Genomic DNA, 40,430 nt, shown 5'->3' with positions numbered 1-40,430 from the left:
CCCCCCCCCCCCCCGAGGGGGCCGCAGGCCATCTTGGGGCGGCCCGGCGCCGGCCTGGATGGCCTCTTTTTTCACACGCCGACCTGCTGGTGCCGAAACTCCTGGGTCCTGCCGCCATAGCCGTAGGCCGCGGCGCGGGCATCGATCAGGTGCACGTACGAGACCTCGTGCAGGTTGCCCCTGAGCTCGGCCATCGCGGCGTGGACCTCGCGCAGGTAGCGGGCCTTCTCGGCCTTGGTGTTGGTCTCGTCGGTGATGCTGATGTCGAGATGGAAGGCCGACTTTCCCAGCTCGGCCAGCGACTGGCCGCCGACGAACCAGCTGTCGGCCGCGATGTACTGCACCGCGATCGCGATCACGGGCAGCTGCTTGTCGAGCACGGACTGGGTCAGGCGGGCGACCTGGTCGACGACCTTGCGCGTGAGTTGCGCATCGGGCTGGCCGGAGAGATGAATGACGATATGGGGCATGGTGGCTGAGTCCTGCAATGAACGAGGCCTCATTGTCGAAACCGCGATGTCATCTGAAAAGCGGGAAGATATGATGCATGTCATCGGTTTCATGAATGGATATCGGCATGCAGCCTCTCGATCTCGAACAACTCAAGACCCTGGTCGCGGTGGTCGACGCGGGCAGCCTGACGGCGGCGGCGCCGGTCGTGTTCCTTTCTCAGTCCGCGGTCAGCGAGCAAATGCGCAAGCTCGAGGAGCGGATCGGCCATGCGCTGCTGAGCCGCAGCAAGGCCGGCGTCGCGCCGACGCCCGCCGGCCTGCGCCTGCTCGACCATGCGCGCCGCCTGCTCGCCGCCAGCGACGAGGCGCTGCGCGACCTGAGCGGCGAGACGCTGCAGGGCGAGCTGCGGCTCGCGGTCACCGACTACTTCAGGCCGGGTGAGCTGAGCCGCCTGTTGAGCCGGCTCGGCCAGAGCTATCCGCAACTTCGCCTCCACGTGAACGTCCTGCAGGGCAGCGCAATGGAAGCCGCCTTCGGGCGCGGCGATTTCGACATCGGCCTGGCGATGCGCATCAAGCCGGCGGCGGCCCGGGCCGGCAGCCGCGGGCCGGCGTCGCCGCTGCGGCGCGAAGCACTCGCATGGGTCGGCGCCGAAGGCCATCGCATCGCGCGCGGCGAGCCGCTGCGGCTGCTGGTGCTGCCCGACAGCTGTTCGCTGCACCAGTTCACGATCCGCCTGCTGCGCGAGCGGCGCGTGCCGCACGCGGTGGCGCATGTCGCCTCGGGCGTGGCGGGCCTGCAGTCGGCGCTGGCGGCCGGGCTCGGCGTGGCCTGCCTCAACGAATCGGCGCTGTGCGCCGGCGTGGCGCGGCTGCAGGCGCCGCACGGCCTGCCGGCGCTGCCGCGCGTGGCCTTCCAGTTCCTGCCGCCGCGCCGCGCCGAGCCCGAGCTGGTGACACGGGTGCGCGAGCTGCTGGCATCGCATCTGGTGTGAAGGACTGAGCCCCCCGCCGCCTTGGGACGGCCCGGCGCCGACCCGAGGCCGCTGCCCTTACAGTCGACGCATGACAGGTCAGTACAGGACATTCATCGGCCGCGCCGCGTCGGGCCTCGCCTGCGCCGTGGCCGGCGCGCTGCTCATCGGGTGCGCCACCCCGCCCGCACGGCGCGCGGCGCCGGCTGGCGCAGCCCCGGCGGACGATTCCGGCGCCCGCTCGGAAGCTTCGCGCAGCACCAGCGCGCCGAAGCCATCCAGTTCGAAGCAGGCGTCCCGGTCGAAGAAGACGCAAGCGCGCACCGAGGCCGACAAGCCGGTGGCTGCGATCAAGCCCGACCGCAGCTACCAGCGGCCCGCGAGCGGCGCCGTCGTGGCGCGCTTCGACGGCCGCTCGAACAAGGGCGTGGACTTCGGGGGCACGAAGGGCGACCCGGTCCGCGCCGCCGGCGACGGCAAGGTGGTCTTCGCGGCGGCCACGCTGCGCGGTTACGGACGGCTGGTCATGATCAAGCACGACGCCACCTACATGTCGGCCTACGCGCACAACAGCGAACTGCTCGTGAAGGAAGGCCAGACCGTGAAGCGCGGCCAGCTGATCGCCCGCATGGGGAACAGCGAGTCCCCCATCGTCAAGCTGCATTTCGAATTGCGCCGGAACGGCAGCGCGATCGATCCGATGCCCTTCCTGACAGCCAGTGGCAGCGGCGCAGCCGCCACAGACGATTGACGGGCCGGCCCGCCGGCGCAGCAGTCACTGGATCAGCTTGTCGGCCCGGTTCAGCACCGCTGGCGGAATCGTCAAGCCGAGCCGCTGGGCGGTCTTCAGGTTGATCAGCAACTCGAAGGTCGTCGGCTGCTCGATCGGCAGGTCCGCGGGCTTGGCGCCCTTCAGGATCCTGTCGACGTAGCGGGCACCATCCTTGCCCTCGGCGCCGTAGCCCGGTCCGTAGGCCACCAGGCAGCCGTTCTCGGCATAGTCGCCGCGGGCACAGATCGACGGCAACCCGTGCGCGATGGCCAGCTCGGCAATCATCCTCTGGTTCGAATTGGCCACCGGGTTCAGCGTGACCCACACCGCGCCGCTGCGCGCCCTGGCGGCTTCCTTGAAGGCCTCGGCATAGGCGTCGGCGCTGCTGGCCGCCATCGAATACAGCTGGAGGCCGAGTTTCTCCGCCGGCGACTGGCTGGCCTCCCACTGGGGAACGGAGCCGGGCGCCAGGGGGTCCCAGAGCACCGCCACGCGGGCAACGGCGGGCTGGATCTCCTTCAGGAGTTCCAGTCGCTTGCCGGTGAGGATCGCCGCCACGTTGGTGATGCCGGTGCTGTTGCCGCCGGGCCGCGCCAGGCTCTGGGCCAGTCCGGTGGTGATCGGATCCGTGACGCCCATGAAGACGATCGGCACGGTCCGGGTCGTCCGGCTGGCGGCCTGCGCCGCATTCGACGTCACCGCCACGAGCACGTCGACATCGAGGCCGACCAGCTCGGCCGCCAGGCTCGGAAGCCGCTGCAGGTCCTGGCTCTCGTGGCGGTAGTCGATCAGGATGGTCTGCCCTTCGACATAGCCGAGATCGCGGAGCCCTTGCCGGAATGCTTCCAGCCGCGGCGCATCGGCGCTGGCCGAAACGGCCGCCAGGTAGCCCAGACGCGGCACCTTCCTGGGCTGCTGCGCCTGCGCAAGGGCAGCACTGGCCGCCAGCGCAGCGCAAAGAAAAAACCACCCCATCCTGCTGCGCATCGCTTCTCTCCTTGTCGCCGGCAGCCGCCGGATGGATTCTGCGCCCCCCGCCCCGCCACCGGGCGCCATAGTGACTCGGCCAATAGGCCTACTCGCCCGGCCTTCCCATCGTGCAGGCGACGATGTCCAATGGACAGGCCATGACGGCCCAGGATTCGTCCCCCGCCTCGCTTCCCGGCGAGCTTGCAGCAACAGCCCAGGGCCGACGCTCCGCCCTGTTGCCCCAAGGCACGCGGGACGTGCATCGGGGCCGCCTGTTCCGCAAGTACCTGCTGCTGATCCTTTCGCTGGTGACGATGGTGCTGCTGGCGTCCAGTGCGATCAGCCTCTATTTCTCCTACCAGGAGAACAAGGCGGCACTGGCCAGCCTGCAGCATGAAAAGGCCCTGGGCGCCGCGGCGCGAATCGAGCAGTACCTCCAGCGGGTGACCCAGCAGCTGGCCTATGCCTCGCTGGCCCAGCTCGACGCTTCGGACCTGGCGTCGCGGCGCGCGGAGTTCTGGCGGCTGCTGCGCCAGGCGCCCGAAGTGACCGACATCGCGCAGCTCGACGGCGACGGCCGCGAGCAGGTCGCGGTATCGCGCGTGGGGATGGACGTCGTGGGCTCCGGCAGGGACCGGTCGTCGGAAGCGGCATTCCGCAGCGCCCTGCCCGGCGCGCCGTGGTTCGGCCCGGTGTATTTCAACCGCGGCACCGAGCCCTACATGACGGTCGCGATCCGTTCCGCGGGCCCAGGCGGCCCGGTCACGGTGGCCGAGCTGAATCTCAAGTTCATCTGGGATGTCGTCTCGCGCATCCGCATCGGCGAGGCAGGCAAGGCCTATGTGGTCGACAGCCAGGGCCTGCTGGTGGCCGACCCCGACATCGGCCTGGTGCTGCGCAAGACCAGCCTCGCCCAGCTGCCGCACGTCCAGGCCGCGGCGGCCGACGGCCTGCCGCAGGGACCGGCCATGGTGTCGCGCGACCTGCAGGGCGCCACGGTGCTGACGGCGATGGCGCCGATCCAGCCGCTGGGCTGGAAGGTGTTCGTCGAGCAGCCGATCGCCGAGGTCTACGCCAAGCTCAATGCCTCGTTCCTGCGCGCCGCCGTCCTGCTGCTGGCCGGCCTGGCCATCTCGGCGCTGGCGGCGTCGCTGCTGGCGCGCAGCATGGTGCGGCCGATCCGGACGCTGGCCCGGGGCGCGCGGCGCATCGGCCAGGGCGACCTGAATCAACAGATCGAGGTCCGCACCGGCGACGAGCTGGAAGGCCTGGCCAACCAGTTCAATCGCATGTCGGCGCAGCTGCGCGAGTCCTACGGCGAACTGGAGCGCAAGGTGGAGCAACGCACCGCCGAGCTGAGCGCGACGCTCGAGCACCAGACCGCGACGGCCGGAATCCTGCGCGTCATCAGCCGCTCGCCAACGGATCTCCAACCGGTCCTGCAGAACGTGGCCGAGCGCTCGGCGGCGCTCTGCGGGGCCTACGGTTGCCGGATCTGGCTGCCCGAGGACGATCACCTGCGCGCGATGACCGGCTACCTGGGCGCCGGACACGACGCCGCCGAGGGCCGGGACGAAGTCCTGCCGCTGACCCGGGGATCGGTGGTCGGGCGGGCCTTCGCCGAGCACCGTACCGTGCACGTGCAGGACGTCGCCCGGCAGCTCGACTCCGAGTATCCCGATTCACGCGAACCGCAGGCCCGCCACGGCTTCAGGACCGTGTTGGCCGTTCCGATGGTGCGCGAGGGTGCGTCGGTCGGCATCATTGCCGTGATGCGCAAGCAGGTGCAACCCTTCTCGAATGCCGAAGTCCGCCTGATCGAGACCTTCGCCGACCAGGCGGTGATCGCGATCGAGAACGCGCGCCTGTTTCGCGAGATCGAGGAGAAAGGCCGCCAGCTCGAAGTCGCGAACCAGCACAAGTCCGAGTTCCTGGCCAACATGTCGCACGAGCTGCGCACCCCCTTGAACGCCATCATCGGCTTTTCCGAAGTGCTGACCGAACAGATGTTCGGCGCGGTCAACGACAAGCAGATGGCGTACCTGCGGGACATCCACTCCTCCGGCCAGCACCTGCTGACCTTGATCAACGATGTGCTGGACCTGTCGAAGATCGAAGCCGGACGGATGGAACTGAACCTGAGCTGCTTCGACCTCGGCCTGCTGCTGGAGAACGCCCTGACCCTGGTGCGCGAGCGCGCGCAGCGCAATGGCCTCTCGCTGTCGCTGGAGGTCGGCGAAGGGCTCCACGAATGGGTCGCGGATGCACGCAAGGTCAAGCAGGTGGTGGTGAACCTGCTCTCCAATGCCGTGAAGTTCACCCCCGCCGGCGGCCGCGTGCGGCTGAGCGCGCGGCGCATCGACAGCGCCGCGGGCCAGGCGATGGCCGAGGTCAGCGTCGCCGACACCGGCGTGGGCATTGCACTCGAGGACCACCAGCTGGTGTTCGACGAATTCCGCCAGGCGGGCAACGACTATCTGCGCAAGGCTGAAGGCACCGGCCTGGGCCTGCCGCTGGCCAGGCGTTTCGTCGCGCTGCATGGCGGCACGCTGGACGTCGACAGCCGCCTCGGCGAAGGCGCGACCTTCACCTTCCTGCTGCCGCTGCAGGTGCTGGAGGCTGTCGAATGAGCGCCGACCGTCCGCCGCCGTGGACAACCCTGCTCTGCAGTGTTCCAACGGCCTTCATGAGGCCAGAGGTTGCCTTATGAGCGCGCACGTGCTGGTCGTCGACGACGTCGACAAGAACGTCAGGCTGCTCGCCGATGTCCTCACGGCACGCGGCTATCGGACCAGCACCGCCGCATCCGGCGAGGAGGCCCTGGCACGCATCGCCGCCGACCCGCCCGACCTGGTGCTGCTGGACGTGATGATGCCGGGCATGAACGGCTACGACGTCTGCCGCGCCATCCGCGCGGATCCGGCGCTGGCGGTGTTGCCGGTGGTGCTCGTGACGGCGCTGGACCCCGACCAGGAGCGGGTGAACGGCTTGAACGCCGGGGCGGACGACTTCCTGGGCAAGCCGATCCACCAGGCCGAGCTGCTGGCCCGCGTGCGCTCGCTGCTGCGGGTCAAGTCGCTGTACGACGAGGTCCAGCGGCAGAAGGCCGAGCTGCAGGCGTGGAACAGCACGCTCGAGCAGCGTGTGGCGGAGGGCGTGAAGCAGCTCGAGCGCGTGGGCCAGCTCAAGCGTTTCTTCTCGCCGCAGCTGGCCGAGGCCATCCTGGCCGGCGGAACCGACGATCCGCTCAGGAGCCACCGGCGCGAGATCACCGTCGTCTTCCTCGACTTGCGCGGATTCACCGCCTTCACCGAGACCGCGGACCCCGAGGAAGTGATGGCCGTGCTGGCGCAATACCACGCCGCGATGGGCCGGCTGGTGCTGGCCCACGAGGGCACGCTGGAGCGCTTCTCGGGCGACGGCATGATGATCTTCTTCAACGATCCGCAGCCGGTGGCCGATGCGCCGGCGCGCGCCTTGCGCATGGCGGTCCAGATGCAGCGCGAGATGGTTGCGCTCAGGAGCCAGTGGCACCGGCGGGGCTACGACCTGCACATGGGCGTCGGCATCGCGCAGGGCTTCGCCACGCTCGGCGGCATCGGCTTCGACGGCCGCATCGACTACGGCGCCATCGGCACCGTGACCAACCTGGCCGCGCGCCTGTGCGGCGAAGCGGCGGGCGGCGAGATCCTGATCTCGCAGCGCGTCCGGGCCGCATTGCAGGATCCGGGGCCCGAAGGCGGCGGGTCGATCGAGGACGCCGGTGAGCTGGAGCTCAAGGGCTTCCATCGGAAAGTGGCGGCCTGGCGGGTGCTGCCCGGGCCCTGACGAGGCCCTCCGCCAGCCCAGCCTCCGGCTGCGGCTGGCCCTCAATTTGCATGCGGCAGCGCACACGTGCACCGAATCGGGGCGGCGATCTGGATTCATAATGCGCCCCGCAACAATCCCTGGCCCCTGCCCCCCCGACTTTCCTGCCCCCGAAGGTATGTCCATGAAATTGACGTCGCTGCGTCCCACCTTGATCCTGAGTGCGGCCATGGCCGCTGCCGCGGCGCTGGCGGCCTTCGCCGTGCATGCCGAGGAGGAGAAGGTCCTCAACATCTACAACTGGGGCGACTACATCGCGGACGACACGGTCGCGAACTTCGAGAAGGAGACGGGGATCAAGGTCCGCTACGACCTGTTCGACAGCAACGAGGCCTTGCACGCCAAGCTGGTGGCCGGGATGTCGGGCTACGACATCGTGGTGCCCGGATCGCATTTCGCCAAGATGCAGATCCAGGCCGGCCTGCTGCAGACGCTGGACAAGTCGAAGATCCCGAACCTCGCCAACCTCGACCCCGCCATCCAGGCCCAGCTGGCCAAGATGGACCCGGGCAACGAGCACATCGTCGACTGGCTCTGGGGCTATACGACGGTCGGCATCAACGCCGACAAGGTCAAGAAGGCGCTGGGCGGCGCGCCCTTGCCGGACAACGCCTGGGACCTGGTCTTCAAGCCCGAATACCTGTCCAGGCTGAAGGACTGCGGCGTGTCTTTCCTGGACAGCCCGTCCGAGATCATGCCGATCGCGCTGAAGTACATGGGCAAGGATCCGCGCAGCAAGAACCCCGACGACTACAAGGCGGCGGGCGACATGCTCAAGGCCGTGCGACCCTACGTCACGCGCTTCTCGGGCTCGGGCTCGGACTATATCGACCAGATGGCCAAGGGCCAGCTGTGTGCCGTGATCGGCTGGTCCGGCGACATCATGATCGCCAAGGACAAGTCCGCCAAGGCAAAGACCCCCCAGAACCTCGAGGTGCTGCTGCCCAAGAYCGGCGGCCTGCTGTTCTTCGACACCATGGCCATCCCCAAGGACGCCAAGCACCCGGAGAACGCCTACAAGTGGATCAACTACATCCTGCGGCCCGAGGTTCATGCGTCGCTGACCAACAAGGTCTTCTATGCGAACCCCAACAAGGCGGCCATGAAGTTCGTCAATCCGGCCCTGGCCAAGGACAAGGCCGTGTTCCCGGACGAGGCGGCGCTGTCGACCATGATCGCGCCGGACACGCCCGACCAGGCGACGCTCAAGCTGATCACGCGCACCTTCACCAACTTCAAGGCCAAGCGCTGACCCGACACCCATGAATGCTCCCAGGGAAGACCGCGCCTTCCTGCGAATCGAATCGGTCAGCAAGGACTTCGGCGACTTTCGCGCGGTGGATCAGGTCGAGCTGGACATCGGACGCGGCGAGATCTTCGCGCTGCTGGGTCCCTCGGGCTGCGGCAAGAGCACGCTGCTGCGAATGCTGGCCGGCTTCGAGACGCCATCGTCCGGTCGCATCGTGCTCGACGGCGTCGACCTCACGGGTCTGCCGCCGTACGAACGTCCGCTCAACATGATGTTCCAGTCCTATGCGCTGTTTCCGCACCTGAGCGTCTGGGACAACGTCGCCTTCGGCCTGCGGCGCGACAAGCTGCCCAAGGCCGAGGTGGCCTCGCGCGTCGAGGACATGCTGCGCCTGGTGCAACTGGGCGGCCTCGGCCGGCGCAAGCCGCACCAGCTCTCGGGCGGGCAGCAGCAGCGCGTGGCTCTGGCGCGCTGCCTGGCCAAGCGGCCGCGGCTGCTGCTGCTCGACGAGCCGCTCGGCGCGCTGGACCGGAAGCTGCGCGAGGCGACCCAGATCGAGCTGGTCAATATCGTGCGGGAAGTCGGCGTGACCTGCGTCATGGTGACGCACGACCAGGAAGAGGCAATGACGATGGCGTCGCGCATGGCCGTGATGAGCGGCGGCCGCTTCATCCAGGTGGGCAGCCCCGGCGACCTCTACGAAACGCCCGCCACGCGCTTCGTCGCCGACTTCATCGGCAACGTGAACCTGATGGACGGCACCATCATGGCCGACGCCGCCGACCACGTCGACATCCGATGCGCCGATGTCGTGCATCGCGTCGGCCACGGCGTCACCGGCCATGCGGGGCAGACGGTCACGGTCGCGGTTCGCCCGGAAAAGATCCTCCTGCGCGCCGAACGGCCCGAGGGCGAATTCAACCAGGTCCGGGGCGTCGTCAAGGCGCTGTCGTACTTCGGCGACTCCACGCTGTACCACCTGGAGATGCCCAGCGGCGCCGGGCTCAAGGTCCAGGTCGCGAACGAAAGCCGCCATCGCGAGGGAGCGCCCGAACGGGGCGACACGGTCTGGGCGCACTGGCTGCCGACTTCGCAGGTCGTCCTGACGAGCTGACGGCATGGCGGCCAACCCCTCTCACGGCCACGAGGCGCCGCAGCGCCGACGCCGGTTCTCGAAGGCACGGGCCCTGCTCATCGGCACGCCCTATGTGTGGCTGCTGGTCTTCTTCCTGCTGCCCTTCCTGATCGTCCTGCGCATCAGCCTGGCCGAGATGGACGGCGCCAGGATCAGCAACCTGTTCTCGTTCGCGGACCAGGCACTGGTCATGAAGCTCGACCTGCGGACCTACGCGACCATTCTGCAGGACGACATCTACGGGGCGACCTACGGCCAGTCGCTGCTCTATGCCGGCGCCACGACGCTGATCTGCCTGCTGATCGGCTACCCCTTCGCCTACTTCATGGCGCGCGCCTCGGCCGCCCTGCAGCCCTTGCTGCTGATGGGCGTCATGCTGCCCTTCTGGACCAGCTTCCTGCTTCGCGTCTACGCCTGGAAGGGCCTGCTGGATGCCGAGACCGGCTGGGTCGGCAGCTTCCTGCGCCACGCGCATGTCGACCAGCTGCTGCTGCCGCTCGGCCTGATATCGGCGCCGGGGCAGTTCATGTACACCCCCTTCTCGCTGGTCCTGGGAATGGTCTACACCTACCTGCCCTTCATGGTGCTGCCCTTGTTCGGCACGCTGTCCAAGCTGGACCTGCGCCTGCTCGAGGCCGCCCAGGACCTCGGCGCCACGCCGTGGCAGGCCTTCTGGCGGGTCACGGTGCCGCTGTCGAGGGCCGGCATCGTGGCGGGAGCGATGCTGGTGTTCATCCCCTGCGTCGGCGAGTACGTGATCCCCGAGCTGCTGGGAGGCCCGGACACCCTCATKATCGGCCGCGTATTGTGGGACGAGTTCTTCTCGAACAACGACTGGCCCATGGCGTCCAGCGTGGCCGTGACGATGGTGCTGCTGATCATCGTGCCGCTGGCCGCCTTCGGCAGCAACCAGGCGAAGGCGGCGGGCCGATGATCGCCACGCGCACCGGACGCTGGACCAGCCGCCTGTGGCTGGCGCTCGGCTTCGGCTTCCTCTACCTGCCGATCGTCGCGCTGATCGTCTTCAGCTTCACCGACTCCCCGGTTCCGAACATCTGGGCCGGCTTCAGCCTGCGCTGGTATCGCAAGCTGGTGGCGGACGACGCCATCCGCGACGGCCTGCTCCTGTCGCTGAAGATCGCGGCCTCGACCGCCACGGCGGCGATCGTCCTGGGCACGCTCGCGGCCTTCGCCCTGCAGCGCTTCCCGCGCTTCCGCGGGCGCACCCTTTTCTCCGGCATGGTCAGCGCGCCGCTGGTGATGCCCGAGGTGATCGTCGGCCTGTCGCTGCTGCTGATGCTGGTGTCGGTCCAGCGCCTGTTCGGCTTCCCCGAGCGCGGCCTGGTCACGATCTGGCTCGGCCACCTGCTGGTGGGCATGGCCTACGCCACGGTCGTCATCGGCGCCCGCCTGCGCGACCTCAATCCGCAGCACGAGGAAGCCGCCCAGGACCTCGGCGCCCGCCCCGTGCAGGTCTTCTTCCTGATCACGCTGCCGATGATCGCGCAGTCCCTGGTGGGGGCCTGGCTGCTGACCTTCACGCTGTCGCTGGACGACGTGGTGATGTCCGCGTTCCTCTCCGGCCCGGGCTCCACGACGCTGCCGCTGGTGATCTTCTCGAGGGCCCGCCTGGGCCTGGATCCCACCGTGAACGCACTGGCCACCGTGGTGATCGCGGTCGTCGCGGTGTTCGTCGTGGCATCGAGCTACCTGATCGCCGTGCGCGAACGCCGGCTCTACAAGGAACAGCAGGCGGCCCTCCGGGGCGGCGACACGGCCCGCGGAACCTGAGGCGTCGAGGCCGCTGCGTGCTGCAGCGCAGCACGAAAAACCAATCTTTAGGTGGGCGGCCCGCGCGCGCCCTCCCTGATCGAATGCCTCCACCGCCGAACACAGGCGCAGGAGACACAGATGATCGAACTGGAGGGCCGCAAGGCCCTGATTTCCGGCGCGGCGCAGGGGCTTGGCCTTGCGATCGCCCGGCTGTTCGTCGAGCGCGGCGCGCAGGTGATGCTGGCCGACATCGACGAAGCCGGCGCCGCCAAGGCCGCCGACGCGCTCGGCCCGCGGGCGCGCTCCGTGCGCTGCGACGTGACGCAGGCGGCCGACTGGGGGCGCGCCGTCGAGGCCACCCTCGCCGCCTTCGGCGGCTTCGACACGCTGGTCAACAACGCCGGCATCGAGATCGTCAAGCCGCTGTTCGAGCAGACCGAGGAAGAGATCGGCCGCCTCATGAACATCAACGTGATGGGCGTGTTCCTCGGCATGAAGCACTCGCTCGGCGCCCTCGCCGCCTCGGGCAAGGGCTCGGTGGTCAACATCTCGTCGCTGGCGGGGACCAACGGCGTGCCCTTGTTCGGCTCGTACGCGGCGTCGAAGTCGGCCGTGATCCAGCTCACGCGCACCGCCGCGGCCGAGCTGCGCCCCACCGGCATCCGCATCAACGCGGTGTGTCCGGGCTTCATCGGCACCGCCATGGTCGAGCGGCTGATCCCGACGGTCGAGGCGATCGTCGGCGTGCCGTTCAGTGCCCTCGTCGCGGCCAAGCAGTTGCGCCTCGGCACCCCCCTGGAGGTGGCCGAGATGACCGCCTTCCTCGCCTCCGACGCCGCCAGCTGGACCACCGGCTCCCACTACATCCTGGACGGCGGCCTGTCTGCCGGATTGCTATGAGCCAGTTACTCCTGAAGGACAAGGTCGCCATCGTCACCGGCGCAGGGCGCGGCCTCGGCGAAGCCGTGGCGCGGGCCTACGCGGCCGAAGGCGCGAAGGTCATCGTGTCGGACATCGACGCCGCCGCGGCACAGAAGGTCGCCGCCTCGTTGGCCGGGGCCACCGCCGTCGCCTGCGACGTGCGGGTGCCGGCCCAGGTCGAAGCCCTGGTGGCGGCGGCCCTGAAGCAGCACGGCCGGCTCGACATCATGGTGCCCAACGCCGGGGTCGCCCGGGTGGCGCCGCTCGCGAGCACCAGCTACGAGCAATGGCGCGAGGTCACCTCGGTCAACCTCGACGGCGTGTTCCTGTGCATCCGCTATGCAGCGCCCGCCATGGTGGCGGCCGGCAGCGGCACCATCATCACCATGGCCTCCGTCGTGGCCAAGGCGGCCTGCGCGCTGATCGGCAGCTACGCGGCGGCCAAGGCCGGCGTGGTGTCGCTGACCCAGACGGCGGCGACCGAGCTGCGCGGCCACAACATCCGCGTCAATGCCATCCTGCCGGGCTTCATCGGCACCGAGCTGGTCGCCAGCCACAAGCACGAATTCGAGCAGCAGCTGGGCATCCCGGACTTCGACGCGGTGGTCGCCCAGCGCCAGGGCCGCTACGGCACGCCCGAGGAGGTGGCCCATCTCGCGGTCTTCCTGGCCTCGGGCCGGTCCAGCTTCTCCAACGGCAGCGCCTACGTCCTCGACGGCGGCGTGAGCTCCTCGCTTCTTTGAATCGGCCACATCCCGGGAGTCATCGATGAGCAACCCCAAGAAACCCGTCGTCGTCTATGGCGCCAGCGGCTACACCGGCCGGCTGGTGTGCGAGTACCTGCGCGAGTACGGCATCCCCTTCATCGCGGCCGGGCGCAGCGCGGACAAGCTGCAGGCCGCCATGAAGTCGAACGTGGCCGGCATCGAGACCGCGGACTGCGAGGTGGTCGAAGTGCAGCACAACACCGAGGCGCTGACCGCGCTCTTCCGCGGCGCCTCGGTGGTCCTCAACACCGTCGGCCCGTTCGCGAAGTTCGGCCCTGAAGTGGTCCAGGCCTGCCTGGCCGCCGGATGCCACTACACCGACACCACCGGCGAGCAGGACTGGCTGATCACGCTCGACGCGCAGTACGGCGAGAAGTTCGCGGCCGCCGGCCTGCTGCTGTCGCCCGGCCTGGCGCAGATGTACACCACCGGCGAGATCGCCGCCCAGCTGTGCCTCGAGACGCCGGGCCTCGACACGCTGGACATCGCGGTGTTCTGGGGCGGCAGCCCGACGATCGCCTCGACCCAGACGATCCTGGTCAACGCGGCAACCTCCAAGGCCTTCCACCTGCAGCAGAACCGCTACGTCGAGTGGCAGCCCGACGCCGGCCTCTACAGCCTCGCGATCCCCGGCCAGCACGAAATGGCGCTGGCCCTGCCGTGGGGCGGCACCTCGCATCCCGTGTGGTTCCGCAGGGATCCGCGCGTGGCCAACGTCAAGGTGCTCGGCGGCGTGTTCAACAAGCCGCTGATGCTCGGGGTGCCGAAGATCGTCGAGGCGGCCCTGAAGGCCACCGAGGGCATGAACGCGGAAGACCGCTACGCGGCGCTGGCACAAACCGCCGCCGGCGTCATGAACACCATGCCGCCGCGCGAGAACCCGCGGCTCAACAAGTCGGTCGATTCGGTGCACGCTTCGGGGCCGCTGGGGCGCGCCCACTGCACGATCTTCGGCAACTGCAACTACAAGCAGACCGGCATGCTGCAGGCCTACGCCGCGCATTCGCTGCTGCAGCAGGCACCGAAGCGGGTCGGCTTCGCCTCCGGCTGCCAGGCTTTCGGCCACCATGAACTGCTGGGCCAGTTGCGCAGCTTCGGCCTGGTGGCGAAGCCCGAGCTGACGGTCCACGCCTGAAGCGGCCGGCACGCATGACTCCGGCTCATCCGCCGCTGCGGGACCTGGCCGACATCGAGGCGATCGAGGCGCTGCCGATCGCCGCCCGGCTGGCGCAGCCGGTGTCGAGCCATGCCGCACTGCGCCGGCAGGCCGCGGCCACGCCGCACGCGCCGGCCCTCACTTTCGTGCCCACGGGCGACCCGGCCGACGGTGAAACGCGCTTCGACTATGCGGCGCTCGCGGCCCGGGTCACGCAGGCGGCCAACGCCTTCGTCGGCCTGGGCGTGGGTCGGCGCGACGTCGTCTCCTACCTGCTGCCGAACCTGGCCGAAACCCACTTCACCCTCTGGGGTGCCGAGGCCGCGGGCATCGTGAATCCGGTCAACCCCTTTCTCGAGGTCGACCACATGGTCGGCATCCTGAACGCCGCCGGCACCGTGGTGCTGGTCGCGCAGGGCCGGCAGGATCAGCCCGGCATCTGGGAAAAGGTGGAGACGCTGCGCGACCGCGTGCCCAGCCTCCGCGCCGTGGTGCGCGTCGGCGGCAGCGGCCTCTGCCCGCCCTGGGCGCTCGACTTCGAGGCCCTGCTCGCGGGCCAGCCCGGCGATGCGCTGCACGGCGCCGCGCCGCCGCAAGCCGACGACGTGGCCTCGTACTTCCATACCGGCGGCACCACGGGCACACCCAAACTGGCGCGGCGCACGCACTTCAACGAAGCCGCCAATGCCTGGGGCGTGGCCGAGGTGGTCGCCATGGGCCCGCAGGACACGCTGCTGTGCGGCCTGCCGCTGTTCCACTCGAACGCGATGATGGTCACCGGCCTCGCACCCTTCAGCGCGGGCGCGCACGTGGTGATGCTGTCGACCGCCGGCTATCGCGATCCGCGCACGCTGGCCGCCTTCTGGCGCTCGGTGCAGCGCTACCGCGCGACCCTGTTCAGCGCGGTGCCGACGGTGCTCTCGGCACTGCTCAATGTGCCGCGCGAGGGCGCCGACCTGCGCTCGCTGCGCTTCGCGATCTGCGGCGCGGCACCGCTCTCGCCTGAGCTGTTCCAGCGCTTCGAGGCCGCCACCGGACTCAAGCTGCTCGAAGGCTACGGCATGACCGAGGCCACCTGCGTCAGCGCGATCAATCCGCGCGACGGCCGGCGCGCGATCGGCTCGATCGGCCTGCGCCTGCCCTACCAGGAGATGAAGGTGGCACAGCTCGCCGCGGACGGCACGCCGCAACGCGACGCCGCCGTCGACGAGATCGGCACCCTCCTCCTGCGCGGGCCCTACGTCTTCTCGGGCTACGTGAAGGACAGCGACAACCGCGGCGTCTGCCTGGCCGACGGCTGGCTCAACACCGGCGACCTCGGCCGGCAGGACGCGCAGGGCTACTTCTGGCTCACGGGTCGCGCCAAGGACCTGATCATCCGCGGCGGCCACAACATCGACCCGGCAATGATCGAGGAGGGCCTGATGCGGCACCCGGCGGTGGAACTGGCGGCCGCGGTCGGCAAGCCCGACGGCCACGCGGGGGAACTGCCGATGGCCTACGTCACCTTGCGCAAGGACGCGGTGTGCAGCGCCGCCGAGCTGCTGGCCCATGCGCGCGCCACTATCACCGAACGCGCGGCCGTGCCGGTCGATGTGGTGGTGGTCGACACGATGCCGCTCACGGCGGTCAACAAGATCTACAAGCCGAAGCTGCGCGAGCTGGCGATCGCCAGGGCATTGACCGAGACGCTGGAGAAGATCTGCGGGCCATCCGGCCTGGCGGTCGACGTGCTGCCCCACGCCCGGCACGGGCTCGAGGCGCACATCGTGGCGGCCGCACCGGCCGGACCGCAAGGCGAGGCGCTGATGAAGCAGGCGGAAGCCGAACTCGGCCGACTGCCCGTGCACTGGACCATCGACTGGCGACCTGCCGCCTGACGGCTGCGCAGCGCCCCTCTCTGAGGCACACTGAGGCGCACAAACGACGAGCGGAGACATCCAGGCATGGCGCAGCAGCACAGGCAGCAGGCTCGCGGAACCGGCTTGGCCGAGGCATCGGCCGCGGTGCTGGTCGAGGCCAAGCTCGCGCCGCCGCAGCTGTCCCTGAGCCTGCTGGCGCGCTCGCAGCTGTCGGCGCTGCTGCACGCGGGCCTGACCCGGCGCCTGATCAGCGTGATGGCGCCGGCCGGCTACGGCAAGACCACCGCGCTGGCGCAGTTTGTCTCCCAGGTGGAGCCGCAGGGCATCACCACCGCCTGGCTCAGCCTCGACGCCGAGGACAACGACCCGCTTCGCTTCATGCGCTACCTCGCCGCGGCGCTGCACCACGCCGACGCCCGGCTCGGCCGCAACGCGCTGGCCCAGGCCGACGGCGGCAACGTGGCCTCGATCGATGCGCTGGTCGCCTCGCTGCTGCACGACCTGCTCGGACACGACCGGCGGCTGCTGCTGGTGCTGGACGACTTCCATCTCGTGCAGCACGAAGGCGTGCACCGCAAGCTCGAATGGCTGGTCGCGCACCTGCCGCCGACCATCGGCCTCGTGATCGCCAGCCGTACGCGGCTGCCACTGTCGGTGAGCCAGGTGCGGCTGCGCGGCGAGCTGCTCGAGCTCGAGGCTGCGCACTTCGGGCTGGGCCTCGACGAGGTGGCCGATTTCGTCGGCCGCGTGAGCGGTGCACCGCTCGATCGCGCCCAGGTCGAAACCCTGCACGACCTGACCGAAGGCTGGATCGCCGGCCTCCAGCTCGCGTCCCTCGCACTGCGCGAGAGCGGCGACCGCAGCGCCTTCCTCGCCGCCTTCTCCGGCACCGACCGCGACATCACCGACTACCTGGGCGAGCAGGTACTCGACAGCCTGCGGCCCGAGCTTCGCACGTTCCTTCTCGGCACGGCCGGACTCGAGCGCTTTTGCGCCGAGCTCTGCGACGAGGTGCTGGAACGGGACGACAGCCGCGCGATGCTGGCGGAAGTGCAGAGCCGCAACCTGTTCCTCTCGGGCCTGGACCGCTCGCGCACCTGGTTCCGCTACCACCACCTGTTCGCCGACTACTTGCGCGGCCGGGCGCGGGAACTGCCGGGCGACACGGTGCGGGCGATCCACTTGCGCGCCAGCGACTGGTTCCACCGGCACCGGCTGCCGCACGAGGCCGTGCGCCACGCGTTCGAAGCCAACGACCTGGAGCGCGCGGCCGATCTCGTCGCCTCGTTCTCGGCCGAGCTGGTGCAGCACCGCGGCGAACATGCGACTCTCCTGGGCTGGCTCACGCGGCTGCCGCAGGCGCTGGTGCATGCGCGGCCGAAGATCCGAACCGGCCACGCCTGGTCGCTGGTGCTCACGCGCCGCTATCCGGAGGCCGACCAGGAGCTGCGCGCCCTCGAAGCCGCCTGCGCCGAAAGCGGCGACGATGCGCTGCGCCGCATCGTCGAGATGATCCGCTGCGTCTACTGGGCCCACACCGGCGAGCTGCTGCTGGCCAAGACACGCAGCGAGGCCTGGCTCCAGACCTGGCCGCAGGCGGATGCCTTCCTGACCGGTGTGGTGGCCAACGTCCTGGCCAGCGGGTGCTGCGCCACCGAAGCGTTCGAGCAGGGCCTGCGCGCATTGGCCATCGCGCGGCGCGCGCTCGAGGAAAGCCGGGCCGACTACGGGCTGGCCTGGGCCTGCGCGCTGGCGATGATGATCGCGATGCGGCGCGGCGACCAGCACGAGGCGATGGCCCAGGCCAAGGCCGGCATCGCGACCGTCGAGCGCAGCCTCGGCGTGGCGTCGTACGCCGGCTCGATGCTCACGCTGCTGGCCGCCGAGGTCTGCTACGAGCAGAACGACCTGCCGCAGGCGCAGCGCTTCGTCGACCAGGGCCTGCCCTTCATCGACGAACACGGCCTGGTCGAGATGACCACGGCCGGCTACCTCACGCGGGCGCGCCTGCTGCGCCTGCGCGGCGATGCTGCGGCGGCCGACGCCTGCCTGCTGGAAGGCGAATCGCTGGGCCATCGGCTCCAGCTTCCGCGCCTGGTGCGGATCCTCGCGGCCGAGCGCTGCACGCTGCGGCTGCAGACCGGGGCGCCGGACGATGCGCTGAAGCTCGCGCAGGCCTATGGCTTCGTGGGCCACGGCGGCGGCAGCCCGGCGGCCGCCGAACTGATCGAGGAAGACAGCGTGTGCCTGCTGAGCCTGCGGCTGCGGCTGTCGGCGCACAACGCCGGCAGCGCCGTGCTCGGTGCCCTCAACGATGCGCTGCGCCGCGCCCAGCGCGACGGCCACCAGGCGCAGCTGGCGCGGCTGCTGGCGCTCAAGGCGCTGCACCAGCACCGCGCGCTCGACCGCGCCCAGGCCTTGCGCACCCTCGACGAAGCCCTGGCGCTGGCCGATCGCTGCGGCCTGCTGCGCAGCCTGCTCGACGGCGACGCATTGCTGCTCGACATGGCGGAGGCGATCCGTGCGGGCCGCGGCGAGCTGCAGCCGACCGGCTACCTGCAACGGCTGCTGCAGGCGGCCGGCCGCAGCACGCCGGCAGCACCGCGCGCGGCCACCGAACGCGGCGACACCGAAGAACTGACCGAGCGCGAACTGAAGATCCTTCGCTTGCTGAAGGCCGGCCTCGGCAACCGCGAGCTGGCCCAGAGCCTGTTCCTGTCGGAGGCGACGGTGAAATGGCACCTGCACAACATCTTCGCCAAGCTGGGCGTGAAGAACCGCACCAGCGCACTGGCGCGGGCGCAGGAAATCTCGCTGCTCTAGCGCCCGCACTGGCGGCACCGCCGTCCACCCTGCTACGTAATTTCCCTCACGGGCGCGTCAGATTCCGCTCAGCGACGGAGACAGAACATGGCGTCCCCGCAGTTCCGGCATGGACAAACGGAACTCCGGGTGCCTGGTCACAACCTCGTCTTCAGCCTATGAATAGAAATCTTGTCAGAGGTGTATTCCTCATCGCGATCGCGCTCGCCTTCGGCCTGCAGTCGCTGCGTTACCCGATCGGCGACTTCAGCCGCGCGGGGCCCGGATTGTTTCCGGCCGTGGTGAGCGCGATGCTGTTCCTGATCGGCGGGATCACCGTGGTCCGATCGTTCTTCGTCGAGCGCGTGCACCTGAACCTGAACTTCAGGAACATCGCCATCATCATGACGAGCCTCTGCGGGCTGGCGCTGATCTCCACCTACGTGAACATGATCGCGGGCATCGTCTTCATGGTGTTCTGCTCGACCTTGGCCGGAAGCTCCTATTCGTGGGTGCGCAACGTCAAGATTTCCGCCGGCCTGGTCGCAATGGCCCTGGTCCTCCAAAAACTCCTCGGCTTGAACCTGCCCCTCTACTGATGGACGTCCTGAACAACTTGGCGTTTGGCTTCTCACACGCCCTGACCCTCCAGAACCTGATGTACTGCGCCATCGGCTGCACGGTGGGCACGCTGGTCGGCCTGCTGCCCGGCCTGGGCCCCCTGGCCACCATCAGCCTGCTGCTGCCGCTGACCTATTCCATTCCCACGACCGGCGCGCTGATCATGCTGGCCGGCATCTACTACGGCGCCCAATACGGGGACAGCGTGAGCGCCATCACGATGAAGATCCCGCACGCCAGCAGCATCGTGGCCTGCATCGACGGCTACCAGATGACGCTCAAGGGCAAGACCGGGCTGGCGCTGTTCACCGCGGGCGTCTCCAGCTTCATCGGCGGCACCGTCGCCATCCTGGTGCTGGCGTTCCTGGCGCCGACGCTGGGCGAAGTGGCCTTCCTGTTCGGTCCGGCAGACTACTGCGCCATGATGATGGTCGGCTTCGTGTGCGTGAGCTTCGTCACCACCGGCAGCCTGCTCAACGGGCTGGCCATGTGCATGATCGGGGTGCTGCTGGGCACCATCGGCACCGACGTGAACAGCGGCACGGCGCGCTTCACCATGGACCTGCCCTTCCTGGTCGACGGCATCGGCATCGTGAGCATTGCACTGGGCTGCTTCGGTATCGCCGAGATCACGAAGAACCTCGACTCCAAAGAGGAGCGCTCGCCCTTCAACGGCAGGATCAACCTGATCCCGACCTGGGCGGAGTTCAAGCGGATCATTCCCAGTGCCCTGCGCGGCAGCGTGATCGGCTCCTTCCTGGGCATCCTGCCCGGCGGCGGGCCCACCATTGCCCAGTTCGCCGCCTATGCCCTCGACAAGAAGGTCAGCAAGTACAAGCACGAGATCGGCAGCGGCTGCATCGAGGGCGTGGCCGGTCAGGCCGCGGCCGACGAAGCGGCCGCCCGCACCAGCTTCATCCCGCTGATGAGCATCGGCATCCCCGAGAACGCGGTGATGGCGCTGATGCTGGCCGCCTTCATCATCAAGGGCATCCAGCCGGGGCCGAACATGATCGCCAGCCACCCCGAGCTCTTCTGGGGCCTGGTGGCCAGCATGTGGGTGGGCAACGTCTTCCTGCTGGTGCTCAACGTGCCGCTGGTGCGCTACTGGCTGTCGGTGTTCAAGATCCCCTACAGCGTGCTGTTCCCGTCGATCCTGTTCTTCTGCTGCATCGGGACCTACAGCGTGAACAACAACCTGGAGGACCTCTACATCACGGCGGCCTTCGGCCTGATGGGCTACATGTTCATGCGACTCGAGCTGGACGCCGCCCCGCTCATGCTGGGCTTCATCCTCGGCCCCATGCTGGAAGAGAATTTCCGCCGTGCGCTGCTCCTGAGCCGCGGAAGCTTCGGTACCTTCTTCACGCGGCCCATCAGCGGCACCCTGATGGCCCTGGTCGGCTTCTTCGTGGCTTGGCAGTTGATGGCGTTCTTTTTCCAAGTGCGCAGGAAGAATGCGCTTCGGCGGCAGGCGGCGTAGCGTCCCGAAGGGTTTCGCTTCTGGACGGGCTCACGGCTTTGTGTTCGGGTGTTCGTTCCGGAACGCCGCTTCTCCGGCGTCCGACACCTCGACCCACTTCTTGTCGGGCGCGGCGTCCGCGAGGTAGTTGTCGTGCCAGTTCCACCACTTGTAGGTCGGAGTCTGAGGATAGCCCTCGGGCGAGTCTTCCCAGACCTCCTGCCGGCCCAGCGGCGTGATGTCGAGGTAGTTCCAGGTGTTCCCCATCTGCTCGTCGCCGCGGTTGTTGACGAAGTAGGTGCGGAACACGCGGTCGCCGTCGCGGTAGAACACGTTCGTGCCATGCCACTCGTCCACGCCGAAGTCGGCGTCGAAGCTGTCGGTGAGGGTAAACCACGGAATCTCCCAGCCCATCCGCGCCTTCAGCCGCGCGATGTCCGGCTGAGATGCACGCGAGACAAAGACAAGGGTGGTGTCACGGGCGTTCAGGTGGGCGACGTGGGCGACCTGGTCGGCCACCATGGAGCAGCCCCGGCAGGCGTGGTCGGGCCAGCCGAACACGCCCGGCTCGAAGAAGGCGCGGTAGACGATCAACTGATGCCGACCGTCGAACAGGTCGAGCAGGCTGGCCTTGCCCGCAGGCCCCTCGAATGCATACGCCGTCTCCACGGCCATCCACGGCATTCGCCGGCGCTCGGCGGCCAGGGCGTCGCGGGCGCGGGTCTGGGCCTTTTCCTTCACGAGCAGCTGCTCGCGGGCCGCCTCCCACGCCTGCGGCGACACGACCGCCGGTTTGTGCATGGCAAGCGGTCCGCCTTGCCGTCCGTTCTCGGTTGACGTAGTCATGGCTGAAATCTCCTGACAGGGCAAATTCCCGGCCTCGGGCCTGAAGCGTGATTCCATTCGCTTCCCATCGCCCGTTGTTGGCCGTGAGATAGTTTGGCACCGGAAATCGAAGGCCGGGAGTAACAAATGTGGCGGCAATCCGATGCAGTCGCCKATTGCAGCCGCGGCAAGGGGCCTCGATGCCGAAACGAAAGCTGCGATCAATCCGGCAGCGCGGCGTCGCCGGCGCGGCCAACGGGGCATGATCAACGACCGCGCAACAGCGTGCGAAACGCCAGCCCGCCTGCTACCGTATAGCCTTCGCGTTCCCACCAGGACGATCGACCGCACCCATGACGAAGCGCCTCCACACGCCGCTGTCCGCCGTCTGGCCCGGAAAGCCCTACCCGCTCGGCGCCACCTGGGATGGCCAGGGCGTGAACTTCGCGATCTTCTCGAAGCACGCCGAGCGCGCCGAGCTCTGCATCTTCGACGACAAGGGCCGCCACGAGCGGCAGCGCATTCTGCTGCGCGAGCGTACCAACGATGTCTGGCACTGCTACCTGCCGGAGGCGCGGCCCGGCTTGGCCTATGGCTTGCGCATCCACGGCCGCTACAAGCCCGAGGAAGGCCACCGCTTCAACCCGAACAAGCTGCTGCTCGACCCCTATGCGAAGGACCTGGTGGGCGAGCTGCGCTGGAGCGACGCGTTGTACGGCTACTCGGTCGGCAGCAAACGCCAGGATCTCTCCTTCGACCGCCGCGACAGCGCCGCTTTCATGCCCAAGGGCCGGGTGCTCGAGACCGCCTTCACCTGGGGCGAGGACCGCCGGCCGGAGGTGCCCTGGCAGGACATGGTGATCTACGAGCTGCACGTGCGCGGCTTCACGATGCAGCACCCGCGCGTCCCCGAGAACCTGCGCGGCACCTACGCCGCGCTCGGCTGCTCGCCGGTGATCGACTACCTGCAACGCCTGGGCGTGACCACCATCGAGCTGCTGCCGGTGCACGCCTTCCTGAACGACCGCCACCTTGCCGAGCAAGGCCTGCAGAACTACTGGGGCTACAACACGCTGGGCTACTTCGCCCCCGAGGTGCGCTACAGCGCCTCGGGCAAGGTGAAGGAGTTCAAGACCATGGTCAAGACCCTGCATTCCGCCGGCATCGAGGTGATCCTCGACGTGGTCTACAACCACACCTGCGAGGGCAATCACCTCGGCCCGACGCTGTCGATGCGGGGAGTCGACAACGCCTCCTACTACATTGCCAACGCCGAGCGGCCGCGCTACTACGACGACTTCACGGGCTGCGGCAACACGGTCAACCTCGAACACCCACGCGCGCTGCAGCTGGTGATGGACTCGCTGCGCTACTGGGCCGAGGAGATGCATGTCGATGGCTTCCGCTTCGATCTCGCCTCGGCGCTGGCGCGCGAAGCCGGCAAGGTCGAGAACCTGGGCGGCTTCTTCGACGCCATCCGCCAGGACCCGACGCTCAACCAGGTCAAGCTGATCGCCGAGCCCTGGGACCTGGGCCACGGCGGCTACCAGGTCGGCAACTTCCCGCCCGGCTGGGCCGAGTGGAACGACCGCTACCGCGACGGCATTCGCGGCTGGTGGAAAGGCGATGCCGGCGTGGTCGGCGATGTCGCCCACCGGCTGGCGGGCTCGCAGGATCTGTACGGCTGGTCCGGCAAGGGGCCGCACGCGAGCATCAATTTCATCACCGCCCACGATGGCTTCACGCTGCACGACCTGGTCTCCTACAACGACAAGCACAACGAGGCCAACGGCGAGGAGAACCGCGACGGCAGCAGCAACAACCTGTCGTGGAACTGCGGCGCCGAGGGTCCGGCCGACGACCCCGAGATCCACGACCTGCGCGAGCGCCAGAAGCGCAACTTCCTGGCCACCCTGCTGCTCTCGCAGGGCGTGCCGATGCTGCTGGCGGGCGACGAGCAAGGCCATACGCAGAATGGCAACAACAACGTCTACTGCCAGGACAACGAGCTCAGCTGGCTCGACTGGACGCCGCGACCCGAGGCCGAGTCGCTGCGCGACTTCGTGGCCCAGCTGATCCGGGTGCGGCGGCTGCATCCATCGTTGCGTCGGCGCAGCTTCTTCCGCGGCCAACCGGCCGGCGACGGCGAGCCCAAGGACGTGGTGTGGCTGCGGCCCGACGGCCAGGAGATGACGCCACCCGACTGGGGGGGCGAGCACGTGCGCTGCCTCGGCATGCTGTTCTCGGGCACCGGCATCACCGATGTCGGGCCGCGCGGCGAGCAGCAGCACGACGACGACTTCCTGCTGCTGCTCAACGCCTATCACGAGCCCCTGCCATTCACGATGCCGACCCGCCCCGGCGACCGCTGGACCCGCGTGATCGACACTGCGCGCGAGAGCGCCCTCTCCCTGCTGCTGGCCGAGACAAGCTACCCGCTGCAGGGCCGATCGCTGGCGCTGCTGCGCCGCAGCCTGGCCGCATCATGAAGCGCACGCACGCGATGCCCTTCGGCGCCGCGGTACTGGACCGCGGCGGCGTGCGCTTCAGGCTCTGGGCGCCGTCGATCGACAACGTGGTGCTCGAGTGCGCACACGGCGACGGCTGGCGGGACCACGCGATGCAGCGCAGCGCCGACGGCTGGCACGAGGCGACGCTGCCCGATGCACGCGCGGGCGACCGCTACCGTTACCGCATGCCCGGCGGCCTGCGGGTGCCCGACCCGGCTTCGCGCCGCAACCCGGAGGATGTGCACGGCCCGAGCGAGGTGGTCGACCCGCTGGCCCATGCATGGCGCGACGAAACCTGGACCGGTCGCCCCTGGAACGAAGCGGTGCTCTACGAGCTTCACCTCGGCACCTTCACGCCCGAGGGCAGCCTGGCCGCCGCCCGGGCCCGACTCGCCGAGCTGGCCGAGATCGGCATCACCGCGGTCGAGCTGATGCCGATCGCCGACTTTCCCGGACAGCGCAACTGGGGCTACGACGGCGTGCTGCCCTTCGCGCCGGACGGCAGCTACGGCACGCCGACCGAGCTCAAGCGCTTCGTCGAGACCGCGCACGACCTCGGCCTGATGGTGCTGCTCGACGTCGTCTACAACCACTTCGGACCCGAAGGCAACTACCTGCCTGCCTATTGCCCGGAGTTCTTCAACGCTGCGCTCACTACACCCTGGGGGGCCGCCATCAACTTCGACGGCGATCAGGCCCGCACCGTGCGCGACTTCTTCGTCCACAACGCGCTCTACTGGATCGAGGAATACGGTTTCGACGGCCTTCGAATGGACGCGGTGCATGCGATCAGCGACGACTCGATGCCGCCCATCGTCGAGGAGATCTGCACCGCGCTGCAGCAGGGGSCGGGCCGCCACCGGCATCTGCACGTGGTGCTCGAGAACGACCTGAACCAGGCGCACCGGCTCGAACGCGATGCCGACGGCCTGCCGCGGGTCGCCACCGCCCAATGGAACGACGACCTGCACCATGCGGCGCACGTGTTGCTCACGGGGGAGGCCGACGGCTACTACGCCGACTATGCGCAGCGCCCGCTCGAGCAGTTCGGGCTCGCCCTGGCGCAGGGCTTCGTCTACAGCGGCCAGCCCTCGGCCTTCCGCGGCGGCGAGCCGCGCGGCGAGCCTTGCGCGCACCTGCCACTGGGGGCCTTCGTCTCCTTCCTCCAGACCCATGACCAGATCGGCAACCGCGCCATGGGCGAGCGCATCGACGCGCTGGCCGACCCGGTGCTGTTGATGGCCGCGCGCACCTGCGTGCTCCTGTCGCCGCACACCCCGATGCTGTTCATGGGCGAGGAATACGGGGCCTCGACGCCCTTCCAGTACTTCTGCGACTTCGGCGCCGAACTGGCCGCGGCAGTCACCGCCGGCCGGCGCGCCGAGTTCCGACGCTTCGCCGCCTTTGCCGACGAGACCGCGCGTTCGCGCATTCCCGATCCGAACGACGAGGCCACCTTCCGGTCGTCGCGGCTCGATGCACGCGAGCGCGCGCAAGCCGCACACGCCGAGGCGCTCGCGCAGACGCGCGAAGTGCTGAGGGTGCGGCGCACCGAGCTGGCGCCGCGCTTCGGCGCCGGTTGCCGCAACCACCATTGGTCTTGCGAGGGCGATGCGCTCCGGGTGGTGTGGCAGCTCGACGCCGGTGACGCGAAAGACGCCGCCGCACCGCCCCTGCTGCACCTGGTCGCCAATTTCGGCGCGGCAGAGGCCGAGGTGGCCTGGCCGCCCGGGCGCGCGATCCACCTGCTGCGCGTCGGCGAGGCGCATCCGCCCGGCGCCGCGCTGCGGCTGGCGCCGGGCGGCGTCTGCGCCACGCTCGAGGAACGCAAAGATGAATGAGGCCGAGGCGCTGCGCCGTCTCTGCGAGCGTCATGGCGTCGCGACCGGCTACCGCGACGGCTTCGGTCGCTGGCAGGCGGTAGCGCCCGAGGCGCTCGCCGCGCTGCTGCGCGATGCCGGCTACCTGCCGGCCGGCGATCCGTCGGCCGCCGAGACGGCCGCGGAACGCGCGAACTGGCAGCAGACCCTGCCTCCGGTGCAGGTGGTCGCCGCTGGCAGCACGCACTTCACAGTGCTGTTGCAGCTGCCGGTCTCGACCACTCGATTCAAGTGGCGGCTGGTCGAYGAGACCGGCGACGTCCATGAGGGCGTGGTCGACAGCGACACCTTGCAGGCCGAGGTACAGGGCGAGATCGATGGCGTGACGCATCGACGCTTCCACCTGCCGATCGTGCTGGCATTGCCGATGGGCTACCACCGCCTGGGTATCGTCGGGCTGCCGGGCGAGACCCTGCTGGTCTGCGCGCCCTCGTGCTGCCACCAGCCGGCGCTGCTGCAGCGCGGCGGGCGGATCTGGGGCTTCACGCTGCAGTTGCATTCGCTGCGCTCGGAACGCAACTGGGGCTTCGGCGATTTCAGCGATCTCGCGAACTTCGTGGTCCGGGCCGCCYGCGAAGGCGCGGACCTGGTCGGGCTGAATCCGCTCCATGCGCTGTTCCCGAACAACCCGGGGCACCAGAGCCCCTACAGCCCCTCGTCGCGGGCCCAGCTCAACGTGCTCTACGTCGATGTCGAGGCGGTGCCGGATTTCCAGGCCTCGGCCGCGGCACAGGGCCGGGTTCGTTCGCCGGCGTTCCAGTCGCGGCTGGCCGGACTTCGCGCCGCGCCGTTGATCGACCATGCCGGCGTCTGCGCGGCCAAGCACGAGCTGCTCGAACTGCTCTACCAACGCTTTCTCGAGCGTGCACCGGGCGATGCAGAGGTCGAGGCTCTGAGCCGCTTTCGAGAGCGCGGCGGCGAGGCCTTGCGTCAGCATTCGCTGTTCGAGGCGCTGCAAGCGCACCTGCATGCGGCGGACCCGTCGGTCTGGGGCTGGCCGGCCTGGCCCGAGGCCTTTCGCGATCCGGGTGGCGCGGCGGTTGCAGCCTTCGCGGCCGCGCACGGCGAGCGCATCGGCTACCACGAGTACCTGCAATGGCAGGCCGAGCGGCAGCTCGAATCCGCAGGCGCGCGCTGCGCCGAACTCGGCATGGCGATCGGGCTCTACCTGGACCTTGCGGTCTCGGTCGACCGCGGCGGCTCCGACGCCTGGCGCCATCGCGAGAGCTTCGCGCTCGACGTGCGCATCGGCGCGCCCCCCGACATCTTCAACACCCAGGGCCAGGACTGGGGCCTTCCACCGCCGCGCCCGGACCGCCTGCGCGAAGGCCGGTACGCGGCCTTCATCGAAGCTTTGCGCGCCAACATGCGCGGCGCGGGTGCGATCCGCATCGACCACGTGATGATGCTGCTGCGCCTGTTCTGGATTCCGGCCGGCGGCACGCCGCGCGACGGCAGCTATGTCGGCTATCCGGTCGACGAGCTGTTCGCGATCCTGGCGCTGGAGAGCCAGCGCCACCGCTGCCTGGTGATCGGCGAGGACCTCGGCACAGTGCCCGATGCGATGCGCGACGCGATGCGCAGGTACGGCGTGCCGTCGTACCGGCTGCTGTACTTCGAGCGCGAGCCCGATGGTGCCTTCCGCGCGCCGGCGGCCTATCCGCGCGAGGCGGTGGTGGCGGTCAGCACCCACGACCTGCCGACGCTCGCGGGCTGGTGGTCGGCCCATGACCTGCGCGTACGTTTCGAGCTCGGCCTTGTTCCCGACGCCGCCGCGTACGAGCAGTTGGTGCAGGAGCGCAAGCAGGACCGTACGCGGCTGCTCGAGGCGGTGCGGCAGCAGCAGGCCCTGCCGCCGGAGAGCGTGGCGGCGGCCGAGGCCGGCAGCTTGGACGCCGACGCCGTGGCGGCCTTGCACGCCTTCCTGGCAAGCGCACCTTCGAGCGTGATGATGGTCCAGCTCGAAGATGCGCTCGGCGAGATGGAGCAGCCCAACCTCCCCGGCACCACCTTCCAGCATCCCAACTGGCAACGCAAGTACGGCGCCGGACTGCATGAGATCTGGGGCCGCCCACAGATGCAGCGGCTGTGCGCAGCGATGGCGCGCACCCGGCCGCGCGAGCGTCCAGGCGACGCCGCGAGCCAGCCGTTCCGAACACGCGTTCCCCGCGCCACCTACCGCTTGCAACTGCACGCCGGCTTCACCTTCGACGATGCCGCGCGCATCGTGCCCTACCTCGATCGGCTGGGCATCAGCCACGTCTACTGCTCACCGATCCATCGGGCCCGGCCCGGCAGCATGCATGGCTACGACGTCGTCGCCCACGACGAGATCAACCCCGAGCTCGGCGGCCTGGCCGCGTTCGAGCGCTTGACGACGACGCTCAAGGCGCACCGCATGGGCCAGCTGATCGACTTGGTGCCGAATCACATGGGTGTGCTCGGCGACGACAACCCATGGTGGTCGGACGTCCTCGAGAACGGCATGGCCTCGCGCTACGCCCGGCATTTCGACATCGACTGGACGCCGCTGACGCCGCGCCTGGCGGGCAAGGTGCTGCTGCCGGTGCTCGGAGATCACTACGGTCGGGTGCTGGAGCGCGGCGAGCTGCAGCTGCAGTGGAATGCCGAAGGCGGCGAATTTCACCTGGTCTATTTCGAGCACCGCTTCCCGCTGGCGCCGGAGAGCGTGGCCGTCATTCTCGACCGTGCATGCGCCCGCCTGGGCTCCGGTGACGCGAGCGCTCCGCTCGCCGGCATCGCCACCGCGCTGCGCCATTTGCCCGCCATGCACCGCGCCAGCTCGAAGGCGATCGCCGAACGAGCCCGCGACAAGGAGCTTCTCAAGGCCCGGCTCGCGCTGCTCGCCGCTGCCCGCCCTGCGGTGGCGCAGGAGATCGCCGCGGCGGTCGACGCGCTCAACGGCAGCGGCCAGCGCGACGCCCTGCACCGGCTGCTGGAGCTGCAGGCCTACCGCCTCGCCCATTGGCGGGCGGCGGCGGACGAGATCAACTACCGCCGCTTCTTCGACGTCAACGAACTGGCGGCGCTGCGCACCGAGCGCCGCTCGGTGTTCGAGGCCACGCATGCGATGGCGCTCGACCTGGCCGCGCGCGGCTGGGTCGACGGCCTGCGCATCGACCATCCCGACGGATTGCAGGACCCGGCGCACTATTTCGAGCGGCTCCAGGACGGTTTCGTGGCGCGCGCCGGTCTGCCGCCGCGCGGCACCGATCCCGATGGCCGCCCCGAACGCCCGCTGTACGTCGTCGCGGAGAAGATCGCGGCGCCGAACGAGGACGTGCCGGTCTCGTGGGCGGTGCACGGCACCACGGGCTACCGATTCGCCAACCTGGCCAACGCGGTGCTGGTGGACGAACGCGCCGCCGGGCGCCTGCTGCGGATCTGGCGCGGTTTCACCGGAGTCGCCAGGCCCTTCGCGGAGATCGTCTACGCGTCGAAGCGCGAGGTGGCGAGCGCCACGCTGGCCTCCGACCTCGAAGCGCTCGCGATCGCGCTGCTGGCGATCGGCAAGGCGCACCGCAGCACCCGCGACCACTCGCTCAACACGCTGCGCGAGGTGCTGGCGACCGTGGCGGCCAGCCTGACGGTCTACCGCACCTACAACGCCGAGGACGTTGCCGATCAGGACCTGCGCTTTGTCGACCAGGCGATCGCCGCGGCGCGAAAGCGCCTCGCGCTGCCCGACCCCTCGGTGTTCGACTTCGTGCGCGAAGCCCTGCTGGGCCGGGCGCCTGGCCAAGGCCGCGCGGCCCGGCGCCAGGCGCTTCGCCTGGCCCGCCGCTTCCAGCAGTTCAGCGCGCCGGTGGCCGCAAAGGGCGTCGAGGACACGGCCTTCTATCGCTACTTTCCGCTCAGTTCGGCCAACGAGGTGGGCGGCGAGCCGGACCGGCCCGGCATCTCGGTGGCGGAATTCCACGCGGCCAGCAGCGACCGCCAGCGGCGCTGGCCGCAGACCATGCTGGCCACCTCGACCCACGACAACAAGCGCGCCGAAGACGTGCGGCTGCGCATCGACGTGCTGTCCGAACTGCCGGGCCTGTGGCGCCTCGCGCTGCGGCGCTGGGCGCGCTTCAACGCGCCGCTGCGCGGGCCGGTGTCGGCCATGCACGAGTACCTGCTCTACCAGACGCTGCTCGGCACGATGCCGGTGCCGGCGCTCGATGCGGCCGAGCAGGAAGCGTACGCGGAGCGCATCGTGCGCTACATGCGCAAGGCTGCCCGGGAGGGCAAGACCGGCACCAGCTGGACCCGCCCCGACGCCGGCTACGAAGCGGCGCTGGAGGGCTTCGTGCGCGGCGTGCTGAGGCGATGCCAGGGCAACGACTTCCTGGCTGAACTGCGCATCGTGGTGGGCGCGCTGGACCGCTATGGCGCGCTCAACGGCATCAGCCTCACCCTCCTCAAGTACAGCTCGCCCGGCGTGCCGGATCTGTACCAGGGCTGCGAGCTGATCGACCTCAGCCTCGTCGATCCGGACAACCGGCGGCCGGTGGACTACGACGAGCGCGCGCGCATGCTGGAGGCGCTGGAGGCGCTGCAGGCGCTCGGATCGGGCCCGCAACGCGAAGCCGCGTTGCAGGCGCTGGCAGCCGCGCCTGCCGACGGCCGCGCCAAGCTGTGGCTGATCTGGCGTCTGCTCGCGCTGCGCAAGCGCTGGCCCGCGCTGTTCCGGGATGGCAGCTACGAGCCGCTCGAGGTGCAAGGCGAGCGCGCGCAGCACGTCATCGCCTTCATGCGCCGCCACGAAGGCCGGGTGCTGGTCGTGATCGTGGTGCGGCTGTTCGCGCTGCTCGACCGCGCAGGGCACGGGCAACGGCTTGCGCTGGGACCCGCGGCCTGGGGCGACACCCGTGTGTTGCTGCCGCCGGGGCTTGGCCCTGCGCCGATGGAGGACCAGCTGACAAATGAGCGCCACCCGCCATTCGGCGGACAGATCGAGGTCGCTGCGGTCCTGCGCGTCTTTCCCGGCTCTGCGCTCATTCTCGACACTGCGATGTAGGAGGAGACCTACGTCGCGATGCGGCCAATGCCGCTCCAGAACGGGGCTTGCATGCACTTTGGCCGGCCTATTTGGCCGGCCTATCATGGTGAAGCCCGACATGGCTCGCATCGTCAAGCCGAGCGCTGGAAACATACCTTCGAAGGAGCCACCATGTACCCCCACTTCAGAACAGCCATGAGTGCCGCAGCCGTTGCGATGGCAGGCCTCGCTTTCGTTGGTTGCACGACGACCATGAAGGGCGACAGCGCGAGCGGCATACCATCGTCGCGTGCTTCCATCGATGCTCAGGTCGATGCCTCGCTCGCGAAGCTCTACACGAATGCGCCGGGCTCGCGCGAGTTGGTCGCCAAATCCAGGGGCGTGCTGGTGTTCCCGGCGGTAGTCGGCGCGAGCTTCGTCGTCGGCGGTCAATACGGTCGCGGCGCTCTCCGCGTGAACGGGCGCACCGAGGCTTATTACAGCACCACCGCGGGGTCGCTCGGCTTCCAGGCGGGCGCGCAGTCGAAGGCGGTCATCTACCTGTTCACCACGCAGCAAGCGCTGGACAAGTTCCGCAGCAGCAATGGCTGGACCGTCGGCGCGGACGCCACGGTCGCACTCGCGACCATCGGCGCCAACGGCAGCATCGACACCAACACGATGCAGCAGCCGGTGGTCAGCTTCGTGCTCACCAACGTGGGGCTGGAGGCCGGCGTGTCGCTACAGGGGGCGAAGATCGATCGGATTCAACTTTGAGCTGGGCGCGACCCCCTCTCGGCCCTGAGGCAGCGACGGCGTGTCGCTCTACAACTTGAACGACTTCGCCATCTCCACCACCGCCTGCTTGTCGAACGCATTGATCTCGTCGATCAGCTCGTTGGTGAACAGGCGGTTCGGATCGCCAAGCTCTTCGGCGAGCTTGCGGTTCTTGCTGCTCTCGGCGGCCATCTCGATGTTGGCCTGCCACTCGGCCAGCGAGGACGCGCCCATGCGCTGGTCCGGGTCGTCGGAGCGGCGCATCCAGCTGTTCTTGCGGTCCTTCATGATGAACGCCAGTTCCTTCCGCGCATCTTCCTCGCTGCGGCCCTTGGGACGACTCTCGGGATACACGGCCCAGTGCAGGTCGATGCCGGCGTCAATGTTGTGGTGCGAAAAGATCGTCGACTTGGCGATGCCGCGAAACAGGGCCACCAGGCTCTTTCGCTCGTCTTTCAGCAGCTTGCGCGGCACGCAGATCCAGCCCGAACCGACCTGATCGAACTTGGGCGTGAGCGGCACATAGCGCAGCTTGGTGCCCACCAGTTCGATGCGCGCTGCGGCGGTGTCGAAGGCCACCATCGCATCGACCCGGTCGTTGTCGATCGCCGCACCGGCCGGTGCGCCGTCGCCGATGGCGATGTACTCGCACTTGTCGTCGCTCAGCCCCAGTTCGGCGAGCATCGTCCTGGTGATCACGATCCCGCTGTCGCCCTGGCTGCGCACGCCGATGCGCTTGCCCGCCAGGTCCGCCGCCGTCTTGATCGGGCTGCCCGGCCTCACCACGATCACATTGGCATTGCGCGGCAGCCACTTGTAGACGCTCACCAGGTCCAGCGTCGGGTCCTTGGCCATCGTCGGCAGCAGGATGCCGGGCACTGCCGGCCCGAAGTCCACGTGACCGGCGCGCAGGCTTTGCAGCGCCTGCGTCATGCTCGACATGTTGACGTACTCCACGTCCACGCCGCCGGGCTTGTAGAAGTTCAGCTTCGGGGACTGTCCGGCGGTCACGAAGCACTGCTGCGGGTCATTGACCGCCGCGGTGTTCGCCACCTTCATGAGTCGCAGGTTCTGCGCCAGGGCCGGCAGGCCTCCCGTGAGTCCCAGGCCGCCCATGCCAAGGCCGAATTCGCGTCGTGTCAACATGGTCCACTCCTTGCCGGCGCTGCGCCGGCCGCGTTGAAGAAAACAGGCCCTAGACGTTCACCGTGCGCTGCGAGGTGTCCGCGGGCATCCAGTGCAGCACTCGCCGCTGCACGCGGCGCAGCGCGCCGGTCATCAGAATGCCGATCACCGAGAGCACCACGCACACCGCGAAGCTGCCGCCGGTGTCGGCTTGCGCCTCCATCTGCAGGATCAGCACGCCCAGGCCTGCCTGCGCGCCGACGAATTCCCCCACCACGGCGCCCACCACGCTGAAGGCGGCGGCCATGTTCAGGCCGGCGAAGACGTAGGGCAGCGCGCTGGGGAACTTGGCCTTGCGGAAGATCTGCCAGCGCGTGGCGGACAAGGAGCGCAGCAGGTCGATGCGGTCCGGATCCACCGCCTTGAAGCCCGCGATGCTGGTCACCAGCACCGGGAAGAAGGTGAGCAGGCAAATGATCATCACCTTGGAGCTGATGCCGAACCCGAGCCAGACCACGATGATCGGGGCCACTGCCACCTTGGGCACGCTCTGCAGCGCGGCGACGTAGGGTTCCAGCAACGCCTCCAGCTTCGGCATCTGCGAGACCACGATGCCGATCGCCAGGCCGACGCCGCTGCCGATCAGGAAGCCCAACAGGATCTCGGCAACGGTGACGCCACCGTGATACCAGAAGCCGTCCTTCGCCATCGGCCCGGTGGCCAGGCCGCGCCAGAGTGCGACCGCCATGTCGCTGACCGGCGGGACCAGGTGCGGGGGCACCTTGAACAGCCGCACGGCCGCTTCCCACGCGCCGAGCAGCGTGACGAGCAACAGGATGGATTGCACGCGCGTGGACGCGAGCAGGCCGGCGCGGCGCGGGCGCTGCGCCTTCGTGGGCCTGCCGGCGGTCACGTCGGGCTGCGGGGCGGAATCGGAGGTCATCATGGCAGTCGTCATGGCAGCACCTTTTGCTCAGTCGAACGAAGCGGCATGCGAGAAGCGCTCGCGAATCGCAGCAGACGCGGATGCGAACGACGGATGCGACATCGCTTCCATCGTCCGCGGCCGCGGCAGGTCGATGGGCAACACACGCTCCAGCGTGCCCGGGCGAGGTGACATCACGAACACCCTGTCGCCGAGGAACACGGCCTCGGGGATCGAATGCGTGATCAGCACCACGGTCTTGCCGCTTTCCATCCAGATGCGCTGCAGCTCGAGGTTCATGCGTTCGCGCGTCATCGCGTCCAGCGCGCCGAAGGGCTCGTCCATCAGGAGGATCTTCGGGTCGTGCAGCAGCGCCCGGGCAATCGAGGCGCGCTGCTGCATGCCACCGCTCAACTGGCGCGGCAGCTTGTGCTCGAAGCCGTCGAGCCGGACCATGTGCAGCAACTGCATGGCGCGTTCGCGCGCCTGCTTCTTGTCGATCCCGAGCACCTCGGCCGGCAGCATCACGTTGTCGAGAATGGTGCGCCAAGGCAGCAGGATGGCGCTCTGGAACACGACGCCCACATCGCGCCGCGTGCCGTGGATCGGCTGGCCGTCGAGCACCACGCGCCCGACCTGGTAGTCGAGCAGCCCGGCCAGGATGCGCAGCAGCGTGCTCTTGCCGCACCCGCTGGGGCCGACGATGGTGACGAAGCTGCCTTGCTCGATGGTGCAATCGATCTGCTGGAGCGCGAGCACACCCTCTTTGCCGCCACCAAAGGTCTTGGACAGGCCCTCGATACGGATGTAGTCGGGCCGTCGTCCCGCACTTCTTGCGCGTGCGGGCTGCATAAGGGTCGTGGTCATGCGTTGACTCCTTCGGGCGTCAAGAAGCGAACCATGTGGTGGGCGAGAACTTCCGGCGCCTGTATCGCAGCCACATGCCCGATGGCCGGCAGCAACACGGCGTCGGCGCCGCGGATGCGTCCCGCCATCGCCAGCGTCACCGTTGGCGGCACCACGCGATCGAGCTCGCCGGCCAGCACCAGGGTTGGCGCGACGATGTCCGCCACGCCGTCTTTCAGCGTGGTCGCCACGGTCGCGGCCCGACGTGCGGAGCGCGCCGATGCCGGCCGGGCATTCGCGAACACGCGCCGCAGTTCCGGCCGCCGCGCGAGAAAGGCTTCAGGGAAGAACCACGTTGCGAGCTCCGCTGCCGTGCCGGGCAAGCCATTGCGCAACTCGGCCAGGCGGCGCGCGCCGGGGCACAGCTCCTCGTAGGGCCGCGGCAGCGGCCAGGTGCTGGCCAGCACCAGTCGATCGACAGACCGCGGATGCAGCAGCGCCAGCGCCTGCGCCACCCGTCCGCCGAACGAAGAGCCGAACACGTGCGCCCGCTTGAACCCCAGCGCCTTGATGAACTGCTGCGCGTCGTTCGCGAGCTCCGCCAGCGTGGCAGCGCACTCGGGCGCTGCCGTGTCGCCGCAGTCGCGCTGGTCGTATGAGATCACGGTGAAGTGCTTCGACAGGTGCGGCACCAATGCGGCGAACATGTTTCGCGAGGCCTCCGCGCCGTGCATCAGCACCAGCGCCGGGCCTTGGCCCTCGCGTTCGAATGCGATGCTCACCTCGCCCGCCTGCACGAAGTCGGTCATGGCACACCCTCTTCCTGATTCATCCAGAAGGTCATCTCGATCTTCAGCCCGCGCGGATCGTGGAGAAACAGCTGGTGGATATCCCGGCCCGGGATCGGCGCCTCGGCGAAGGGCACGCCCAAGGCACCGAGGTGCGCCCGCATTTCCTTCAGCCCGCGCGAGCGGAACGAGATGTGGTCGACGTGGCCGGTGGCTGGCTGAATCGCGGCGTCCGGCTGTGCAAGATGCGCATACAGGTGCACGATCGGCTGGCCCTCCGCATAGAGCCACGCGCCCGGCGCAGGGATCTCCGGTCGCGCCCCGGCATGCAGGCGCATCACGCGCGTGTAGAAGTCGACAAGCGGCGGCAGCTCGTCCGGCGTGCAGCGGATCGTGTAGTGATGAAGCGCGGTGACGGGCATGGCATCAATCCAGCAGCCTGGCGAGCACGGCCGAGAGCTCGGCGGCCGGATCCGACGGCATCCACGGCATGCGGAATGCCACATGCCCATCCGGCCGCACGAGCACCGCGCCGCGCAGGCCGAGCAACAGTCCGTGCTTCTCGTGCGTGTCGTCCAGTTGGCGGGCCTGCACCACACGCCCGTTCTTGCCGGAAACGGCACGCGCCGCCTCCATCCACCCGTCCGCCTTCGGCCCCGCCACCAGCACGAACGCCTGGTCGAACCAGTCGAGCGTGGTGTGGCGCCGCGCGAGATCCAGCCACAGGTGCGGGAAGCGCACGCCCGGCCGGTCACCGGGCTCGTACCAGCGCGCCTGCATCACGTGCTTGCCGGTGCCATCGGGGATGACAGCGCCGTCTTCGTAGCAAAAGCCCAAGGACTGACCGATGCTGTGAATGTGGTTGTCGCTGTCGCGGATCCAGAAGCCGATGCGATCCGGGTTGCCCGAACGCAGCGCTTCATCGCACTGGATGAAGCGCGTCGCGTTGTGCAGGCTGAAGTCGGCATTCGATTCGGCAACCGGGCGCCGTTCGCGTTCGTAGCTGTCGAGCAGGCGCGCGCTGGCACGCCCCGTGATCACGAAGGCCAGCTTCCAGGCGAGGTTGTGCGCGTCCTGGATGCCGGAGTTCATGCCGTAGCCGCCGTTCGGCGGGAAGCGGTGCGCCGAATCGCCCACCAGCAGCACGCGCCCCTTGCGGAAGTTCGCGGCCACCTGGCGGCTCATGCGCCACACCGAACGGTTGATCACCTTCACATCCAGGTTGGGCACGCCCGCAACGGTGCGAGCAAGGCTCACCACTTCGTCGTCGCTGCGCTCGCCGATGCGTTCGTCCACCTCGCGCCCCACCGGCAGGAGGCTCAGCCATCGATCCTTGCCGTTGGTGTTGAGCACGGTCGTGATGGGGAACGGCGAATCCTTCGCGTACACGCGCCAGCCGGCGCAGGTGGCCGCGTCGCGCACATGCGAGAGGTCGGCCTGCCAGAACTCGTTGGCCATCACGGCCAGTGCGGCCGGACCGCGCATCTCGATGTCGGCCTGGCGTCGTACCGTGCTGGTGGCACCGTCGGCGGCGACAAGATACTGGGCCCGCCAGGTCGTGGTTTCGCCGGTGTCCACGTTTCGGCCGGTCACCGCGATGCCTTCGATACCCTCGTCGTAGTGCAGGAACTCGTGGCCGAACAGGAAGCGGCCGACCTCGCTCTTGCGCGCGTGGTCCAGCAGTTCCATCTCCACCGTGTCTTGCGACTGGATGATCTTCCAGCAGGGCGAGTGCCCCACGTTCGGCTCGGGATTGGTGCGGCCCCACTCGTGGCCGGTCATCGACTCGCAGAAGGAGAAGAAGTCGGCGCCATCCGGCAATGCGTGGCGCTTCATCAGGCCATCGATGCCCCACTGGCGAAAAATCTCCATGGTGCGTGTGTAGGTGCCGCGCGCCTTGGGATGGGTCGTCGTCGTCGGGTTGCGCTCGAGCAGCACGAATTCGATGTTGAAGCGCTGCAGCAGGATCGCCATCGACAGGCCCACCGGGCCGCCGCCAACGATCACGACAGGGACATTGCCTTGCATGGTCAAGCCTCCAAGGATTGGGGAAGGGACACGCCCGTGAAGCGGTGCGCCAGGCCGGGCGCGGTCGGCACCCAGCGCGCCGCGGCCAGCGCCAGCAGGCGGATAGCCAGGACTTCGTGCGGCAGCCACCGCGGGCGGGTGCCGAAGACGTTGAAAGTGGCATAGCAAAGATTGCCCTCGAGCAGCGGCACGTTGATCACGCTCTGCAGGCCGTAGGGGCGCATCTGCTCGAAATCGTCGAAGTGGCGTGCCAGCGCCTCCTCGCCCTCGGCGACGAACACGCGGCCCTGCACGAACAGGCACTCGGTCCATGGCGTGAGCGTCTTGCGCTTGGCGCCGTTCACCGGATAGCGCTCCGCTTCCGACGAATAGAAGCGGCGCAGCCGGATAACGTCGATCGGGTCGCGCGCAGTCGTGACGTTCTGCTGGATGCTGAACACGCTGTCGCCGGCAATCTTGCGTCGGCAGAGGTCCACTTCGCGCAACGCGACGTCGGCGCTCCGCGCCTCGGCGAGCACGTCGAGCACGTCGAGGAGGTTGGCCAGGATGGCGGTGGGCGTTGATGCGGCGGCTGCGGGCATGGAGAAAGTCTAGACGTCCTGATTCACCAAAATGCACTAAATTCTGATAGCTTGATAACCAAGGAGTTATGGCCTTGCCGACCGCTCCCGACCCCGCCGCCGACCTGCAGCACGCGCTGCTCTCCCGCTTGAAGCTCCGGCAGCTTTCATTGCTGCAGGCCATCGATCGCCATCGCACGCTCGGCCGCGTGGCCGCCGACATGCGACTGAGCCAGCCGGCCATCACCAAGGCATTGCGCGAAGTCGAAGACATCTTCGGCAGCCGGCTTTTCGAGCGCTCCAGCCGGGGCCTGGTGCCCACGTCGTCAGGCGAGGCGGTGCTGCGCTACGCACAGCGCTGGCTCGCGGAACTGGAGTCCACCGCGCGCGTGCTCACGTCATTGGAGGCAGGCCGCAGCGGACGCCTGCGTCTGGGCCTGACGCAGCAGGTGCCGCAGCAGCTCATGTCCGCGGCGCTGACCCACTTGCTGGACCGCACGCCGCGCATGGCGGTGATGACGCGCGAAGGAACCACGGACGAACTCGTCGCCGGTCTTGTCGCACGGGAGCTCGATTGCGCGATCGGTCGCTCGTACGACGGAGATGCCACAGGGTTGGTACAAGAGGCGATCTACCAGCAGGAGCCCTGCCTGGTGGTGGCCGCGAAGAGCGTCAAGCGGCTGTCGCGCGGACCCCTGGACTGGACACGGTTGGCCAAGCTTGACTGGATCCTGCCGCCACCGAATACGCCCATGCGCAGAACGTACAACGCGATCTTCGTCGGCGCCGGCGTGCAGCCTCCGGTGCCGATGCTCGAGACGACGTCGATTCGCAGCATGGAGATGGTGCTGAGGACCGAGCCGAACGCGATATCCATCCTGGCCCGTGACGTGGTGACTGAGATGGAGCGAGCAGGACACTGGGGCGCGCTGCCCTATCGATTGAGCTGGAACTTGCCACCGGTGAGTTTCTTCACGCTGAAGGAACTGGAGGCGCATCCGACGGTGCAGTCGCTCAGGGGCGTGGTGGTCGAGGTTGCGCGGGGGATGCAACGCGAGGCCGGATGAGAGTCCTGGTCGCTGCGGTCGTCGCGGGTGCCCCTGTTGACTTGTCGTGGCGGTCAATTGGCGTAAGCTGACCGTCTTCGCGGCCGGCCGGCGGCGCCCACTACCCATCCGGAGATGGCATGGACTCTGATGAGTTCGAGGCAAGGCGCTTCGATCACGAGGGATGGACCGTCCGAATCCTCCTGACGGGAATCGGCCTCAACGGCTTCGTCGCTGGCCATGCGGATCTGTACCTGGACGAGACACACAAGTGCCGCATCGCGTTGGCAAGCCAGCAACATGATCAAGCGGGCGCGATCGTCGTGCTCGAGGAAAAAGCGACGGCATTCATCGCGGACTGGAGCGGCCGGGATCACACGGGCGACACGGGATTTTCCGAGCTGTAGGGCCCCTCGCCCTGAGGCCGCAACATCGACACCCACTACATCCAGGGCGCCGCGTCGGCGGCCGAGCGCTTCGACCATGACTGTCCGGATCCGGAGCTGAAGGAAATCATGGTCGAGGTGGTGCGCCTGGCATACGCGGTGCGCAACACGCACTTGATCTTCAACAACTGCCACGAGGACAAGGGCCAACGCAACGGCATGCGCTACTCAGTTTGGCTGCCTCCGCAAGGCCGCCCGTGACCCGCGAGTGCCACGGCTGCAATCAAGCAGGCCGTCAAGAAAGCGATGCGCATGGCTCTTCCTATGAGATCTTTGTCTCGAGCCTGCGGCGATCAACACGCATGCAGCGCTTCATCACGTCCGTGTCGATGTCCCGCCCGGCGCGCTGTTTCGTTCGCCGGGCGGAGCCGAACCTCTTGCTGCGGCGGAAGGTGTGACGATGCCAGCCATGTCGAGCTTGCGCAGCACGGCCACACGCAGCGCGTTTTGCGCCTGCAACCCGAGGTCGATGGATTCCACCCAGGCGAGCAACCTGAAGTCGAGCGATTTGTCGCTGAAGCCCTTGAACATGGCCAGCGGCGCCGGATCGGTCAGTATTTCCGGCACTTCTTTGGCCGCCTCCACCAGCAGGCCCATCACCTGCTCCGGCTCGGAACCGTAGGGGACGCTGACATCGATGTCGTATCGCCGCCGTCGATCGGAGCGCGTCCAGTTGACCACTTCCTTCGAGGCCAGGTCCGAGTTGGGCACGATGACCTCGGCCCCATGCGTGGTTCGCACGCTGGACGATCGAATGCCGATGCGCTTGATCTCGCCCAGCAAGGGGCCGATCTCGACCAGGTCGCCGACGCTGACCGGCCGCTCGACAATGAGAATCAGGCCGGACACGAAGTTGTTGACGACGCTCTGCAGCCCAAACCCAATGCCCACGCGCCGAGCGCTCCGGC

Annotated in this window: 33 protein-coding genes; 22 read left to right on the top strand and 11 right to left on the bottom strand. The window is 68.7% G+C overall.

Features of this window, described 5'->3' with window-relative positions; all coding sequences use genetic code 11:
• Positions 1-71: 71 nt before the first annotated feature.
• Positions 72-470, bottom strand: coding sequence for a tautomerase family protein (locus AC1D2E_RS19995; protein ID WP_478199012.1), 399 nt, complete (start codon positions 468-470; stop codon positions 72-74).
• A 107-nt stretch (positions 471-577) separates the two neighbouring features.
• On the opposite strand from AC1D2E_RS19995, the gene AC1D2E_RS19990 reads away from it, so the two are divergent.
• Entirely contained in the window at positions 578-1,447 is an 870-nt protein-coding gene (locus AC1D2E_RS19990; RefSeq protein ID WP_478199011.1) for a LysR family transcriptional regulator, read from the top strand.
• Positions 1,448-1,517: 70 nt separating this feature from the next.
• Positions 1,518-2,177, top strand: coding sequence for a M23 family metallopeptidase (locus tag AC1D2E_RS19985; protein WP_478199010.1), 660 nt, complete (start codon positions 1,518-1,520; stop codon positions 2,175-2,177).
• Positions 2,178-2,201: 24 nt separating this feature from the next.
• Here AC1D2E_RS19985 and AC1D2E_RS19980 read toward each other — a convergent pair whose 3' ends face one another.
• Entirely contained in the window at positions 2,202-3,185 is a 984-nt protein-coding gene (locus tag AC1D2E_RS19980; protein WP_478199009.1) for an ABC transporter substrate-binding protein, read from the bottom strand.
• A gap of 140 nt (positions 3,186-3,325) precedes the next feature.
• On the opposite strand from AC1D2E_RS19980, the gene AC1D2E_RS19975 reads away from it, so the two are divergent.
• The 13 genes from AC1D2E_RS19975 to AC1D2E_RS19915 all read left to right on the top strand — a co-directional run bounded on the left by AC1D2E_RS19975 (position 3,326) and on the right by AC1D2E_RS19915 (position 20,803).
• Positions 3,326-5,797 carry a sensor histidine kinase gene (locus AC1D2E_RS19975; protein WP_478199008.1) on the top strand — a complete coding sequence of 824 codons (2,472 nt, stop codon included), beginning with the start codon at positions 3,326-3,328 and terminating at the stop codon, positions 5,795-5,797.
• A 76-nt stretch (positions 5,798-5,873) separates the two neighbouring features.
• Entirely contained in the window at positions 5,874-6,995 is a 1,122-nt protein-coding gene (locus AC1D2E_RS19970; protein WP_478199007.1) for an adenylate/guanylate cyclase domain-containing protein, read from the top strand.
• Positions 6,996-7,158: 163 nt separating this feature from the next.
• Entirely contained in the window at positions 7,159-8,286 is a 1,128-nt protein-coding gene (locus AC1D2E_RS19965) for a polyamine ABC transporter substrate-binding protein (protein ID WP_478199006.1), read from the top strand.
• Between the two features lie 10 nt (positions 8,287-8,296).
• A complete protein-coding gene (locus tag AC1D2E_RS19960; RefSeq protein WP_478199005.1) occupies positions 8,297-9,397 on the top strand; it encodes an ABC transporter ATP-binding protein in 1,101 nt (366 codons plus the stop codon).
• A gap of 4 nt (positions 9,398-9,401) precedes the next feature.
• A complete protein-coding gene (locus AC1D2E_RS19955) occupies positions 9,402-10,352 on the top strand; it encodes an ABC transporter permease (RefSeq protein WP_478199004.1) in 951 nt (316 codons plus the stop codon).
• The gene (locus AC1D2E_RS19950; protein WP_478199003.1) at positions 10,349-11,209 is read left to right on the top strand and encodes an ABC transporter permease subunit; all 861 of its coding nucleotides are present in this window, start codon (positions 10,349-10,351) and stop codon (positions 11,207-11,209) included. Before AC1D2E_RS19955 ends, AC1D2E_RS19950 begins: the two co-directional genes overlap by 4 nt.
• Positions 11,210-11,329: 120 nt before the next feature.
• The gene (locus tag AC1D2E_RS19945) at positions 11,330-12,091 is read left to right on the top strand and encodes an SDR family NAD(P)-dependent oxidoreductase (protein ID WP_478199002.1); all 762 of its coding nucleotides are present in this window, start codon (positions 11,330-11,332) and stop codon (positions 12,089-12,091) included.
• Complete coding sequence (locus AC1D2E_RS19940) at positions 12,088-12,855, top strand: SDR family NAD(P)-dependent oxidoreductase (protein ID WP_478199001.1); 768 nt, start codon at positions 12,088-12,090, stop codon at positions 12,853-12,855. Before AC1D2E_RS19945 ends, AC1D2E_RS19940 begins: the two co-directional genes overlap by 4 nt.
• A 25-nt stretch (positions 12,856-12,880) precedes the next feature.
• A complete protein-coding gene (locus AC1D2E_RS19935) occupies positions 12,881-14,014 on the top strand; it encodes a DUF5938 domain-containing protein (RefSeq protein WP_478199000.1) in 1,134 nt (377 codons plus the stop codon).
• A 14-nt stretch (positions 14,015-14,028) separates the two neighbouring features.
• A complete protein-coding gene (locus tag AC1D2E_RS19930; RefSeq protein ID WP_478198999.1) occupies positions 14,029-15,915 on the top strand; it encodes an acyl-CoA synthetase in 1,887 nt (628 codons plus the stop codon).
• Between the two features lie 66 nt (positions 15,916-15,981).
• Positions 15,982-18,720, top strand: a complete 2,739-nt coding sequence (locus AC1D2E_RS19925; protein ID WP_478198998.1) for a winged helix-turn-helix domain-containing protein — start codon at positions 15,982-15,984, stop codon at positions 18,718-18,720.
• A 158-nt stretch (positions 18,721-18,878) separates the two neighbouring features.
• On the top strand, positions 18,879-19,298 hold the full coding sequence (locus tag AC1D2E_RS19920) for a tripartite tricarboxylate transporter TctB family protein (protein WP_478198997.1): 420 nt from the start codon (positions 18,879-18,881) through the stop codon (positions 19,296-19,298).
• Positions 19,298-20,803: a tripartite tricarboxylate transporter permease gene (locus AC1D2E_RS19915; protein ID WP_478198996.1), complete on the top strand. Its 1,506-nt coding sequence runs from the start codon at positions 19,298-19,300 to the stop codon at positions 20,801-20,803. Before AC1D2E_RS19920 ends, AC1D2E_RS19915 begins: the two co-directional genes overlap by 1 nt.
• Before the next feature lie 30 nt (positions 20,804-20,833).
• On the opposite strand, the gene AC1D2E_RS19910 is transcribed toward AC1D2E_RS19915, so the two are convergent.
• Positions 20,834-21,628: a DUF899 domain-containing protein gene (locus AC1D2E_RS19910; RefSeq protein ID WP_478199014.1), complete on the bottom strand. Its 795-nt coding sequence runs from the start codon at positions 21,626-21,628 to the stop codon at positions 20,834-20,836.
• A gap of 332 nt (positions 21,629-21,960) precedes the next feature.
• Between AC1D2E_RS19910 and glgX the strand changes: the two genes are divergently transcribed.
• From glgX to AC1D2E_RS19890, 4 genes are all read left to right on the top strand, one after another.
• On the top strand, positions 21,961-24,096 hold the full coding sequence (gene glgX / locus AC1D2E_RS19905; RefSeq protein WP_478198995.1) for a glycogen debranching protein GlgX: 2,136 nt from the start codon (positions 21,961-21,963) through the stop codon (positions 24,094-24,096).
• A complete protein-coding gene (gene treZ / locus AC1D2E_RS19900; RefSeq protein WP_478198994.1) occupies positions 24,093-25,958 on the top strand; it encodes a malto-oligosyltrehalose trehalohydrolase in 1,866 nt (621 codons plus the stop codon). Before glgX ends, treZ begins: the two co-directional genes overlap by 4 nt.
• Positions 25,951-31,020, top strand: coding sequence for a malto-oligosyltrehalose synthase (locus AC1D2E_RS19895; protein ID WP_478198993.1), 5,070 nt, complete (start codon positions 25,951-25,953; stop codon positions 31,018-31,020). Before treZ ends, AC1D2E_RS19895 begins: the two co-directional genes overlap by 8 nt.
• 153 nt (positions 31,021-31,173) lie before the next feature.
• Complete coding sequence (locus tag AC1D2E_RS19890) at positions 31,174-31,758, top strand: BPSL1445 family SYLF domain-containing lipoprotein (protein ID WP_478199013.1); 585 nt, start codon at positions 31,174-31,176, stop codon at positions 31,756-31,758.
• 48 nt (positions 31,759-31,806) lie between these two features.
• Here the strand turns inward: AC1D2E_RS19890 and AC1D2E_RS19885 are convergent, their stop codons facing one another.
• Genes AC1D2E_RS19885 through AC1D2E_RS19855 form a run of 7 tightly spaced genes read right to left on the bottom strand, consistent with a single transcriptional unit; the run spans position 31,807 to position 38,051 of the window.
• Complete coding sequence (locus tag AC1D2E_RS19885) at positions 31,807-32,904, bottom strand: ABC transporter substrate-binding protein (RefSeq protein WP_478198992.1); 1,098 nt, start codon at positions 32,902-32,904, stop codon at positions 31,807-31,809.
• Between the two features lie 49 nt (positions 32,905-32,953).
• Positions 32,954-33,841, bottom strand: coding sequence for an ABC transporter permease (locus AC1D2E_RS19880; RefSeq protein ID WP_478198991.1), 888 nt, complete (start codon positions 33,839-33,841; stop codon positions 32,954-32,956).
• 15 nt (positions 33,842-33,856) lie between these two features.
• Positions 33,857-34,675 carry an ABC transporter ATP-binding protein gene (locus AC1D2E_RS19875; protein WP_478198990.1) on the bottom strand — a complete coding sequence of 273 codons (819 nt, stop codon included), beginning with the start codon at positions 34,673-34,675 and terminating at the stop codon, positions 33,857-33,859.
• Entirely contained in the window at positions 34,672-35,463 is a 792-nt protein-coding gene (locus AC1D2E_RS19870) for an alpha/beta fold hydrolase (RefSeq protein ID WP_478198989.1), read from the bottom strand. Before AC1D2E_RS19870 ends, AC1D2E_RS19875 begins: the two co-directional genes overlap by 4 nt.
• A complete protein-coding gene (locus AC1D2E_RS19865; protein ID WP_478198988.1) occupies positions 35,460-35,864 on the bottom strand; it encodes a VOC family protein in 405 nt (134 codons plus the stop codon). The genes AC1D2E_RS19870 and AC1D2E_RS19865 overlap by 4 nt, the downstream gene beginning before the upstream one ends.
• Positions 35,865-35,868: 4 nt before the next feature.
• Entirely contained in the window at positions 35,869-37,470 is a 1,602-nt protein-coding gene (locus AC1D2E_RS19860) for an FAD-dependent monooxygenase (RefSeq protein WP_478198987.1), read from the bottom strand.
• A gap of 2 nt (positions 37,471-37,472) precedes the next feature.
• Positions 37,473-38,051 carry a GAF domain-containing protein gene (locus AC1D2E_RS19855; RefSeq protein ID WP_478198986.1) on the bottom strand — a complete coding sequence of 193 codons (579 nt, stop codon included), beginning with the start codon at positions 38,049-38,051 and terminating at the stop codon, positions 37,473-37,475.
• 74 nt (positions 38,052-38,125) lie between these two features.
• On the opposite strand from AC1D2E_RS19855, the gene AC1D2E_RS19850 reads away from it, so the two are divergent.
• The 3 genes from AC1D2E_RS19850 to AC1D2E_RS19840 all read left to right on the top strand — a co-directional run bounded on the left by AC1D2E_RS19850 (position 38,126) and on the right by AC1D2E_RS19840 (position 39,723).
• On the top strand, positions 38,126-39,097 hold the full coding sequence (locus AC1D2E_RS19850) for a LysR family transcriptional regulator (RefSeq protein WP_478198985.1): 972 nt from the start codon (positions 38,126-38,128) through the stop codon (positions 39,095-39,097).
• A 119-nt stretch (positions 39,098-39,216) separates the two neighbouring features.
• A complete protein-coding gene (locus AC1D2E_RS19845) occupies positions 39,217-39,483 on the top strand; it encodes a hypothetical protein (RefSeq protein ID WP_478198984.1) in 267 nt (88 codons plus the stop codon).
• A 108-nt stretch (positions 39,484-39,591) separates the two neighbouring features.
• On the top strand, positions 39,592-39,723 hold the full coding sequence (locus tag AC1D2E_RS19840; protein ID WP_478198983.1) for a hypothetical protein: 132 nt from the start codon (positions 39,592-39,594) through the stop codon (positions 39,721-39,723).
• A 114-nt stretch (positions 39,724-39,837) separates the two neighbouring features.
• On the opposite strand, the gene AC1D2E_RS19835 is transcribed toward AC1D2E_RS19840, so the two are convergent.
• The coding region (locus AC1D2E_RS19835) for a mechanosensitive ion channel family protein (protein WP_478198982.1) at positions 39,838-40,430 on the bottom strand (593 nt) is incomplete at its 5' end.

The organism is Variovorax sp. P1_H2, assembly GCF_056405295.1.
The sequence above is the reverse complement of the archived record's forward strand: the minus strand, read 5'-3'. Positions and strand labels throughout refer to the sequence as shown.

Bases quoted from the DNA above. Each gene is read 5' to 3' on its own strand.
- AC1D2E_RS19995 (WP_478199012.1), bottom strand. From the start codon at position 470: ATGCCCCATATCGTCATTCATCTCTCCGGCCAGCCCGATGCGCAACTC.
- AC1D2E_RS19990 (WP_478199011.1), top strand. From the start codon at position 578: ATGCAGCCTCTCGATCTCGAACAACTCAAGACCCTGGTCGCGGTGGTC.
- AC1D2E_RS19985 (WP_478199010.1), top strand. From the start codon at position 1,518: ATGACAGGTCAGTACAGGACATTCATCGGCCGCGCCGCGTCGGGCCTC.
- AC1D2E_RS19980 (WP_478199009.1), bottom strand. From the start codon at position 3,185: ATGCGCAGCAGGATGGGGTGGTTTTTTCTTTGCGCTGCGCTGGCGGCC.
- AC1D2E_RS19975 (WP_478199008.1), top strand. From the start codon at position 3,326: ATGACGGCCCAGGATTCGTCCCCCGCCTCGCTTCCCGGCGAGCTTGCA.
- AC1D2E_RS19970 (WP_478199007.1), top strand. From the start codon at position 5,874: ATGAGCGCGCACGTGCTGGTCGTCGACGACGTCGACAAGAACGTCAGG.
- AC1D2E_RS19960 (WP_478199005.1), top strand. From the start codon at position 8,297: ATGAATGCTCCCAGGGAAGACCGCGCCTTCCTGCGAATCGAATCGGTC.
- AC1D2E_RS19950 (WP_478199003.1), top strand. From the start codon at position 10,349: ATGATCGCCACGCGCACCGGACGCTGGACCAGCCGCCTGTGGCTGGCG.
- AC1D2E_RS19945 (WP_478199002.1), top strand. From the start codon at position 11,330: ATGATCGAACTGGAGGGCCGCAAGGCCCTGATTTCCGGCGCGGCGCAG.
- AC1D2E_RS19940 (WP_478199001.1), top strand. From the start codon at position 12,088: ATGAGCCAGTTACTCCTGAAGGACAAGGTCGCCATCGTCACCGGCGCA.
- AC1D2E_RS19935 (WP_478199000.1), top strand. From the start codon at position 12,881: ATGAGCAACCCCAAGAAACCCGTCGTCGTCTATGGCGCCAGCGGCTAC.
- AC1D2E_RS19930 (WP_478198999.1), top strand. From the start codon at position 14,029: ATGACTCCGGCTCATCCGCCGCTGCGGGACCTGGCCGACATCGAGGCG.
- AC1D2E_RS19925 (WP_478198998.1), top strand. From the start codon at position 15,982: ATGGCGCAGCAGCACAGGCAGCAGGCTCGCGGAACCGGCTTGGCCGAG.
- AC1D2E_RS19920 (WP_478198997.1), top strand. From the start codon at position 18,879: ATGAATAGAAATCTTGTCAGAGGTGTATTCCTCATCGCGATCGCGCTC.
- AC1D2E_RS19915 (WP_478198996.1), top strand. From the start codon at position 19,298: ATGGACGTCCTGAACAACTTGGCGTTTGGCTTCTCACACGCCCTGACC.
- AC1D2E_RS19910 (WP_478199014.1), bottom strand. From the start codon at position 21,628: ATGACTACGTCAACCGAGAACGGACGGCAAGGCGGACCGCTTGCCATG.
- glgX (WP_478198995.1), top strand. From the start codon at position 21,961: ATGACGAAGCGCCTCCACACGCCGCTGTCCGCCGTCTGGCCCGGAAAG.
- AC1D2E_RS19890 (WP_478199013.1), top strand. From the start codon at position 31,174: ATGTACCCCCACTTCAGAACAGCCATGAGTGCCGCAGCCGTTGCGATG.
- AC1D2E_RS19885 (WP_478198992.1), bottom strand. From the start codon at position 32,904: ATGTTGACACGACGCGAATTCGGCCTTGGCATGGGCGGCCTGGGACTC.
- AC1D2E_RS19880 (WP_478198991.1), bottom strand. From the start codon at position 33,841: ATGACGACTGCCATGATGACCTCCGATTCCGCCCCGCAGCCCGACGTG.
- AC1D2E_RS19875 (WP_478198990.1), bottom strand. From the start codon at position 34,675: ATGACCACGACCCTTATGCAGCCCGCACGCGCAAGAAGTGCGGGACGA.
- AC1D2E_RS19870 (WP_478198989.1), bottom strand. From the start codon at position 35,463: ATGACCGACTTCGTGCAGGCGGGCGAGGTGAGCATCGCATTCGAACGC.
- AC1D2E_RS19865 (WP_478198988.1), bottom strand. From the start codon at position 35,864: ATGCCCGTCACCGCGCTTCATCACTACACGATCCGCTGCACGCCGGAC.
- AC1D2E_RS19860 (WP_478198987.1), bottom strand. From the start codon at position 37,470: ATGCAAGGCAATGTCCCTGTCGTGATCGTTGGCGGCGGCCCGGTGGGC.
- AC1D2E_RS19855 (WP_478198986.1), bottom strand. From the start codon at position 38,051: ATGCCCGCAGCCGCCGCATCAACGCCCACCGCCATCCTGGCCAACCTC.
- AC1D2E_RS19845 (WP_478198984.1), top strand. From the start codon at position 39,217: ATGGACTCTGATGAGTTCGAGGCAAGGCGCTTCGATCACGAGGGATGG.
- AC1D2E_RS19840 (WP_478198983.1), top strand. From the start codon at position 39,592: ATGGTCGAGGTGGTGCGCCTGGCATACGCGGTGCGCAACACGCACTTG.